Source organism: Pseudomonas sp. GW821-FHT10B02 (genome assembly GCF_059415665.1).
Map to the genome: position 1 here is coordinate 57,672 of NZ_JBWKNR010000010.1, position 57,671 is coordinate 115,342.

Consider the following 57,671-nt stretch of genomic DNA (forward strand, 5'->3'; position numbering starts at 1 on the left):
TCACGAGCTGTTTCGCACCACTGTGCGGCGCTTTCTCGAGCGTGACTACCTGCCGCGCCAACGCCACTGTCCAGGTACTGAAGCCCTGGACCGAGAACTGTGGTTGCAGGCCGGCCGCCAAGGCCTGCTGTGTGTGACCCTGCCGGCACAATATGGCGGTGGTGGCGATTTCGGCCATGCCGCAGTCATCACTGAAGAGTTCGCCAGCATCGGTGTTCAAGACCGGGCCTTGTCACTGCACTCGGATATCGTGGCACCTTGTCTTGCCAGCCTTGGCACTTTAGAGCAGAAGCAGCGTTGGCTGCCGGGTGTCTGCAGCGGCGCGGTGATCCTTGCCCTGGCGATGGCCGAAGCGCAGGGCGACGAAGGCGAATGCCGCACCTATGCCAGCCGTGACGGCGATGATTTTCTCATCAACGGCAGCACGTGCGCGGTGGGCAATGGCGGTGACTACGACCTGCTGCTGCTCGCCTGCCTGACTGAAGATGCCGATGGCGACCTGGGCCTGAGTCTGATCATGGTCGAAAGCGATCGTCCGGGTATTTGTCCGGCCCACCTGGCCAAGGCCATCCGGCCAGGCGCAGGCGTGTGCCGGGAGGGCCTGGAAATCAACCTCACTGATGTGCGTGTGCCGCAAACCCATCTGCTCGGTGATGCGGGCAGGGGCGAGGACTACCTGCACGAGGCTTTACAGCAACAGCAATTGTTGACCGCGATTTTTGCGGCACGCCAGCTTGAGCAACTGCTGGACCCGGTGCTGGCCCAGGACAGCGGCCCCGGCGGGCCGCCCTGGGACCCTCAAGACATCCGGCTGACGCTGGCAAGCATCAAAGCCAGGGCCCTGAGCCTGGGGCATGGCAACAACTGACCAGCAGCATCCATCACTTCCCGATAACCGATTGACCATCAACCAGGACACACCCATGAGTGAGCACGTCGTTGTAGCCGGGGTCGGTATGATTCCGTTCAGCAAACCGGGCGCAAGCCCCAGTTATATCGATATGGGCGCGCAAGCCGTGCGTCTGGCGCTGGCCGATGCTGGCCTTGACTACCAGCAGGTGCAAATGGCCTTTGCCGGTTATGTCTACGGCGACACCACCTGCGGCCAGGCTGTGTTGTACCGGGTCGGGCGTACCGCGATCCCGGTATTCAATGTCAACAATGCCTGTGCCACCGGCTCCAGTGCCTTGTACCTGGCCCGCGCGGCAGTGCAGAGCGGCCAGGTCGAGTGTGCCCTGGCGGTAGGTTTCGAGCAGATGCAGCCGGGGCCGACCCGCTCCAACTTCAATGACCGCCCGCTGCCTCGCGGTGACTTTCTGCCGATTCAGGATGAACTGTGCCCGGATGCGGGCGACATTCCCCGCAACCTGATCACCTTTGGTGGCGCAGGCCGCGAGCATATGCGCAAGTACGGCACGCAAATGCGTACCTTCGCGGCCATCCGCGCCAAGGCCAGCCGCCATGCTGCCAACAACCCGCTGGCGTTGTTCAAGAAAGTGGTCAGCACCGATGAGGTGATGAACGACCAGGTCATGTGGGAAGGGTTGATGACCCGGATGATGGCCTGTCCGCCTACCTGCGGTGCCGCGGCGGCAATCATCTGCTCGCCGGCATTCGCGCGCAAACACGGCCTGCGCAGTGATGTGCGGATTCTCGGGCAGTCGCTGGTGACCGATCCACTGGAATCGTTCGAGCCCAAGACCATGACCGGTTTTGTCGGTGCCTACATGACCGAGCGTGCCGCCGGCGCCGTGTATGAGCAAACAGGGGTGGGGCCACAGGACATCCGCGTGGTCGAGTTGCATGACTGCTTTGCCCATAACGAATTGCTCACCTACGAAGCCCTCGGCCTATGCCCGGTGGGGGCAGCCGAGCAGTTTATCCTCGACGGTGACAACACCTACGGCGGCCGTGTGGTGACCAACCCCTCCGGCGGCTTGTTGTGCAAGGGCCACCCATTGGGCGCCACCGGCCTTGCCCAGTGCTACGAGCTTACCCAGCAACTGCGAGGCAACGCCGGAGCACGCCAGGTCGAGGGCCTGCAGCACGCCTTGCAGCACAACCTTGGTCTGGGCGGCGCCTGCGTGGTCACCCTCTACGGCAAGCAGTAAATCTTCCGACATCAGAACAAAAACAAGAGACATACCCATGGAAAAGACACTTGAAGGTAAAGTTGCCATTGTCACCGGCTCCGGCCGTGGCATTGGTCGTTGCGTCGCGCTGAAGTTCGCCAGTAAAGGTGCCAAAGTCATCATCAATGACCTGGACCAGGCACCGGCGGACGAAGTCATCGCTGAGATTCGCGCCTTGGGCAGCGATGCTGTGGCGTGCATCGGCAACGTATCGGCCGCAGACTTTGGCGAGCGCATCGTGCAGACCGCCCTGCAGGCCTTTGGCCGCATCGACATTATCGTCAACAACGCCGGTTTCACCTGGGACAACGTTATCCAGAAAATGGCTGACGAGCAGTGGGACGCGATTCTTGATTGCCATCTGAAGGCACCCTTTCGCATTTTGCGCGCCGCTTACCCGTACTTTCGCGAAGCCAGCAAGGCCGAGGCCGAAGCCGGCCAGGAAGTGTTCCGCAAGGTGGTCAACATCTCATCGGTATCGGGTACCCAGGGCAATGCCGGCCAGGTCAACTATTCCTCGGCCAAGGCCGGTGTCATGGGCATGACCAAGACCCTGGCAAGGGAGTGGGGGCGCATGAAGGTCAATGTCAATTGCGTGGCTTTCGGTTTTATCGAAACGCGCCTGACCCAGTCGACCACCGAAGAAAAGACCGTGCAGGTTGAAGGCCGTGACATCAAAGTCGGCGTCCATCCCGATCGTATTGCCGCCGCCAGCCGCGAAATCGCTCTGGGCCGTCCGGGCACCGCCGAAGAGGCGGCTGGCTCGGTGTACATGTTCTGCATTCCGGAGTCGGACTACGTTACCGGCCAGACCATCATCTGTGGCGGTGGCCGCGGCGGCTTCTAGTACGCCGCTCGCCGTGTCGGGAGCTGACTGTGGTTTCCGGCACACTCAACCATGTGACCCGGCCTTATAAGAGAAGCAGTCCCATGACGACTACCACGCCAGCGCTCACCCGCACGCTGCTGCACACCCGTGAAATCCGCTGTCAGGGCTTCGCGCGCAGCGACGGCCTTTTCGAAATCGAAGGGCGCTTGCAGGACTTGACCAACGCTGCCACCGACCTGCCGTTCCATTCGGTCGCGGAGGGCGGCACCATCCACGACATGCGCCTGGTCATGACCCTCGATGCCGAGATGGTCATCCAGCACATTGCGGCCACCACGGCAGTGGGGGCCAGTCCATTCTGCGCGGAAATCAGCACGGCCTATTCGCAGCTCAAAGGGCTGAAGATCGCCGCAGGCTTCAAGCGCAATATGAAGGCCATCGTCGGCGGGGCGGGGGGCTGCACACACCTGAGCGAGCTGCTCGAACGGATGGCCAACACCGCCATGCAAACGCTGTTTTCCACTTACCGAGCGCAATCCAGCTTGCGCTCGGCCAGCAGTCAGAAGCGCGAAGTCGCCGTGCGCCCCTGGGTAGTCGGCACCTGCCATGCCTATCGCGAAGACGGTGATGCCGTGCGTTTGCTATGGCCCGAGGGGCTGCCGAAGGCCTGATTTCAAGACCTGCCTGCTATGCCGCAGCAAAGCAGGCAAGTCGCGGGTGTGGTGGTTGCGGCATTGCGCCGGTGCCGATAGCAATCCTGTATCGGCAAGTGCCGCGTTAGCCCTTACACTGAAGCGTCGTGCTGCCCGCCATTGTGGATGTTTCGCCCATGCCGCTACTGCCTGATTCAGAAGTTGACACGGATTCGTCCAACGTTGAGACCAAAGTCGTTCCGCCTCGCGGTGCGCGCCGTCTGGTGGCACGCGACGGCCTGCTGGCGCGTTTGATGGAAGCACGCCGGCAACGCTGCGTGGTGATCCAGGGGCCGGCCGGCAGCGGCAAGACCAGCACTTTACTGGCATGGCGGCGTGAGCTGCTGGCGCTTAACTTCGATGTTGCGTGGCTGTCGCTGGCAGCCGAAGACAATGACCTTGAGCGTTTTGCTCATTGTTTGCAGGCCAGTCTGGCCGAGGTAGACCCTGAGCTTGTGGGTGATGCCAGCTTCATGCTTGGCCGCGACACTGCCGAAATGGATCTCGAGCATTGGGTCATTACCCTGGTACAGAGCATTGCCCGTCATGAGCGCGAGTTAGTGCTGATGCTCGACGACCTGCACCATGTCGAGGATCCGCGTATCGTCCAGGCGCTGCACTGGTTGCTCGACTATGCGCCGGCCAGACTGCACCTGGTGTTCTGTTCGCGGATGGGCATGCCGGTCGCCCTTGCGCGTTTTCGCGGGCGGGGCCAGGTCACCGATTTCGACTTGCGTGACCTGCGCTTCAGCGCCGAAGAGTCCGAACGCTTTCTGCGTGAGCAACTGGGCAGCATCGACCCGCGCGATGCGGCGGTGCTACACGAGTTGACCGATGGCTGGGTGGCTGGCCTGCAGTTGTTCGCGATTGACCTCAAAGCCAAGCAGGGCGGGGGTTTTGACCGTGTTCAGGTGCGCGATCCGAGTGCCTTTGCCAGCTATTTCGAACGCGAGGTGCTGGTGCGTCTGCAACCCGAGGACTTGCGCCTGCTCACCCGCGTATCGATCTGCGAACGCTTTTGTGCATCGCTGTGCGCGACCCTGCTCGGTCAGCCCCATGCCATTGCCCGGATGTTGACGCAACTGACCCGGCTGGACAGCGACAACCTGTTCATCACCCAAGTCAAAAGCCATGATCAGGAAACTTGGTATCGCTTGCATCCGTTGTTGGGCAAGCTGTTGCTCAGCCGTCTGCAGGCGCAGGGGCAGGAAAGCCTGGCTGAGCTTCACGCCACGGCCCGCGGCTGGTTCAGCGCCAACGGCCATCTCGACGAGGCGGTCCGCCATGCGGTCAAGGCCGGCGACGCCGAAGCCGCCGCCGATATCGTCGAAGCCTGTGCTTACGATCTGCTCGGCAGAGGCAACCTAAGTCAGGTGTCGACATTGTTGCGCAGCCTGCCGCCGGAACAGACCGCCAGCCGCATCGGCCTGCAGCTGGTCATGGCGCACCTTGCCCTATACGCGCGCAATTTCTCCGCTGTGCAGCAAAGCCTGATACAGCTGCGCAGTCGTTATGCTGCGCTCGACCGCAAGCAACAGCATGTGCTCACGGTGCTGCAAGCCAGCCTGGCACTGTGCCAGGACGATACCGCAGCTTTGCTGAAGATCCTCCCCGAGTTGTTGGCCATCCCCGATGATGCCGACGATTTCGCCTATTCCGGACGCAGCAACACCCTGGCCTGGCTGTACATGTACCAGGGCGAATTCGAACAGGCCAGGGCCGTGCTTGACAGCGGCGAGCGCCTGCACGGTTCACCGCGGCGCAGCCTGATGGGACGCTGCCTGAATGGTATGAGCCTGGCTCTCGAAGGGCGTATCACCGAAGCCGAACACGTGTACCGCGAGGTGCTCGCGCAGGCGGAAGGCTACGGCGTGGCCTATCTGATTGTCAGCAGCATGGCCGCCGCCTTGCTAGGGACCGCGCTCTACGAGCAAGGCGATTACGAAGCCGCGTGTCAATTGCTCGAACCGCGGATAAAGCTGCTGGAGCGCGTGGCGATTCCTGACAGTGTATTGCAGGCGATGCAGACACTGGCCATGGCCCATTGGCTGGCCGGCCGGCCGTCCGAGGCCTGGGGCTGGGTTGAGCGGCTGGAACGCTATGCAAGCACTTATGCGCTGGATCGGCCGCTGGCGGCGGCATTGATACTGCGTATGCGCTGGGCGCAGCAGAGCGGCGATGAAGCACAGGCAGCGACAGCGCTGCAACGTATCGAACAGATCGCCCAGCGCCATGATCCACAGGGGCCGGGCACCGCCCAGGAAATCCTGGCCATCGCCCGGCGCGCTGCCAGTGAGCGGCATCTGCATAAAGCCGACTTCAAGGGCGCGGGGGAACGCTTGCAGGTACTGATCGACACTTCGCGCCGTGACCGGCGCTGGCGTCGGGCTGTGCCCATGCTGTTGCAACTGGCGGTCAGCGAGCAGGGCGCCAACCAGCCGCAAGCGGCTCGTCTGCAGATCATCGAAGCCTTGCGTCAGGGCCATCGCCTGGGCCTGGTGCGGAGTGTGCTGGATGCCTGGCCAGGGATCACTTCGTTGTTGCAAACAGTACTCGACGAAGATTTGCTCGACCCGGTGCTGGCGTTCTACACCCGGCGGCTACTAGAGGTTGCCCAGCGTGCCGCGGCGAGCCTTGAAGGGGCTGCGGACACCGACACGCCGAAAGTGCTCAGTGCCCGTGAGCTGGATGTGTTGAGCCTGGTCGCCCGGGCACTGCCGAACAAGAAGATCGCCCGGGTCCTGAACCTGTCACCGGAAACGGTGAAATGGCATATGAAGAACATCTTCTACAAACTGGAGGTCAACGGTCGCGATGAAGCCATTGCCAAGGCCCGCGACCTGGACCTGAAGCTCCCGGACCACAACGCGCCGTGATCAGCGCGGGAGCAGGGCGTTGCTGATAAAGGTCGCCGTGCCACGTGCCACCAGGCGTTCGCCGTCGAGCAGGTCGAGGCTGGCGTGGTGCAGCGTGCGCCCGAGGCGGTGAACCTGTACATGCGTCTCGATCCAGGCACCGAGTGGCGCAGGGCGCAAATAGTCCATGCTCAGGTTGATGGTGGCGGGCGGCAGCTCGCTACCCACCGCGTCTTTGAATGCCCAGCCGAATGCGCTGTCGGCCAGGGTGGCGAGAAAGCCGCCATGGGCAACACCGAGCGGATTAAGGTGCTCCGGGCGGATCCGGGCAGCCATTATCATGCGTTGCGGATGGAGGTATAGGCCGGTGCAGTGGGCGACAAAACCGGCCCGCTGCATCGGTATGAAACCGGCGGGTGGAGCGTCGTCAACAGCCTGGACAGCGTTGAGTGACGTGGCGTGGGTCACTGGTCTGCACTCCGTGCCTGCTGTGGCCAGCGGTACAGCAGGGGTTGTTTGCGCATGAAGCGTAGCGTGGCGTCCTTGAAGTAGTCGCAAGACATGGCGATGGCCTGAGCCTGAGCTTCTTCATTCAACTGGCGGGACCAGTCGTTGTTCAACGAATGGCTCAGCAAGCGCTTGGTCATGTTGAACGCCAGCGGCGACATGCAAGCCATGCTGCGGGCCAGTTCATTGGCGCGCAGGTGCAGATCGTTGTCGGCTACCACCTCAAGTACAACGCCCATTTCCAGGGCTTGCGCAGCATCGATTTCGCGCGCCGAATAGATCAGTTCGCGGGCTTTTTGCAGGCCGACGAGGCGCGGCAGATGGTAGGTAGCGCCCATGTCGGGAATCGCCCCAATACGTGCGAAGACCATACAGAAGCGCGCGCGCGGCGCAGCAAGAATGAAGTCCGCCGCCAGGGCCAGGCTGAAGCCGGCGCCAAAGGCGACACCGTCCACCGCGGCAATGACCGGGCAGGGCAGGTCCGCCAGGGCGCTGATGACACTGTTGACCAGTTCCATGCGCTGGCGCACGGCTGCCGCGTCGCCGTCCATGCGGGCCATGCTGCTGACGTCGCCGCCAGCGCAGAAGTCCGTGCCGGCACCGGTCAGGACCACTGCCCGCACCTCGGGGTCGTGGCGAATCTGGGCAAGGGCCTCGAGCAAGGCCATGGCCATTTCGCCGTTGAAGGCATTTTTGACTTGCGTACGTGACATCAGCAAGGTCGCCACACCGTTACGCCTGGAACACTCAAGCACCGCCATAGGAAGCCTCCATTGTGAAGTCAAAGCAGCCCTGACGCGACTGGCCAGGGCCGTCCCACGGATTTAGAAGGAGCGGGCGATCAGCTCTTTCATGACCTCGTTGGAGCCGCCGTAGATACGCATCACCCGGGTATTGATGTACAAGCGGGCAATCGGATACTCGAGCATGTAGCCGTATCCGCCATGCAGCTGCAGGCATTCGTCGATGATCTGGCAGGCCTGGCTCGAAGCCCACCATTTGGCTTTGGCCGCAGTGACCGCATCCAGTTCATGCCTGATCATCTTGTCCAGGCAATCGTCGATGAAGGTGCGGGCGATGGTGACGGTGGTCTGCATCTCCGCCAGTTTGAAGCGGGTGTTCTGCATGTCCAGCAACGGCTTGCCGAACACTTTGCGTTCCTGGGTGTACTTGATGGTTTCCTCTACCGCCCGCTGCATCGCACCCAAGGCGTTCATGGCAATGAACATGCGCTCTTCGGGCAACTGCTGCATCAACTGGACAAAGCCCTGGCCTTCTACCGGGCCGAGCAGGTTGGCCGCCGGCACACGAACGTCGTCGAAAAACAGCTCGGAGGTGTCCTGGCCTTTGTGGCCAAGCTTGTCGAGGATGCGCCCACGGCGAAAGCCCGGCAGGTCAGCAACTTCCAGGACGATGATGGACATGCCTTTGGCGCCCAGGCTCGGATCGGTCTTGCACACCAGCAGCACCAGATCGGCGTGATGACCATTGGTGATGAAGGTCTTCGAGCCGTTGATAACGTAGTGGTCACCGTCGCGTATCGCCTTGGTCTTGATGTTCTGTAGATCGGTGCCGGCCCCTGGCTCGGTCATGGCGATGGCGGCAACCAGCTCGCCGCTGGCCATGCGCGGTAGCCAGCGCTGCTTCTGCGCTTCGCTGGCGTAACGCAGCAGGTAATGGGCACTGATCGCACTGTGCACATTGGTTCCCAGGCTGGTGGCGATAGCGTAGGCCAGTTCGTAGCCGATGATGGCGTTGTGCGCATGGTTGCCGCCGCCACCGCCGTATTCCTCAGGGATCCCGGGGCAGAGCATGCCCATCTCACCGGCCCTGAGCCAGGTCTGGCGGTCGACATGTTGCTGTTTGGCCCAGCGTTCCTCATGGGGCACCAGCTCCTCGGCGGCAAATCGGCGTACCGACTGCTGAAAGATGGCCATGTCTTCGGTTAACCACGATGGTCTGTAAGCGCTCATGAGAGTCCTTGGTTCGATGCAGGTTGGGTCTGCTCATCGTAGGGCGGGGTGTAGCGTTGCGCAGAGCGCCGAAGGGATGATGCTGCGGAGTATGCGCAGCATCGTTCGAACGGGCGTCACTAGGGAGGAATGCGCGCGCCAAAGCCTTGGTGGCGTTGGTTGGTGGGCACCGGACTACTCCCTGGCAACGTTCCTTCGAACGCTTCCCCGGTTGATCCATATCTTCATCCCTTCGACGGTCGTGTGCGGCTATTGCGCGCTCCTAGGATAGGCAGCAACAGCCACCGGCCAGCCGGCGGGTACGCCAAGTGAATGTGCGCAGCGAAGGAAACCGATCGATGAGTGACAAAGTGGTGGTAGCCGGGGTCGGCATGATCCCTTTCTCCAAGCCTGGCGCGAGCCCGAGCTATATCGACATGGGCGCGCAGGCGGTGCGGCTGGCACTCAAGGATGCGGGCCTGGATTACGACAAAGTGCAGATGGCCTTCACCGGCTATGTCTACGGTGACTCCACGTGCGGCCAGACCGCCCTTTACGAAGTCGGACGCACCGGAATTCCGATTGTCAACGTCAACAACAATTGCTCTACCGGCTCTACCGCCCTGTACCTGGCGCGTGCCGCTGTTCAGAGTGGCCAGGCCGATTGCGTGCTGGCCTTGGGTTTCGAACAGATGCAGGCCGGTGCGCTGAAATCCCACTGGGACGACCGGCCGATTACCCGTGCCAACGTCGCCCATGTCCTCGAAGAACTGACCCGCGACGTTGATCTACCGCGCGCCTTGAAGACCTTTGGTGGCGCCGGCCGCGAGCACATGCGCAAGTATGGCACCCAGATGCAGACCTTCGCCGCCATTCGCGCCAAGGCCAGTCGCCATGCCGCTAATAACCCGTTGGCACTGTTCAAAAACATCGTCACCACCGAAGAGGTGATGAACGACAAGGTCATGTGGCCGGGTGTCATGACCCGGTTGATGGCTTGCCCGCCCACCTGTGGCGCGGCGGCGGCGATTGTCTGCTCGCCGGCGTTTGCCAAAAAACACGGCCTGCGCAGTGACGTGGTGATCCTCGCGCAGTCGCTGGTCACCGACCCGGTGGAGTCGTTCGATCCGCCTTCGATGATCGCCTATGCCGGCTTTCACATGGCCCAGCGCGCCGCCAACCTGGTCTACGAACAGTCAGGCTTCGGACCACAGGACGTGCGGGCAGTGGAGCTGCATGACTGCTTCGCGCAAAACGAGCTGCTGACCTACGAAGCCCTTGGGCTGTGCGCGGTGGGCGGTGCTGAGCAGTTCGTCCTCGATGGCGACAACACCTATGGCGGCCAGGTGGTGACCAACCCGTCCGGCGGCCTGCTTTCCAAAGGCCATCCGCTGGGCGCTACCGGCCTGGCCCAATGCTACGAGCTGACTCACCAGCTGCGCGGCACCGCTGACAAGCGCCAGGTCGACGAGCTGAACATCGCCCTGCAGCACAACCTCGGCCTGGGCGGCGCCTGTGTGGTGACCATGTTCGGCCGCAATTGAGCGGTTTCCCTGTCCCCCTAGAACAACAAGAGGAATGAGACACATGGCTGACAAGCATCTGATCGGGCACAAGCTCGGAACATTCACCATCGATGTCGAGAAGGGCCGCCTGCGCTTCTTTGCCAAGGCCATCGGCGAAACCGATGCCATCTACACCGACGAAGCCGCCGCCCAGGCTGCCGGTCACCGCACGCTGCCGGTGCCACCGACCTTTCTCAAATGCCTGGATGGGGAAGGTCGCGACCTGAATACCTTCCTCAATCTGGTGAATTTCGACCTCGGTCGCATCCTGCATGCCGAGCAGTCCTTCGTCTACCACCAGATGGCCTATGCCGGCGACGTGCTGACCTTCGACGCGGTGATCACCGACGTTTATGAGAAGAAGGGGGGAGCCCTGCAGTTTGTGGTTACCGAATCACGGGTAACCAACCAGCATGGCGAGCATATCGCCGATGTCCGCTCGTCTCTTGTTCAGCGCTGAGGAATTGCCGATGTCTCTTGCCAACCACGTTCAGTATTCCGACATCCAGGTCGGCGAACAATTGCCGCTGCTCAAGCTGGCGGCGGTCAACCGCACCACCCTGGCCCTGTACTGCGGCGCCTCGGGCGACCACAACCCGATCCATGTCGACATCGACTTCGCACGCAAATCGCGCATGCCCGATGTCTTCGCCCACGGCATGCTCTCGGCCGCCTACCTCGGCCGCCTGTTGACCCAATGGGTACCGCAACAGCAGGTGCGCAGCTTGTCCGTGCGTTTCACCGGCATCACCCAGCTGGGCCATATCCCTACCTGCAGCGGCACGGTCACCGAAAAATTCGAAGAGAACGGTGAGAAACGCGTCCGCCTGGCCATTCGCTGCGCCAACCAGTACGGCGAAGACAAACTGCTCGGCGAGGCCGTCGTTGTCCTGGCCTGACTGGCTAATCCACTGAACTGAAGGAACTGATTGATGAGAAAGCTTGAAGGCAAAGTCGCTCTGGTTACTGGCTCCGGTCGTGGCATCGGTCGTGAAGTGGCACTGCAACTGGCCGCCTATGGCGCCAGGCTGGTGATCAACGACCTCGATGCCGAGCCCGCCGAAGAAGTGGTTGCCACCATCCGCAATGCCGGTGGCGAGGCAGTGGCCTGTGTGGGCAGCGTCACCGCGCCGGATTTCGCCGAGCGCCTGGTCAAGGTGGCGGTCGACAACTTCGGTGCCATCGACATCATCGTCAACAACGCCGGTTATACCTGGGACAACGTCATTCAGAAAATGAGCGACGAGCAGTGGTACGCAATCATGGACTGCCACCTCACCGCGCCATTTCGCATCCTGCGCGCGGCGCAGCCGGTGATCAGCGCCGCGGCCAAGCAAGAGGCGGCCGAAGGGCGCGAGGTATTGCGCAAGGTGGTCAACATTTCCTCGGGTGCTGCCGGCGGCAACGTCGGCCAGAGCAACTATTCCTCGGCCAAGGCCGGCCTGCTTGGCCTGACCAAGACGCTGTCCAAGGAGTGGGGCCGCTTGAAGGTCAACGTCAACGCGGTGGCCTTCGGTCTGATCGAAACCCGCCTGACCCAGGCCCTGGCTGGCGAAGACAGCAAGACCGTCAATATCGAAGGGCGTGAAATCAAGGTTGGCGTGCAGCAGTCGCGCCTGGACAACGCCGCCCTGACCATCCCCCTGGGCCGCCCGGGCAAACCCGAAGAGGCTGCAGGTGCAGTGGTGATGCTGTGCCTGCCGGAAGCGGACTTCTGTTCCGGTCAGGTCATCTACTGCGGCGGCGGCCCAGGCTCGAATTTCTGATTGCTCCTTTGCCCAGCAGCCCTTGCCGCCGTAACAGCAAGGGCTCGTCGAACTAGAGGTCTGTGTGATGCTGGAAAACTACCGCTCCCCCTGGATGACCGAAGACCTGGAACAGTTTCGCGACATGGTCCATCGCTTTGCCAAGGAGTACATCGAGCCCAACGAACTGCATTGGCGCGAGCAACACTTCGCCGACCGTGCGGCCTGGCTCAAGGCCGGTGAACTCGGCCTGATTTTGCCTGATGTTGCCGAAGAATATGGCGGCGCCGGTGGCACCATCGGGCACTACGCCTGTGTGGTGCAGACCATCAACGCCTTTGGTGGCGGCCTGGGCATTGGCCTGAGCCATATCGTCGCCCATTACATCCTTGAATCCGGTACCGAGGCCCAGAAAAAGCACTGGCTGCCGAAAATCGGTGCCGGCGAAGTCATCTGCGCCATTGCCATGACTGAACCGGGTGCCGGTTCCGACCTGCAATCGGTACGTACCCGCGCGGTCAAGCAGGGCGACAGCTACGTAATCAACGGCGCCAAGACCTTCATCAGCAACGGCCAGACCTGCGACATGGTGCTGGTGATCGCCAAGACCGATGTCAGCGAGGGCGCCAAAGGCGTTTCATTGTTCATGGTCGACACCAACACCCCGGGATTCCGCCGCGGCAAGCTGCTGAGCAAAGTCGGCATGCACGCCCAGGACACCTCGGAGATGTTCTTCGATGACGTCACGGTGCCCGCCGATTGCCTGCTGGGCGAAGTGGAAGGCAAAGGCTTCTACACCCTGATGAGCCAGCTGCCTTACGAGCGCGCGCAGATCGGGGTCGGTGCGGTTGCGGTCATGGAGCGGGCCCTGCGCTTGACCGTGGAGTACACCAAAGACCGCAAAGCCTTCGGCAAACCAGTCATCGACTTCCAGAACAGCCGCTTTGTGCTCGCCGATGTCAAGGCCACGGTGTTGGCGGCCAAGACTTTTATCGACCTGATCGTCAGCCGCTGGATCGACGGCAGCCTGGACACCACGCTGGCCTCGATGGGCAAGTTCTGGCTGACCGAGCGCCAGGGCGAAGTGCTCGACCGCTGCCTGCAACTGTTCGGCGGCTACGGCTACATGAACGAGTACCCGATCGGGCGCATGTGGGCCGATGCCCGCGTCGCACGCATCTACGGCGGCTCCAACGAGATCCAGCGCGAGGTGGTGGCCCGTTCATTGTGATCCTGCAGGCCGGCAGGGCTGACGCTGCGTCGGCCCGCCGCACTGCGCTACCCGACCCAAATCAATCCAAAAATAAAAAATCATTTGGAGTTCAGTATGTACATCACTCAAGGACTGCATCGTCAACTGCAGAGCCGACCGCAAGCGGTGGCCATCCGCGCCCAAGGCCGCAGCACCACTTATGCCGAGTACGGCGACCGGGTGGCACGGCTTGCCGGTGCCCTGAAAGGACTGGGGGTTGCCAGCGGCGATCGCGTGGCGATGCTGGCGTTCAACTGTCAGCGCTTTCTGGAATATTACCTGGCCGTGCCTTGGGCCGACGCGGTGGTCAATCCGGTGAACTTTCGCTGGAGTGCAGCGGAAATCATCTACTCGCTGGACGACTCGGAAACCACGGTGCTGATTGTTGACGATCATCACAAGGACATCGGGCAAAAGATCCTTGAACAGGCGATGACCTTGCGTCACGTGATCTATGCCGGCGATGGCCCAACCCCGGTCGGCATGCTCAATTACGAAACGCTGATTGCCAACAGTGCGGCGATTGAGGATGCGCGGCGCGGCGGTGATGCCTTGCTGGGCATTTTCTATACCGGCGGCACCACTGGTTTTCCCAAGGGCGTAATGCTCAGTCACAACAACGTCAGCTTCTCGGCGATGAACTCGGTGAGTTCGGGCCGCTGCGGCGTCGATGCCCGCTTCCTGCATTCGATGCCGATGTTCCACCTGGCCGATTTTGCCGCAATGGTGGCGTTGTTCATTACCGGTGGCACGCATGTGGTGTTGCAATCCTTCAGCCCCCAGGGCGCCCTGGAGACGATTGACCAGGAAAAGGTCAACGAGGTGCTGTTGGCTCCGACCATGATCCAGATGATGCTGGACTGGCACCAGAACTATGGTCAGCACCTGGATGTCAGCTCGCTGCAACGCGTCGGCTACGGCGCCTCGACCATCACCCCGGTGTTGCTCGACCGGGCACGCGCGTTGTTCACCAGTGCCGAGTTCGCTCAGGGCTACGGCATGACCGAACTGGCACCGGTGGCCAGTACGCTGGGCGCCGAGTATCACAGCGCCGAGTACCAGGCCAACGGCAAGATGTATTCGGCCGGCTTGCCGGGGATCTGCGTGGAAATCCGGGTGGTCGACGCCCAGGACAACGAAGTGCCACGCGGTACCGTCGGCGAGATCATCGTACGCGGCCCGAATGTCATGCTCGGTTACTGGAAAAAGCCCGAGGCGACCGCCGAGGCCTTGCGCGGTGGCTGGATGCACACCGGTGACGGTGGCTACATGGATGAGGATGGCTTCATCTACATCTGCGACCGGCTCAAGGACATGGTGGTCAGCGGCGGCGAGAACATCTACAGCGCCGAAGTCGAGACCGCCATCGCCAGCCATCCGGCGGTGGCACAGAACGCGGTGATCGGCATCCCCTGCAAAAAGTGGGGCGAGACCGTGCACGCAGTGATCATTCTCAAACCGGGAGTGAGCGTCAGCAGTGACGACATCATCGGTCATTGCCGTGAACGGATTGCCGGCTACAAGGTGCCGCGCAGTATCGAATTTCGCGAATCGCTGCCGCTGACCAGCGTCGGCAAAGTGCAGAAAACCGAACTGCGCAAGCCGTTCTGGAAAGACCAGAAGCGCGGGATCGCCTGAGTCTTGAGTGCCGCGCGGCGGTTAGCGCCGCGCCTTTCTTTGATTACTGCACAGACCAGCGTCGCACCTGCGGGTGCGGCATGTCTCCCTTGCGCCCTTGTACACCGGAGTACCCATGAACCTGACGAGAATGCGTGGAGCCCGCGCTCCGCACCTGCTGGCCGTCGCCGTTGCCATTGCCGTTCAGTCCCAGGCCGATGCCAAGGATTTCACCTTTGGCGAGATTGAAGGCAGTTTCGATTCCTCGCTGTCGATCGGGGCCAGTTGGGCCGTGCGCGGCCCCGACCCGGATTTCATCTCCAACTTCAACTCACAGGGCGTCAGGGGCAATGCCGCTTCACGTACCAATGACGACAACCGCCTGAACTTCAAGAAAGGTGAAACCTTCTCGAAGATCTTCAAAGGCGTACACGACCTGGAACTCAAATACGGCCAGAGCGGCGTGTTCGTGCGCGGCAAGTATTGGTATGACTTCGAACTCAAAGATGAGAACCGCCTGTTCTATGACATCGATGACCATGGCCGCGACCGCGCCGCAAAGGCGTCCGGGGCGATGTTCCTCGACAGCTTCGTCTACCACAACTACAACCTCGGCTCATTGCCGGGCAACGTGCGGGTCGGCAAGCAAGTCGTGAGCTGGGGTGAGAGTACCTTTATCGGCAACTCGATCAACAGCATCAACCCGATCGACGTCGCCGCCTTGCGCCGCCCGGGTGCCGAGGTCAAGGAGGGCCTGATTCCGGTCAACATGTTCTATCTGTCCCAGGGGCTGAGCGACAGCCTGACCGCCGAGATGTTCTACCAGATCGAATGGGAAAGCTCGGTGATCGACAACTGTGGCACTTTCTTCGGCAACGATGTGACCCCCGAAGGCTGTACCGACCGGGTGGTGCTCGCCGGCCTCGACCTGCCACCTGGCGTCGCCAACAATACCGGCGTTCCCGGGGTGAGCGACGATGCCTTCATTCCCCGCACCAAGACCCGCGATGCCCGCGACAGCGGTCAGTACGGCCTGGCGTTGCGCTGGTATGTGCCGGAGCTGAACGACACCGAGTTCGGCTTCTATGCGATGAACTACCACAGTCGCAACCCGAGCCTGAATTTCACCCGCGCCACCAGCACCAGTAATCCGGTCGCCACCATCCGCAGCGCCAGTTACAACGTGGTCTATCCCGAAGATGTGCGCCTGTACGGTGTGAGTTTCGCCACCAGCGTCGAAGGTACCTCGGTTGGTGGCGAGATCAGTTACCGGCCGAACATGCCGCTGAACCTCAACGGCGCCGACATCAACCTGGCGGCCTTGGGTAACGCTACATCACCGCTGTTCCAGAGCGGCAACTCAGTCAACCTGGCCGGTGCCGAGCTCGATGGCTACAAACGCATGCCGGTGTTGCAGGCGCAGGCTACCGCGACGCGCTTTTTCGATCAGGTGCTGGGTAGCGATCGTCTGACCCTGGTCGGCGAGGTTGGTTACAACCACATCAACGGCCTGGGTTCCAGCGATGGCAGCGACCTGCGCTTTGGCCGCAACTCCGTGTTCGGCGCCGGGCAACTGGTCAACCAGTCGGTGTGCGTCGGCACCCGCCAGGCAGTGCCGGGCCAGCCTGGAGTGACTGCGGCGAGCAATCCGCAACAGGAGTGCAACAGCCACGGCTTCTACACCAGTAGCTCCTGGGGCTACCGCCTGCGCGGCAAGCTTGATTACCCCAACGTGATTGCCGGTATCAACCTGTCGCCCAACCTGGCCTGGTCCCACGATGTCGATGGCGTAGGACCGAACTTTGAGGAAGGCAACAAAGCCGTGAGCCTCGGACTGGATGCCGACTACCTGAACACCTACACCGCCAGTCTCAGTTACACCGACTACTTCGGCGGCAAGTGGAACACCAACACTGATCGCGACTATGTCGCCCTCAGCTTCGGCGTGAACTTCTGACCCCATCAGAGAGAGGAATAACAACAATGAAACCAATACGTCTTCTGCTCACCGCTTGCACAATGACCCTCATGGCATCCAGCGTCATCGCCGCGGTTTCCGAAGAGGAAGCCGCCAAGCTGGGCACCAGTCTGACGCCGGTGGGTGCAGAAAAAGCGGGCAACACCGAGGGCAGCATCCCGGCCTGGACCGGCGGCCTCAAGGCCGACGCGGCGCCGGTGCAGAACGGCTTCATGGGCGATCCTTATGCCGCTGAAAAGCCGCTGTTCGTCATCACTGCGGCCAATGTCGAGCAGTACAAGGACAAGCTGACTCCCGGCCAGCAGGCGATGTTCAAACGCTACCCCGACACCTACAAAATGCCGGTGTACAAGACCCAGCGCAGCGCTGTCATGCCGCAATCGGCTTACGACGCGGCGAAAAAAAGTGCACTGACCACCGAAGCCGTCAACGAGGGTTACTCGCTGAAAAACTTCGATCAAATCCATTATTTCGCCTTCCCGATCCCAAAAACCGGTCTGCAAGTGGTGTGGAACCACCTGACCCGCTACCGCGGCCACAACTACATTAACACCCAGGTCCAGGCTACTCCGCAGGTCAATGGTGACTTCACCCCGGTGCATATCGAAATGGCCAGCGGCTTCCCGTGGATCATGAAGGACGCCAAACCGCAGGACACCAGCAACATCCTGTTCTTCGTCAAGCAGACGGTTACCGCCCCGGCGCGCATGGCCGGCAACGTCACGCTGATTCACGAGACTCTCGACCAGGTCGCCGAGCCGCGCATGGCCTGGGCCTACAACGCCGGCCAGCGTCGGGTGCGGCGGGCCCCGCAAGTGGCGTATGACGGTCCGGGCACAGCCTCAGATGGCCTGCGCGTGGCAGACAATGCCGACATGTACAACGGTGCGCCCGACCGCTACGACTGGAAGCTGGTGGGCAAAAAGGAGATCTACATTCCTTACAACAGCTACAAGCTGCAATCGCCTTCGCTCAAGTACAAAGACATCATCCAGCCCGGTCACATCAACCAGGACCTGACCCGTTACGAGCTGCATCGGGTGTGGGAAGTGCAGGGCACGCTGAAGTCCGGTGCCCGGCACATCTATGCCAAACGCCACATGTTCTTTGACGAAGACACCTGGACTGCCGTTGAAATCGACCACTACGACGGCCGCGGCCAGCTGTGGCGGGTCAGTGAAGGGCACACCTACACCGATTACGTGCAACAGCTCACAGCGTTCGCCGGCATTGCTACCTATGACTTGATGGCGGGTCGCTACGTGGTGTCGAACCTGGGCAACGAGAACAAGAAAGGTATCGACTACGCCTATCAGCCGAGCGTCAACGACTTCACCCCGGCGGCCCTGCGCAACGCCGGTATCCGCTGACCCCATCTGTACCCGCTGCTCGCTCTTGATGGGGCGAGCAGCACCTTCCTGTGTGTTCCCTCTGTGTGAATCTTCCTGATCCTGGAGAACTATGATGTCGCAAAAACCTTACGTCGTTGGCGTCGGTATGATCCCGTTCGTCAAGCCCGGCACCAGCGGTAGTTATATCGAGATGGGCGCGCAGGCGGTGCGTCTGGCCCTGGCAGACGCCGGCCTGGATTATCGTCTGGTGCAGCAGGCCTATGCCGGTTACGTCTATGGTGACTCCACCTGTGGCCAGGCAGCTTTGTATGAAGTCGGTATGAGTGGTATTCCGGTGCTCAACGTCAATAACAACTGTGCTACCGGTTCCAGCGCGCTGTTCCTGGCACGCCAGGCGGTGGAGAGCGGGGCGGTTGACTGTGCCCTGGCGTTCGGCTTTGAACAGATGCAGCCCGGTGCGCTGAAATCGGTGTGGGACGACCGTCCTCGGGCCACCACCCATATGACCCAGTCAGTGATCGACGAACTGACCGCCGATGTGCCGGAGATGCCCAGTGCCTTGCGCATGTTCGGTGGTGCTGGGCGTGAACACATGCACAAATACGGCACGCAGATGAGTACCTTCGCCGCTATTCGTGCCAAGGCCAGCCGTCATGCCGCCAACAACCCGCTGGCGCTGTTCCGCAAGATCGTCAGCAGCGAAGATGTGATGAACGAACAGCTGATCTGGCCGGGTGTCATGACCCGTTTGATGGCCTGCCCGCCAACCTGTGGTGCTGCGGCAGCCATCATTTGCTCCGAGGCGTTCGCCAGAAAGCATGGCCTGAACACCGACGTGGTGATTCTGGCCCAGTCATTGACCACTGATTCGCCGGTTTGCCATGAGGCGAGGTCGATGATCGAAGTGGTCGGCTTCGATATGGCGCAACGGGCGGCCAAAGCGGTTTACGAGAAGGCCGGTGTTGACCCTCAGGACATTCGTGTGGTCGAGCTGCATGACTGTTTCGCCCACAACGAATTGCTCACTTATGAGTCCCTGGGGCTGTGCCCGGTCGGCGGGGCTGAGCGCTTCGTCCTTGATGGTGACAACAGCTATGGCGGTCAGGTGGTGACCAACCCGTCCGGTGGCCTGTTGTCCAAAGGCCATCCGCTGGGGGCTACCGGGCTTGCCCAGTGCTATGAGCTGACCCATCAGTTGCGTGGCACTGCCGATAAGCGTCAGGTCGAAGGCGCCAGCTTGGCACTGCAGCACAACCTGGGCCTGGGCGGCGCCTGTGTGGTGACCCTGTACGGGCGCAGCTGATTTTTTGCGCATATTTGCCGGGCCTGGTGCCCGGCTTTTTTTGGGCTCTTCACGGAATCCCGGAGACCAAGATCCTTGGGTTGGCTTGGGATGTTGAGGCAAAAACAAAACGCCCGATGCACTGCAGCGGGCGTTTTGTTTTCAGTCCGAACGAGGTTATTCGCTCTTGGCAACCTGCTCGACTTTCTGCATACGGCTGGTGTCCATCAACACCAGACCGAAGGCCATGCCGTACATCAGACGGCCCTGGGCATCGACCTTGATCGGCGCATACATGCCGTTGAACACCGGGTCGCTACCGGTGGCGATTTCCAGCACGGTCTTGCCGGTGTCCAGGTCCATACCAATGTGGTAACCCTCACCCTGGCGCGCGGTGTAAACACCGTTGATCACGGCCATGCGGCTGCCACCGCTGATCATCGGCACCACCGACACCGAGCCGACATCGGTGCGGGTCCACAAGCTGTTCCACTGGTCCTTGGCACTGTCCCACTTGAGCATTGCCACGCCACTGGCGGCAGGCCGGGTCATGCCATTGAGCATGGTGACGTAGTAACCAGACTTGGCCAGCGCCGGCTTTTCCTCGGCGGGGATATTGTTGACCACGAAGGCATGGCCGTCATACACCGCCACCGACTGTTCGGACTGCACTGTAGGCACGGTGCTACCCATGTCCACCGGGCGCTGGTCAGCCACCCGTGGCGACAGGGTGCCAGGTTTCTGCTGCCAGCCTGAGGGAATCTTGTCGCGCCACATGGCCACCAGGTTCATCTTTTTCGCACCGTCAGTGAACACCACCAGCTTGTCTTCGTCAGGGCCATAGCCCATCAGGGTCGGGGTGGAACCGGTGCCGTCCGCGATCTTCACCGCAGCAAAGCGTACGCCGCGATCGTATGGAGCCTTCCAGGCACCACTGGCTTCATCAGCATGCAGCTTGCCGTCCTTGTCGACCACCAGCCGGTACATGTTCTGGTTGGATGCGACATACACCGCGCCGCCATCTACTTCAGGACCCGTGGCGAACGAGTTGAGGAATACCTCGTCACTGCCTTCGATACGGTAGCTGTCGATCAGCTTCAGGGTGTTGCGGTCGAGGGTCGCGACTGTGCCCCCCATGGTGTTGACCACCAGGTAGCCGTTGAGGGTCATGCCCATGCCGAAGGTGGTGTCCACAGGGATGCCGACGCCGCGCTTGGTCTTCTCGTTGTCGAACAACGCATCGGGCAGTTGCACTTCCTGGGTCAGCTTCATCCCGGAGTTGGGGGCTTTGGGGTCGTTTTGGTCGATGCGGAACACTCGGCGCGCACTGGCGCCGATAAACGCGTTGTCGCGGGTCAAAAGCGAGTAGATGGCGCCGCCCAGCAACTGGTCGGTGGTGGCGGTAAGCATACGGTTGGGTTGCGCCTGCATGTAATCGAGCAGCCCTTTTTCATCCTTGGCATCAAGGAACTTGCGGGTCTGGGCAGCCTGCTGCAGACGTTGTTCGGGGGAGATGGCCTGGTAGTTGGGCAGTTTCACCGGCAGGTCGACGCGGGCGATTTCGCTGAAGGTGAAGTCGTCATTGATCTTCAGCTTGCGCAGGGAAAAACCGGCCCAGTACCAGTAGACATCGGTCCCGCCGACCTTGTCGGTGTATTGCATCAGGCTGCCCGACTCGTTGGGGATCAGTCGATAAGCTTGCGGGGTCATTTTGTACGAGCCACGTGCGACGCTGAGGGTGGTGCTGTCCGAGGCGCCGTCATTCCAGTGCGTCTGGTTATTGTAGGACTGCGCCAGGTAGGGATTGGGCGGGGCGACCTGGGTTTGCGCAGTGGCCAGGGCAGGCGCGGCCAGGCAGCAGGTTGCCCACAGGGCCCAATGAGGAGGTAACTCGAACATACGCTCTTTTCCTTTTGTTGTTATTGACGGCGATTGCCAGGCCCAGAGTAGCCAGCGGCATCGCTGCCTATAGCCCCCCTCGGCGGGGGGCAGGATTATCCCGGCTTGCTCTGCTAGCGTGCCCGTACAACAACAAGGTCAGCGAACAGGAGTACACATGCTTTCAGGTATCAGGATCGTTGAAATCTGCGGTATCGGCCCCGGACCGTTTTGCGCGATGCATCTGGCGGATCTCGGCGCTGATGTGATCGCTGTGGAGCGCGAGTCTTCCACCTCGGTCACCGGTGCGAAAAATGCCCCGCGCAACCCGCTTAACCGCGGCAAGCGTTCGGTGGTGGCGGACCTGAAAACCGCTGAGGGCCGTGAGGTGGTTCTCAAGCTGGTCGAAAGTGCCGATGTGTTGATCGAAGGCATGCGCCCTGGGGTCATGGAGCGCCTGGGGCTGGGCCCCAAACAGTGCCAGGCGCGCAATCCTGCGCTGGTTTATGGTCGCATGACTGGCTGGGGGCAGTATGGCCCGCTGGCCAGCGCCGCCGGTCATGACAATAACTACATCGCCTTGTCGGGCGCGTTACACCACAGCGGTACCGCAGGCGAAGCGCCGTCTTCGCCCATCACCCTGATCGGTGATATCGGTGGCGGCGCGTTGTATCTGGCTATCGGTGTGCTTGCCGGTGTCCTCAAGGCACGGCAAAGCGGTCAGGGCAGTGTCGTCGATGCGGCCATCGTCGATGGCTCGGCGCACATGATGCAACTGATGGCGTCGCTGACCAGCAGGGGCCTGCTCAACGAACAACGGGGCAAGAGCGTCCACGACAGTTCGCACTTTTATGCCACTTATCGTTGTGCCGATGACCAGTACGTTGCGGTGGGGTCGATCGAACCGCAGTTCTACGCACTTCTGCTGGAAAAGCTGGGCCTGGCAGACGACCCACGTTTTGCGCGGCAATGGGATGCAAGTCGTTGGGAAGAACTGCGTGGTGTGTTGAGCGAAATCTTTGTCAGCCAGCCGCGCCAGCACTGGTGCGAGCTGCTCGAAGGTAGCGATGCCTGTTTTGCTCCGGTGCTTAGCCCGCGTGAGGCGGCACGTCACAGTCATATGCTCGAGCGTGGGGTGTACTTCGAGCGTGACGGACTGTTGCAGGCTCACCCGGCACCGCGCTTTGATGATCGGGTGGTCACCCCAGGGCCGATTCCGACGCATGGCGCGGATACCGAGCGGGTGCTGGCGGCGCTTGAGGGCAATGACCTGGCTGCGCTCTGGCGTTCTGGCATGCAACCGTAGTTGATGGTGAAGCGGTGGCGCTGCTTGGGCAGCGTCACTGCTGTTGATTGCCCCTTGAACGTTACAACCGCTGCAAGATGGAGCGGGCCCGACCGATCACCGGCGCATCGATCATCTGCCCATCCAGCACGAACACGCCGCAACCCTGATCGGCACCTTGCAGCACCCGTCGCGCCCACTCCAGTTCTTCCCGGCTAGGTCGCAAGGCTGCATGAATGGTCTCGACCTGCCCCGGATGAATGCACAATGCCCCGCCAAAACCCTGGTCGCGGGCAGACTCGATGGCCCGGCGCAATCCTTCGGCGTCCTGAATCGCCGGATACACCCCGTCCAATGGTGCGGCCAACGCAGCAACCCGGCTGTGCAGGAGAACGGCATAGCGCGCATGGCTGAGCACCTGTTCGGCAGCCTCACTGCCACTGCGCAGGTTCAGGTCCAGGCCAAGGTCCAGACTGCCAAAGCACAAGCGCTCGACACCTTCACTGGCGGCAAGCCGGGGCAGTGCGAGCAGCCCCTGGGCGCTTTCGATGATCGGCCACACCGGTTTGCCCGAGTCGTGCGCCAGGCGTATCTGCTCGACTGTTTCGGCCTTGGGCAGCAAGATGCCGCTGACGCCGGGATGACGTCGACACAGTGCAAGGTCGGCCTCATGCGCCCAGTGCCCCGGAGCATTGGCCCTGACCAGCAGTTGGATATCCGGGTGCTGCTGCAGAAAGATCGCAAGGTTATCCCGCGCCTGCTCCTTGGCCGCTTCTTCCACGGCATCTTCCAGGTCGACAATGACCCGGTCGGCGCCGCTGGCCAGGGCCTTGGGGATGCGCTCCGGACGGCTGGCCGGAACGAACAGGGCAGAACGCACACTATCGTGGTTCATTGTCCGACCTCCACGCTGAACTCGACTTCGCCGGACTGGGCCATTCCGGCTTGCGCGGTGGCCCAGAGCTGCGCTTTGCCGTTCTCAAGAAGACGGCCGCCAACCTCGAACGCGTTTGGTGAAATCAGTGGACGCAAACCACGAAAGTTGAAGCGACGCACGCGTGCCGCAGGGTTGGCGCGCTGGAAGGCCCGCAGGCTAAGCGTAGCAATCAGCGGACCGTGCACCACCAGGCCCGGATAGCCTTCGGTCTCGCAGGTGTATGGCCAGTCATAGTGAATGCGGTGGCCGTTGAAGGTCACCGCGGAGTAGCGAAACAGCAGCGTCGCCGACGGTTCCACCGTCTCCTGCCAAGCGCCTGCGGGTGCAGCCTTGGTACCACCGAGTTTGGGCCGGGTCGCTTCGCGGTAGACGATGTCTTGCTCTTCGACCAAGGCATTCTGTCCATCCTGCAGGTACGCGTGCCTGACCGTGACGAACATCAACGAGCCCGTGCGCCCGTGCTTTTCTTCGATGTTGAGGAGGGTCGATTGCCGCGTTACTTCGGCTTCCACGCGCAGCGGCTGGATAAACTCCAGGCGGCTGCCGGCCCACATGCGGTTGCGGTTGTCAGCCGGCGGCAGGAACCCGCCCCGCGCCGGATGGCCATCGTTGCCCAGCCCTGCGTCGTCGACAGGCTCCTGGAAGAATGCCCAATGCCAGAGCAAGGGCAGGGCGTCACCTGGCGCCGGCGCCGGCTCGTTCAGTGTCGCGGCAATACGCTTGACCAGGTTATGGGTGATGCAGTCGTGGCTGGTTTCGCTACGGCCGATCCAGGCACTGAAGTCATGTGTTGTCATTGTCTATGTGTCCTCGGCAAAGCTGCCCCGCAGTCGCCCGACTGCGGGGCAGGAAAAGGGGTCAAATGACTCCGCAAGCACGCAGTTCCTGTATTTTTTCGCTGGACAGCCCGAGTCCGGCAAGAATGCGTCTGCTGTGCTCGCCCAAATCCGGGACCGGATCCATGCGTGGGCTGAACGCACTGCTGTTGGCCGGTGGCAGCAAGCTGGGAACGTTGCCGACGGCGGTTTCGATCTGCCGCCAGCGATCACGGGCCTGCAGCTGTGGGTGCTGCCATACCCCCTGCATATCGTTGACGCGGGCGTTGGCGATGGTGGCGGCGTCGAGGCGAGCTATGGCCGTGGCAAAATCGAGCGTGGTGAACGCATCGACGATCAGCGTACGCAAAGCCTCGCGGTTTTCCACGCGCCTGGCGTTGCTGTCAAAACGTTTGTCGTCGGCCAGTTCGGGCTGCAACAGCACCCGCTCACAGAACAACCGCCACTCGCGCTCATTCTGCAAGCCCAGCATCAGCGTACTGCCATCGCCGACGGGGAAGGGGCCATAGGGATAAATCGTGGCATGCGCCGCGCCCGTGCGTGGCGGCGGGGGGGCGCCTTCATAGGCGTAGTAGAGGGGATAGTTCATCCACTCCACCAGGCTCTCCAGCATGGATACCTCCACATGGCTGCCAGCGCCGGTCTTCTCCCGCAGCAGCAATGCTGACAGCACGCCCGTGTAGGCATACATGCCCGCGGCAATATCGGCAATCGAGTTGCCGGCTTTGGCCATCTGCTCGTCACCCGTCACCGAGAGAAAGCCCCCTTCGCTCTGGATCAGCAGGTCGTAGGCTTTTTTCTGCTCATAAGGGCCACCAGCACCATAGCCTGAGATATCGCAGACGATCAGCCGCGGAAAGCGTTCGCGCAGTGCTTCGAACGACAGGCCGAGACGTGCCGCGGCACCGGGGGCAAGGTTCTGGACCAGAACGTCGGCTTGTTCCAGCAACTGGCCGAGGATGTCACCGGCGATATCCTGCTTGAGATCCAGCGTCAGGCTTTCCTTGGAGCGGTTGGTCCAGACAAAGTGCGAAGCCAGGCCGTTGACGCGTTGGTCATAGCCACGGGCAAAATCGCCGACGCCGGGGCGTTCCACTTTGATCACCCGCGCTCCCAGATCCGCCAACTGGCGGGTACAGAACGGTGCGGCGATGGCGTGTTCGAGACTGACAACGGTAATACCGTCCAGCGGGCGCATGTTCATGATGTGCTCTCTTGTTATTGAGGGTGCTGCAACCTGTGGGTTTTCTGCCTAGAACGAACGCGGCAGCTCCAGCAAGTGTTCGGCCACATAGGACAGGATCAGGTTGGTGGAGATCGGCGCCACCTGGTAGAGACGGGTTTCGCGGAATTTGCGCTCGACGTCATATTCGTTGGCGAAACCGAAACCACCGTGGGTTTGCAGGCAGGCGTTGGCCGCCTCCCAGGACGCTTTGGCCGCCAGGTACTTGGCCATGTTCGCGGCTGCACCGGCGTTCTGCTGGTTGTCGTACTGCTCACACGCTTGCCAGCGCATCAGGTCTGCCGCTTCGATCTCGATATGCGCCTCGGCGATCGGGAACTGTACGCCCTGGTTCTGGCCGATGGGTCGGCCGAACACCACACGGTCGCGGGCATACTGCGCGGACTTTTCGATGAACCAGCGGCCGTCACCGATGCACTCGGCGGCGATCAGCGTGCGCTCGGCATTCAGGCCATCGAGAATGTAGCGAAAGCCTTTGCCTTCCTCGCCGATCAGACTGCTGGCTGGAATCTCCAGGTTGTCGAAGAACAGCTCATTGGTCTCGTGATTGACCATATTGGCGATCGGCTGCACGCTCAGGCCATTACCAATGGCTTCACGCAGATCGACCAGGAAGATCGACATGCCTTCAGACTTCTTCTTGACCTCGGCCAAAGGCGTGGTACGGGCCAGTAGAATCATCAGGTCGGAATGCTGAATACGCGAGATCCACACTTTCTGGCCATTGATTACATACTTGTCGTCTTTGCGCACGGCGGTGGTTTTGATCTTGGTCGTGTCGGTACCGGTGGTGGGTTCGGTCACACCCATCGACTGCAGCCGCAGTTCACCACTGGCCAGTCTGGGCAGGTAATAGCGCTTCTGTTCGTCGCTACCATTACGCAACAAGGTGAACATGTTGTACATCTGGCCGTGGATGGTCCCGGAATTGCCACCGCAGCGATTGACCTCCTCAAGGATCACCGAGGCTTCGGCCAGGCCCAGCCCGGAGCCGCCATATTCTTCGGGAATCATCGCCGACAGCCATCCGGCCTCGGTCATGGCCTGGACGAAGGTCTCTGGAAAGCCTTTGTGTTCATCGATTTTGCGCCAGTACTCGGCAGGAAAATCGCTGCACAAGGCGCGCACGCCTTCGCGGATGGCATTGATGGCGTCGCTATTGTGGTTGTTCATTATTTCTCCAGGTGGGCAGGGCAGCTGCCTGTGTCTTAGCGCCAAACTACGCTGGAGTGCCTGTTTCAATAAGGGGACTGGTTGACTAGCTGATATGCTCAAATGCTATAGCTGGCCGGGGGGCTGTTCAGGCTGTCGCTTGCCAGCGAATCATTACGCCAATTCCATTTCTCTACCTTGGTCAGTCAATGGACGTCGTTCAACTTAAAACCCTCATCCACGTCGCCGAGCTGGGTAGCCTGAGCAAAGCAGCCGACCGCCTGAACATTGCCCAGCCCGCGTTGAGCCGACAGATCCGGCAACTGGAAAAGGAACTTGGCGTCTACCTGTTCGAGCGACATGGCCGCGGCATGCAGATCACCGATGCGGGCAAAGAAGTGTTGCAACACGCCACGCGTATCATGGATGAGCTTGAGGCAATCCGCAGTTCAGTGAGCGGGGGACATGTCAGCTTTCAGGGGGCCGTTGCGATTGGCACCACACCGACGATCGCTGAAATTGTCACGGTGCCACTGGTCAAGCGCATTCGTGAAGCACACCCTGAGCTGTCAATCCGCTTTTCCTCGGCTTTCAGCGGTTACTTGCTGGACTGGCTGCAGCGCGGCGAGCTGGAACTGGCTATTTCCTATGATCTACAGCCCCTGCATACCTTGCGCATCGTGCCGGTGATGATGGAGAACCTGGTGCTGGTAGGCGCGCCGGCCGCTGGATTGCAACTGGACAAGCCGGTGAGCTTCGCAAGCCTGGCGCAGCAACCACTGGTGCTACCAAGCCAGCGGCATGGTCTGCGTAAAATCATGGACCAGTGCGCCGTCGATACAGGCTTCACCATTGCCACCCGTGTGGAGGCCGACTCCTTCGGTGCATTGATTGATCTGGTACGCCACGATTTTGGCTATACCGCATTGCCATTGGCGTCGATCTACACTCACCTGCAGAATGGGACGCTCTGCGCAGCGCCGCTTGTCGAACCGACGCCGATGCGCAAGGTAGTTATGGTGTCGCCTGCAGACCGGCGAGTGAGTCCGGCGACTCGCTACGTTGCCGACACGTTTGTTGAGCTGGCTTCGCAGTTGGTCAAACAAGGAATATGGGCGGGGCATATGCTTTAGTGGCGGTTCAAGCCGTCCAGCACTCAATGCATATGAGCGTGAGAGTGAATGGTCAGGGCTCCCGGCACCTTGGTGCGCTCAAGCCCCCCATGGTCCAGCCACCGGAGGGTCTGCTCATAGGCACGCTGCAGCAAAGACTCGGTCTGGTCAAAGTTGAACACCGAGACATCCACTGGGCACAAGGGTGGGACGATGTGCAGGCTGGTGAGCGTGCGGAAGTGTTCGATGTCGCTCACCAGTTGGCGCATGCTCATCAGATTGACGGTGTGCAGGGCCAGGGCGACCAGGCCGCGGGGTGGTTGGGTCAGGGCGCAACTCATGCCGGTGGGAATTACCACGACGTTGCTGGCCCCCAGGGCTACGGCGGTCGAAATAGGCGTATTGCTTGCCACGCCGCCGTCAACCAGGAACCGATCGGCGATCTGTACGCAGGGGAACACCAACGGGATGGCAGCACTGGCCAGTAACGCCTGCTCGAGTTCGCCACTGGACAACACAGTCTCGGCACCACTGAGCAGGTCGGTGGTGACGATGTGCAGGGGCAGCGTGGCCTCCTCGATGCGATGGATGGGCAGTGCCTGACCCAGTAATCGGTTCAAGGCCGACGGTTGCAGCAGATAGCCACGCCGTTTCATCAGTCCTCTACAGGTGTCCAGCCAGGAGAGGGGGAAGATGTCGTTTTTACTCAACCCGCGCCAGAACCCTTCGAGCGCTGCGACACCATCGGAGTCGGGCCTCGCGGCAAAGTAGGCACCGTTGATCGCGCCTACCGAAGCGCCAACCACCATGTCGAATCGCACATCAGCCTCGACCAGGGCCCGCAACATGCCGACCTGCACCGCCCCCAGGCTGCCGCCGCCAGCGAATACGATTGCGGTGTTGGTCGCCATGCTCGAAGTCTCTGTGCAGCAACGTATCGACTTAGTGTAGCTGCCGGGTTGGTATTACTTGCGGGTATCACTTGAGCCCCCGGCGAAGCGTCTGGCCCTTTGCTTTTTGTTCAACGACGAAACCGACTCGCACTCCCCAAGCTTGCGGCCGCGTTGCTCACGGCAGCTGCAAGCTCGGCAGCGCTGCCCGACCTTGTGCCGAGAGCAGCGGCTCCAGCTGACTCCAACTGAAGGTCACGTCTACGTCACAGCCATCGCCAATGGGCTGGTTGGCCAGCTGCATGCCCTGGGTGTCGAAACTCAGGTCGTAGGAGTCGTAGCTCGCCACTCCGGGGCAGTCGCTGTCCGCCGCGGCCTGAGTCTCGAGCCAGGTGGCGAAATTTTTCGGCAGCTTGACCTGCCCGGAGAAGGGGCTGTACCACTCAAAACCTGTACCGATCCAGGTCCAGGGATCGACGCTTTCACCGGTCTGCAGGTTCCAGGTGTGCAACCCCCAACTGATGCCACCACGACCAAAGCCTGCGCTCCAGCGGTAAAACCTGACGGTGAGCCACTGAGACGACCAATACGTCGGGTCAACGCTGATCTCGCTGGTGTAGGCGGAGCCGATGCGACCGAGGAATTCACGTCGCTCGTTGAAGAACGCATTCTGGCCGTCGGGGCTGACGGCCAGGCGTGCCAGTTGCTGATTGATCTTGTGGATGGCCGGGCTGTCACCCTCCAGCTTGAGGGTGACCTGGGCGCCTTGGGTCCTGACCTGATAGGCGTGCTCGCCGAAGGCTTTTTTCTCTACCTTGACGGGCAACGGCGCTGCCTCCATTGGCGCGTTGTAAGCGTCGCCGCCACAACCTTCGGCACTTGAGCGCGTAAGCATCAAGGGCAACGGGGTAGCGCCTGCCGCCTTGCTCCAGGTTCCGGTCAGCGTATCGCCCTGCAGGGCGTCCAGTTGCCAGAACCCCGTCTTGCCGTCTTCGGCCCAGGGTTCGCCGGCCTTTTCCTGGGTTAGCTGGATCGGCGTGAGGAAGCGCTGGTAGTAGTAGCTGCCGTTGCTGTCGGGGGCGGCGTTGAAACAGGCAGTGATCGCGGTCTTGCCGAGGGTGCCTTTCCAGACGCCGGCAAGGTCGGTAGGCGCGGCGTTGGCGTAGCCGGTAGCACAAGCAAGGGTCAGTATGGCCAAGGGCTTGAGCATACAGATCGGACTTCCAGATGTCTGACGGGCGGCCATCATAGCCGAAGGACAACTCCATCGCTCAATCAGCTGGTGGTGATCCTTAAGGTCTGACAGAAACTTCGTGCTCGTCTTCAAAGTCCATGAACCGCTGCAGATCAAGCACATCCAGTTTGACCCGGGCGATAAAGGCAGAAAAGGCGAGGTTGGCGGCGAGCCGTCGCAGGTCGCTGGCCCAGGCCGGAACATAGGTTGGCCCCACCAACCAGCCCGATTCAAACAGCGGCGCCAGGTGCAGAGTGTCGCCCAGGCTCAGGCGTCCGGCAAACAAATACCCCACCAGCTCCGGGCGGTTGTCGCGGATCGCCACGCGCAGCAGGGTGTGCACACCGAGCAACCCGGTCAGGTACGCGGCATCCTTGGTAAACGCCGAACCCCCTCGGACATTGGCGCCGCGGAAAATCCGCTGTGTTGAGCGAAAGGACTCTTCCGGCGACTGGCCGGCCTTGAGAAAACCTTCAAACACCTGGATGAAGTCGGCGCCATCGAGCGCTTGCTGCACCGCGAGCACGCGCAAGGCGAGGCGGCGCAAGCGGTTGATGTCCATGCTGCCGGTGAACAGCTCGGCCAGCGTGGCAATGCCTTCTTGTGTCTGGGTGGTGCGTGGCGCCCCCAGGGCCAGGCATTTTAGGTTGGGCTGGCGCGCACCGTTCTGCGCGGTGGCCACATGCACAAAGGCTTCGTGCTGCAGCAACTGCTGCTTGTCCAGTTCGCTGAACAGGGCGCTGGCCCGCAGGCGAATACGGCTGGTACCGGCAATGGCCTTGGCAGCCAGTTCAGGTTCAAGCTTGATACTGATCTGGCCGGCACCAAAAAAGCGGTCCAGCTCCGGCTGCAACCAGGCGGCGAATACATCGGCCGGAATTTCGGCAGGGCTGGGAGGAATACAGTTGCCACCCAACAGGGCGTCGGTGGTTTTCAGGAAGAAATGCGCGGCGTCGAGCATGCTCAGCTTTTGCCTGGGGTAGTAAAAATCCGGACGACGGTACAGCGCCGACGAATACCGGGTAAACGCCGGGGTTCCCATGGCGCCCAGCATGCGCCCGGCCGTGGCATAGCTGTGTGCGGTTCTGGCGAGAAATTGCCCGGCTGGATGCCCCTGATCGCAATGCTCGACAAAGCTGTCCAGCGCTGCGATCTCGGCGCTGTGCTCGCGCGGGCTGAATTCGACATTGGGTAGTTGCGCCTTGCCGCTGCGCCACTGGGCAAGGAAAACCTCCTCGACACCCTCGGGCCACGCCAGCGCGTCAAGTACGCGGATCTTGCGGGTTAAAGCGGGCAGCGCAGCATCGAGTTCAGACAGCGACAGGGCACTCATGGCATTCACCTTGAGAGTCGAAGATCCATCGCACCAGCTTAGTCGTTGCCGGTGTAGTGCGGTGCATCAGCCCTGTCGCGTGCCTTTATATGGCCGCTGGCGCCTTTCGCCAGCGTATCAGGTTCAATGTTTGTGCTTGTTTTTGTGCTTATGCTTGTGGCTGGATTTGTGGTTATCGTGATGGTCATCGTCATCCGCCATGCTATTGCCGATGGCGCTACCGGCCGCACCGCCCAGGCCGGCACCTATGGCGCCTCCGGTCGTGCCGCCGACGCTACGCCCCACCACCTGACCGCTGGCTGCGCCAAGGCCACCGCCAATGGCGGCTTCGGTTTTTTTGCCATCCTTCGCGCTCACTGCGCCACCTGCTGCACCACCGACGCCGGCACCGATGGCAGCACCGGTGCTACCGCCAACCGCTTGGCCGACCACACTGCCCAAAGCGCCACCCAGGCCTCCGCCCACGGCGGTATTGGTGGTTTCCCCGGCAAAGACCGCTGGTGCTACGGCAAGAGTAAGTGCAAATACAGCAACTATTTTTCGCATTTCGTTAATCTCAAAGGGTGTACAGCGTTAGAGTCTGTCAGATGCGAAAAGTGCGGACAACGCGCCTTCCAGGTTCATAGACGTAAATCAACACACCGGGCCGAAAGCTCGACCGCTTGTCGCGTTCGCTGTTCTGCTATTTGCAGTTGCCAGCTTTGCGATAGCCTGCCGCCTGAGCTTCAGATTCCGATGCGAACGAAACCTGATTTTTTGCAGACACCTGCAGATAGCCAGGGCAGCCGTTCGGCAGATGATAAACATGACTTTTCTGGTTGCCGATGATCGCACCGATGGCGCTAGACGCACTGGCCAGGGTGGGTTTTGGCGTGGGTTGAGCGGTGCGCACCGGGACCGCGCTGACGACGCCGTCACCAACAGGCTTGTATCCCGTGGTCCAGCTGCGTTGGCCGGTAACGAACGGGTTGGAGTGCCCCATGATTGTGGCAATACGGCGATCGCGCTCTTTCTCCCAGGCCGTTACCGGATGCTGCTTGTCCCATGCCATGAGCAACTGTTGTTGCTGACGGGACATGCTCAGCTTGTAGCGATCGAACATATAGAAGGTGGTGCGAGCAACCAGGCCCTTTACTTCGTCACGCGGCTCTGCAGTTTTTTGCTTGAAGTCGACCGTGGTCGCGCACTGACCGTATTGGTGAGCAATCCCCTGGTTCATGCCGTAGTTGAAATTGCTGCGATCGCCGTTCACTTCGCCTACCGACGGGTACAAGTTGAACAGATCAGCTTCCATGGCACGGAACACCGGATCTTCGTCAACGCAATGTTCCCTTCCACCGTTCTTCCAGCATTGGCGTTGGTGACCAAACGTCCACGCCGGAACGATGTGTTCCCACTCGGTCCGCTCTGCGCGGGTTTGTTCCTTGCGGGTTTCATAGCCGCAGGATCCGGGATCAACGCGGCCACCGGATTTGCCTACCCATGTCCACTTGCAGCCACAGTAGAGCTCACCCATGGGGCTGTTGGCCTGGTCGAGATAGACCTTCTGCTTGGCGATGACCTTGGCTTCAGAAAATGTCGCAGGCGGTGAGGAGAGGGCGGGAGTGGCTACGCAAAACATCAGTGCTACAGCAGACAACAGCTTTTTCATGAATCAAATCATCGGCTTAAGGATCGCGCAGTATAACTGTCCTTACTCTTTCGCCTATGGGGTGGATATTCACTACGGCACACTCATAAGCAAAACGCCGACATTGTTGTCGGCGCTTTGCAAGTGGAGAGTAATTACGACCTACGCTTGAACAACCGCAATTTTGGCGCTCGCAGCGGCCTCACGGAACTCGGCAATCTGGTCGAAGCTCAGATAGCGGTAAACGTCGGCAGCCATGCTGTCGATGTTCTTCGCGTACTCCATGTACTCTTCGACGCTTGGCAGCTTGCCCAGGATCGAGGCAACCGCAGCCAGTTCGGCCGAGGCCAGGTACACGTTGGCACCATCACCCAGACGGTTGGGGAAGTTACGGGTCGAGGTCGAGACCACCGTCGAGTTCGCCGCCACACGTGCCTGGTTACCCATGCACAGCGAGCAGCCCGGCATTTCCATGCGCGCCCCGGCTTTGCCGTAGATGCCGTAATAGCCTTCTTCGGTCAGCTGGTGAGCGTCCATTTTGGTTGGTGGTGCGAGCCACAGGCGGGTCGGCAGCGAACCTTTGACCTTTTCCAGCAGCTTGCCGGCAGCGCGGAAGTGACCGATGTTGGTCATGCACGAACCGATGAACACTTCGTCGATCTTCTGTCCCTGTACGGTCGTCAGCAATTGGGCGTCGTCCGGGTCGTTCGGCGCACAGAGTACTGGCACTTTCACCTGATCCAGATCGATCTCGATGATCTCGGCGTATTCGGCGTCGGCGTCGGCTTCCAGCAATACCGGGTTGGCCAGCCAGGCTTCCATTGCCTGGGCACGACGCTCCAGGGTACGGGCATCGCCATAGCCTTCGCTGATCATCCAGCGCAGCAGGGTGATGTTCGAGCGCAGGTACTCGGCAACGGCCTTCTCAGGCAGCTTGATGGTGCAGCCGGCAGCGGAGCGTTCAGCCGACGCGTCGGACAGTTCAAAAGCCTGCTCTACGGTCAGTTCGTCCAGACCTTCGATTTCCAGGATGCGACCGGAGAAAGCGTTGATCTTGCCTTTCTTCTCAACGGTCAGCAGACCTTGCTGGATGGCGTAATAAGGAATCGCATGAACCAGGTCGCGCAGGGTGATGCCTGGTTGTAGCTTGCCCTTGAAACGCACCAGTACCGACTCCGGCATGTCCAGCGGCATGACACCGGTGGCCGCAGCGAAGGCGATCAGGCCGGAACCGGCCGGGAACGAGATGCCGATCGGGAAACGGGTGTGCGAGTCACCACCGGTACCGACGGTGTCCGGCAGCAGCATGCGGTTCAGCCAGCTGTGGATGATGCCGTCGCCAACCTTCAATGAAACGCCACCGCGGGTGCGGATGAAGTCCGGCAGGGTGTGGTGGGTGTTTACATCCACAGGTTTGGGATAGGCCGCGGTGTGGCAGAACGACTGCATGACCAGGTCAGCGGAGAAGCCCAGGCACGCTAGGTCTTTCAGTTCGTCACGGGTCATTGGACCGGTGGTGTCCTGGGAACCGACGGTGGTCATCTTCGGCTCGCAGTAGGTGCCTGGTCGAACGCCAGTCACGCCGCAGGCTTTACCGACCATTTTTTGCGCCAGGCTGTAGCCTTTGCCGGTGTCGGCAGGCTGCTCTGGCTTTTTGAACAGCTCGGACACCGGCAGGCCCAGCTCGGTGCGGGCCTTGTCGGTCAGGCCACGGCCGACGATCAGCGGGATACGGCCGCCAGCGCGGACCTCGTCGAGCAGCACCGAAGTCTTCAGTTCGAAGGTGGTGATGACCTCGTCGCTGCCATGCTTGCAGACTTTGCCGGCGTGCGGGTACACGTCGATGACGTCGCCCATGTTCAGGTTCGACACGTCGAATTCGATCGGCAGGGCGCCGGCGTCTTCCATGGTGTTGTAGAAAATCGGAGCAATCTTGTTACCGAAGCAGAAACCACCGGCGCGTTTGTTCGGCACAAACGGGATGTCGTCACCGAAGAACCACAGCACCGAGTTGGTGGCGGATTTACGCGAGGAACCGGTACCGACCACGTCGCCGACGTAGGCCACCGGGAAGCCTTTGGCTTTGACTGCTTCGATCTGCTTGAGCGGGCCGATGGCGCCTGGCTGCTCGGGATTGATGCCGTCACGGGCCATTTTCAGCATGGCCAGAGCGTGCAGCGGGATGTCAGGGCGCGACCAGGCGTCCGGGGCAGGGGACAGGTCGTCGGTGTTGGTTTCGCCCGGGACCTTGAACACGGTCAGACTGTATTTTTCCGCGATGGCCGGCTTGCTGGTGAACCACTCGCCAGCGGCCCAGGACTCCAGCACGGCCTTGGCATGAGCATTGCCGGCTTTGGCTTTTTCGGCGACGTCGTGGAAGGCGTCGAACATCAGCAGGGTGTGCTTGAGCTGTTCGGCGGCAACGGCGGCCAGTTCGGCGTCGTCCAGCAGCTCGACCAGGGTGGCGATGTTGTAGCCGCCCTGCATGGTGCCCAGCAGCTCTACCGCGCGTTTTTTGTCGATCAGCGGGGAAGTGGCTTCGCCCTTGGCTAGTGCAGAGAGGAAACCGGCCTTGACGTAGGCGGCTTCGTCCACGCCTGGTGGAACGCGGTGGGTGATCAGCTCGACGAGGACTGCTTCTTCGCCAGCAGGAGGATTCTTCAGCAGCTCGACCAGGCCTGCGGTTTGTTCGGCATTCAGTGCGAGGGGCGGCAGGCCTTCCTCAGCACGCGCTTGTAAGTGGCGGGCATAAGCTTCGAGCACGGATGATCTCCTGTGGGTGGCGTACCGGAAAGTAAAAAAGCAGGGGCAGATTCTTGGTAATTGAGAGTGACCACTGACAAGACCACCAAAAACAGCCTGCTCCTGCTGAAGTCGATTTTGTTGACACATTGGCGGTCAATGCGCGAAATCTAAAGGATAAAAGCCGGTATTACAATAGGATTGTCGACACATTGACGTACTCTAGCCATGTCGGTGGGGTCCGAAGGCTCTGCGTCGGGCCATATCAGGCGCACCGCCTCTGCGCTGGCACGGTAGGCATGGCATACGTCATTTCCAGGGGCCATGGTCGCGCCCCGGAAGGCTGCGACAAATCAGGGAACCACGGAACCTCTGTAGTGGATGCACTACAGAGGCGTGGGTTGTTGTCCGGGAGAAGGGCACAGCCGCTGGCGGCTAGAGCATCTGCTTGTCGTTGACCTTCTGCACGGCGGCTTTTCGGGCAACGCGTTTTGCTTTCACAGGCTTGGGCGTCCCGGCCTTGGCTGCCTGGGTCGCCACGGCCTGCAATTGCTCGTAGGAATCCTTCAGGCATTGCGCGAGAAAATCCGGGTCGGGGACGACGTTCGGTGAGCTGGTCAACGAGATGAACATCTTTCCGCAGTAGCTGGTGGGGTTCCAGATCAACGACAGGCCATCGACCAGCGGACCCACACCGCACCAGTACACGAGCTTGGCGCCGAGCATGTACAGCGGCACATTGGGGCCGGGGACGTTGGTCACCATGCAATTGTGCAGCACCACCGGGCCCTTGCCGCCCATGCCCATCAGCGTCGCCAGGCGGCCGGCGAGCCCCAGAGTGGCCGGGGGCGCGAATTTCTGCAGATTGGTCAGGTCGTTGGCGCCAACCGCATTCTGGATCGCTTTGGATTGCGAAGTGGCGGCCTGCAGCGCTTGCAGCCGCTCAAGCGGATCCTCGATGTCGGTGCGCAGCGGGAAGGTGAGCATCGACACGGTGTTGCCGGCGGCGACGGATTCATTGCCCTGGCGGGTGTTGACCGGTGCCAGGGTCACCAGCGACTTCTCCGGCAGTTCATCTTTTGCCATCAGGTAACGACGCATCGCCCCACCGACAATGGCCAGGACCGCATCGTTGACTGTCGCCCCGGGCACCAGGTTCTTGATCTGTTTCACCACGCCCAGATCGAGGGTGACCGAATCCCAGACCCGGCTGGACGTCACGTTGCTGTTGAAACGTGTGCGCGGCGCGCCGCCTTCAGCGCTCAGTACCGAACTGGCCACTTTACGCAGACTGGCAATGGCCAGCTTTGGCAGCACGCGGGCCAGCGGTAGCGCCATGCGAGCGGAGGCCGTGATGTTGTCGGTGAGCATGCGGTTTACCGTGTCGAGCATGCCCCAGCGCTGCGCTACGCGGGATGCCGCCGGCGTGTTGTCCACCACCGCGACGGGTTTGCCCTGCGCGCCGGCCAGATCGTGCAAGGCCCAGGTCAGCTCCGCGGCCGCGGCGCCGTCCATCGCCGCATGGTGCGATTTGGTCAGAATGGCGAAGCTGCCCTTGGGGATGCCTTCGATGTTGTCGAGCCCCTCGATCACGTACATCTCCCAGGGTGCGCGGGAAAGATCGACCGAGCGGGCATGGATGCGTGACACCAGGATGCAGAACTGACGCCAGTCGCCTGGCTTGGGCAGGGCGAAGTGGCGAACGTGGAAGTCGATGTCGAACAGGTCGTCCTCCACCCAGTAGGGGTAGCCGAGGCCAAAGGGCACCTGGATGATCTTGCGTTTGAACACTGGCGAGACGTCGAGACGATCCGAGATATGGTGGACGATCTCCCGAAAGCCGAGTCGTTGCCCCTCTACCGTGGACTGATCGTAGATGTAGATCATGGTGCAGTGCGACGCGGCATGGGGACGATCGACTTTGAGGAACAGGGCATCTTGCCCGCTGAGTTTGCTCATCGTTAACGCTCTCGCAAGGTTGTGGCGCAGTTGGGGGGCTCAATCACTTGAGCTGGCATGCAGGTGCTTTGCGTTTCATCAATACGACCAAGGTCGACGATGGGCAGATTCTTCGATCTGCCGTTGCATCGTCCCCCTGCAAAAGGGGGGGAGTGAGCGGTCGGCGCGGTCTTTATGCTGGGGGCTATCGGAGGGTCGTGCGCGCGCCGTCGGGGCGTACCTGCTGACCCCCACCCGGGGAGGGGATCCTGCGTGTGGCGTAAAGAACAGAGCATGAGTGAGGGCGGGGCAGGGGATTCACGCAGGCCCTGGTGGGAGCGTTTGTCCGCAGACTTCTGGCGGCAAGCCGACGGCACCGAACTGGATGCCAGGCACCGCCTGAAGATCCATGGCAGTGCCGCGATCGAGCGGGTGATGCGCACCTCCTTGTCGGCTACGGTGGCGGCTACCGCGCTTACCACGCTACGCAAACCTGGCCGTCTGCAGCGCGAGTTCGAGGCGCTGCGCTTCTACGAACCGCTAGCGCGTGCGGGAGATACCTCCCAGGTGTTCCTGCCACCGCCGAAGGACGTCGTCATTTCAGAGCGCGCGTTGCCCGGCAATGACATCCGTCGTTCCCAACTGCGCTTTGCCAGTCCGTTCAAACCGCTCAACCCCTTCGCACGCCCACAGTTCGAGGCCATGCAGCGCAATGCCTTCGCCCATGCCCAGCACTGGTGCCATGGCGACCGGCCGCGGCCGACGCTGATCGTCATCCACGGATTCGCCGCCGACCCGCACTGGCTCAACGCTCACGCGCTTTCGCTGGCCGATTTCTACCGGCGGGGCTATGACATCCTGCTGTTCACGTTTCCGCACCATGGTCGTCGCGCAGAACGCAGCGACTGGTTCAGCGGCCAGGGATTATTCGGCAGTGGGCTGGTGGCCTTTAACGAAGCACCGCTGCATGCGATCCATGACCTGCGGGTGTTCATCAACTATCTAAAGGAACGCGGTGTCGAGCATATCGGTGTCACCGGCATTTCCCTCGGCGGCTACACTGCAGCGCTGCTGGCGGCCGTTGACGAGCGCCTGGCCTATTGCGTGCCGATCGTCCCGGCGGTCAGCCCGATAGATGCGTTCCTTGAGTGGCAGCCCACAGGGGTTTTGCTCTCCCGCCTGATGCGCAACCAAGGCATTGGCGTGGCTGAAATGCGCGGCTTGCTTGCCGTGCACAACCCGCTGAGCTATGCACCGCGCCTGGACGGCGAGCGCCTGCTGATCATCGGCGGTGCCGGAGACCGCGTCACCATGCCACGCCACCTGCGGCTGCTGCACCAGCACTGGCCGGGCAGTGCGTTGCACTGGTTTCCTGGTAATCACATTCTGCATCTGGGACGTGGTGAGTATCTGGCGTGTATGAGGGCGTTGATGGATAGGTACTCAGGGTTGTAGTACACCCGCGACGTTGGCAAGCATTCTGCTTGGATGTTCAGCTGTTTGATGCTATTTCAGTTTGTATCGACAGCCGTTCCAGGATGTGACAGGCACATCCTTTTCCTGCAAGGAGGCAGGCCGATGACGTTGGTAATGGAAAATCTGACCCGCTTTGAGCGCATTGAATGCTCGAAGGTCAATGCCAGTGGTGCCCGCTACCCCAAGCATACCCATGAAGAGTATGTGCTCAGCGCCAACCTTAGCGGGGTGGAGCGGATCTGGTTCAACGGCAGGCAGCAAGCCGTGTCAGCGGGCGAGGTGACGCTGTATAACCCGATGACCGTGCAGGCGTCGGAGTTTTGCGGGGAGGGCGCACAGTTCATCAGCGTGCATCTGGATGGACAGCAAGTGCACAGCATTCTCGACCAGACCGCGAGCGCCAATGGTTTGCCGACGTTCCAGGAGGGCGTGATCCGCGATGGTGCGCTGTACCGCTCTATCCTCGACCTGCATGAGCAGCTGGACGCCAACGGTCGTGACGAGGCGTTGCTGGTGCTGTTCAGTGAGCTGGCGCGTTTGCGCACCACGCCAGCCACCGCCGACGAGCCACTGCGGGTGGTACAGTTGATCAGTTTCATGAAGGCCAATTTGTACGAAGCGATCGAGCTTGAAGACCTGTGTGCCGAAGCCAATCTGTCCAGATTCCATCTGGTGCGAAGCTTCAAGACCCTGAAAAACCTTCCCCCCATGCAATATTTCAAGCAGTTGCGCTTGATCGAAGCGCGCCGGCGCCTGCGCCTTGGCGACGCGCCGGCACGCATCGCCGTTGACCTGGGTTTCTTCGACCAGGCCCATCTGAGCAATGCGTTCCGCAAAGTGATGGGCGTCTCGCCGTCGAGCTACAGCTCAATGATTGGTGTAGTCGGGTTACGTTGAGACCTGTCAGCCAGAAACTGGGGTAGAGTGCTCAGCAATCTCTGCTCATACGTTGTTTGAAGAATGAATCGTCCACTGTTTGTTTCGCTAGACGGGCCCAAGGGCACCGGCAAAACCACGCTGTTGGAGGCCGTTACCAAAGTACTGAGGGCAGACAACAAAAAGGTGATCCGGCTTTGCGAGAAAAAAAGCGATCCCTACCGGGGTGAAACAATGGCCCTGGTGAACACATTCGTCAGAAACCCCACCCGGGATCTGGAGCTTGGGGTTTGTGAGCGCTTTGCGGATAGCCGGAACTGGATTTCCCGGCACGTGCTGGCTAAACAGCCAACTGACAGCATCATCCTGATCGATCGCTGGTACCCGTCGGATGCCGCGTTTCGCCGGATGGTCCCGTTTGCCGAGATTCTGCAACTGAACATCGATCGCAACGTGCAAATACCCGACCTGCATGTCGGGGTTGTCACCGACCCTGAAGTTTCATGGGCGAGGGCAGCGGCACGAACGCGCGGGCTGAGCAGTACGGTGATGCACAAGCTGGAAGAGCATGTCGCATCTACCAAAGCGTTCGAGCGAGCCAGTGCAGATCACGGCTGGGTTTTATGCCGCAATGAAGGAACGATCGAAGAGGCAACGATGCAGGTGGTTTCTGAGATCTATAGCGTCCTGCCAGCAGAGCAGCGGCTGTCGTATTTGCTTTAAATGTAAAGTATTCGCATTTATACTGCGCGGCAACGCCATCCCCGATGGCATCCGTTTGTCCCTCCGCGCAGGTCATCGTGCAGGTCGAGCCTCCCAAACCCACATTGCTGGCAGCACTGGTTCGGCATTATGACGAGCTGGTGGATCATGTTCGCCGACGCTTCGGCGAACGGGTCTTCGCCCGTGAGGTCGTACACGATTTGTGCCTGCAGTTGCTTGAGCAGGATGAAAAGCAAGGTGTGCGTACGCCAGTGGCCTTGTTGCGCAAGATCGCCCACGATATCGCGATCACCCGCTATCGTAGCGAGCGTCGACGCCAGGCCTGGGTTGTCGGCGTGCCGACATTACCTGAAGTCGTCAGTGGCGCTCCGAGCCAGGCGCGTCATCTCGACGGTGAACGCACCTTGGCGTTGCTGACTGATGCGATCGCCAATCTGCCGCCACGCTGTCAGACGGTGTTCGTGATGCACAAACTGCATGAACTGCCACAAGCCGAAGTGGCTGAACGCCTGGGCATTTCCCTCAAAACCGTAGAAAAGCACCTGCGCCTGGGCATGAGCGCTTGCCGGGAGTATCTGGGTACGGAGCTACTGCCATGAGTCGCAACTCGCACAAACCCAAGGATTACAGCCAGGAAGACGAGGCCATTGCCCGGTTTCGTGAGGACCTCAAGCAGCGTTTTCCGCTGCCCCCTTCAACGCCAGCCAAGAACAAGCGCGGAGCAGGAAAAACACTTGGACTGCTACTGCTGGCAATTGCTGCTGGCGCGGTCTGGCTCGACCCTGCCTACCGCAGTCAACACATTGCCAGCCAGGTCGGTCAGCGCCAGGCGCTGCAGCTGGCCGATGGCAGTGAGGTGCTGCTCGACAGCGACAGCGAAATGACGATCAGTTGGCACCTGCGCTCTCGCCAGGTTGAGTTGAACCGAGGGCAGGCGCTGTTCCAGGTCTCGCCGATGGTGTATCGCCCGTTCCTGGTCGATGCCGGTGGAGCAGGGGTGCGCGTGGTCGGCACCCGCTTCAACGTCAATCGGTATGAGCAGGATGTGCAGGTCACCGTGGCCGAAGGCAAGGTAGCCGTCCGGGGGCGTGCCACCGACACGATTGCGCTGCTCGAAGCTGACCAGCAATTACGCGTGCGACAGGGCATCCCGGGTCAGGTGACGCGGGTCAACGCCGAGGATGTCAGCGCCTGGAAAGACAGCCGCCTGGTGTTTGAAAGTACCCCGCTGGCTGAGGTTATCGGCACACTCCAGCGCTACCACCGCCAGCCAATCACGCTCATCGACCCGAGTATCGCCCGGTTGCCGGTATCCGGTGTATTTGACAGCGACCATGTCGAGCGCCTGCTGGCGCTGTTGCCTGGCATCCTGCCGGTGAGCGTTGCCACCGCGGCCGATGGTGCGGTGCTGATCAAATCGCGCGACACGAAAAAATAATCGTCGACCGAGGTAGGGTTACGCGGCTGTGCTGACGGCTATCTCCATGCAACCTTACTTTGTGGAGAATAAAAACGTGAGTCAGCCCTTCCTGCGTGCACCTGTGCGCCTGTCCTTGCTGACAAGCAGCCTGCTGCTCAGCCAATGGTCGTTGGCGCAATCTGCACCGGTCGATTTCGATGTTCCAGCCACCTCGCTGGAGAAGTCACTCAATGCCGTTGCGCGCCAATCGTCGGCACAGATCCTGTTTGCCAGTGACATAACTGCCGGTAAAACTGCACCTGCTCTGCGGGGCCGCTATACCTTGCAGGAAGCGCTTGAGCGGCTGCTGGGCAAAAGCGGGCTGACCGCCCAGGAGCGTGACGAACACACCTACCTGGTAGTACCGGGCACCTCTGCACAAGTCACCGAAGCTGCCGCCAGCGAATCTGCAGCAGTGGAGCTGGCCAGCCTGGAAATCAGCTCGTCGCGTCTGAACAGCGACCTGGTGCCGCAAGCCCGGCAGGTGAATGTCATCGAGCGCGAGCAACTGGAGCAGTTGCGCCAGGGTTCCGATGGGCTGGCCACCTTGCTGGCCAAAAGCATTCCCGGCATGGCTGACTCCAGCCGCACCATCACCGACTACGGCCAGACACTGCGCGGACGTACGATGCTGGTGCTGGTCGATGGCGTTCCGCTCAACACCAACCGCGACTCCTCGCGCAACCTGGCGAACATCGACCCGGCGCTGATCGAGCGCATCGAAGTGATCCGTGGCAGCAGCGCTATTTATGGTGCCGGTGCAACCGGTGGCATCATCTCCATCACCACTCGCCCGGCCGGTGGCGAACCGCGTGCGCAAACCAGCTTGACCGCCGTATCGCCCCTGAGCCAACTGGACAGTGACGGTCTTGGCGGTCAGTTGCAGCATCACCTGTCCGGTTCTCAGGGCCAGGTCGATTACGCCCTGGACTTCGGCGCGCGACACATTGGCGCCTCCTATGACGCCAACGGGCACCGCATCGCGCCAGAGCCCAGTCAGGGCGATCTGTTCGACGCCAACACGTACAACATTGGCGGAAAATTGGGGTTGCGCATCGATGATGTCCAGCGCATCCAGCTGTCTGCCAGCCACTACAACGCCGAGCAGAACTCCGACTATACCTCCGACCCCTCTGTCGCCAGGCTCCCGCCAGGTTCGGTGCCGGCAAGGCCGCTGTCCGGGTTGTCGCTGGACGAGCAGAACCAGATCAAGAACACGCTGCTCAACCTTGAATACGCGCACACCGACATCCTCGGCGGCACACTGAATGCGCAGCTCTACTACCGGGACTACTTCACCCGTTTCACGCCGTTTGATGCACGGGCGGTGGCCACCCGTGGCCGCAATGTCGATCAGGTGATGCAGAACAGCGAGGTGTACGGCAGCCGGATCACCCTGCGCACCCCGCTCGGCAATGAGGGCAATACAGAGCTGCTGTGGGGCGCTGACTTCAACCAGGAGCGCAGCGACATGCCGATCGACATCTTCGACCCGCAGGTCTACGACGCGAGCGGGGGCAGGGTGTTCGACAAGATCGGCAAGCTGACCTATATGCCCGACCTGACCACGCGCAGCGTCGGTGGCTTTGCCCAGCTTCAGCACAAGTTCAACGATCAATGGTCGATGGAAGGCGGCGTACGTTACGAGTACGCCACCGCCGAATACGATGACTTCATCCCGCTGTCGGAGTCGGCAGCCGCCCAGCCGGCCACTGTCCAGGGCGGCGAGGTGCACTACGATTCGGTGCTGTCCAACCTCAGCGTGACCTACTCGCCGGTGGCGGGTCAGGAAATCTATGCGGCGTTCAGCCAGGGTTTCCAGTTGCCTGATATTGGCGTGCAGCTACGCAATGCCCGCCGCGGGTTCGATATCGACTCTTCGAATCTGGAACCGGTGAAAACCAACAATTACGAGTTGGGCTGGCGCGGTGCGTTGGGCGAGCAGACCCTGGCGTCGCTGGCGCTGTTCTACACCACCTCGAAACTGGGCGATGTGCAGAGCTTCAACAACGGTTTGATCCTGACACGCACCAAAGAACGGATCTATGGTGTCGAAGGCAGCGCCGACTGGCTGACCAACGATGAGCGCTGGGGTGCCGGTGGCACCTTTACCTGGATGAAAGGCCGGGAACAGCCGGACGGTGGTGACTGGCAGGACATGACCGGGTATCGCATCCCGCCACTCAAACTGACCGCCTACGTACAGTTCAAACCCAGCGACGTTTGGAGCAACCGTGTGCAAGCCACCTATTTTGACGGTGACGACTATCGTCTGAATGGCGTTGCCAGCTTCGGTCGACGCAAGGTCGATGGCTATACCACCGTAGACCTGATCAGTCAGTACCAACTGAGCGAAGACGACCAGGTCAGCGTAGGTATCCAGAACCTGTTCAACCGGAGTTACTACCCGCTTTACAGCCAACTGATGCGCAGCAGTAACAACACCAGCCATTTGCCAGCGCCTGGTACTGTGCTGACGGCGACTTACACGCACCAGTGGTAATAGCCTGATTGCGGGGGGGACGGAGGTATCTGCTGCATCCGTCTGCCCCCCGGGTGGGACAGAGTATTGGCAGATCCATCATCGATACACGTCAGTAGCTCGGCATGCCTCCAGTGCACTGGCGAGGTAATCGACAAACACCCGGACTTTCTGCGACACATGCCTATGACTGGCGTACAGCGCATAGATCGAGCGCCGAGGCATCGACTGCCCGGGGAGTAGTTGCAGCAACTGCCCGCTGTCGAGCAAGGGCCGGGCGATGAACGAGGGCAGGGCGCCGATGCCCAGGCCAGCCAGCAACATGTCGCTAAGCATCAGACTGTTGTCTACCGCAAGGCGCACTGGCAGTTCCAGGCGGCTGTTGCCTTGCGGGCCTTGCAGGTGCCAACTGCCGGGATGCTCGGCCAGGCGATAGGCCAGGCAGCTGTGCCCGCGCAGATCGTCGACGCTTTGCGGCGTGCCGTTGGCCTGCAGGTAAGCCGGTGCGGCGCAGATCACTTGCTCAACTTCGCCCAGGCGTCGGGCCACCAGCGAGGAGTCCGGCAGGTGGCTGCGAATTCGAAGCGACACATCAAAGCCCTCGCTGACGACGTCCAGCAGACGGTCGTCGAGGGTGAGCTCGACCTTGAGCTCTGGGTAGCGCTGCATGAACGTCACCAGGATCGGCGACAGCACCTTGAGGCCAAACGACAGCGGTGAGTTGACCCGTAGACGGCCGCTGGGTTCGCTGGCGCCGGCTTGGGTCGCCCGCTCCAGGGCATCCAGTTCATCAAGCAGGTGGCAACATTCGCTGAAGTACGCCTGGCCAGCCTCGGACAGGCTCATGCGACGGGTGGTGCGCAGCAGCAAGAGGCTGCCCAGGCGCTCCTCCAGATGCCGCACCTGCTTGCTCACCGCCGCTGTGGATTGCCCCAGGTCGACGGCAGCCAGGCTGAAGCTGCCGCGCTCAACCACGCGGCGAAAGGTTCGCATGGCCAGCAATACATCCATATTTTTTCTCCTGGGTTGAATATCATTCAATGAAATGCCTGATTATCTATTATTAAACAGCCAATAACATGACCGCTCCCCCTTATAGGAGTCATGTCATGTTGCTGTCTTCGTGGATTAAAAATCTTACCGGGCTCGCTGTTTTGTCGGTGCTCAGCTCACTCTGCAGCGCAGGTGCGCAGGCCTTGCCTGAGGTGGGTATCAGCCCCTGGGGGGAGAAGGACGAGATCGGGCGTCTGAACCTGATGACCCCGCAGTCGCAGGCGGCGATCATGGCCCGGGTCAATGGCGCCCAGGCCTACGACCTGGCAGTGGAGTACTTTGTCGGTATGCCCAGCTGGCAAGCTGCGGGTGACCCGCCCTACCAGATGTGGATGACCCACACCCCCCACGGCAATGTGATCGCCGACCCGATGCAGGTCGGCGAACCGATGAACCAGCACGTCAGCTACAGCGGCTCGGCGGTATCTATGTATGCCCACATGGGCACCCATATCGACGCGCTCAATCACTTTGGCCTCGACGGCAAGATCTGGAACGGCTTTCGTGCCGACCAGCACCTGGGCGACCGTGGCTGGAATGTCACTGGAGCAGAAAAGCTGCCACCGATCATCGCTCGAGGCGTGATGATCGATGTCGCCGCGGCCAAGGGCCTGGAGCAACTGGAAGATAGCTACCGCATCACCCGCAGCGATTTGCAGCAGGCGCTGGCCAAACAGCGAGTGGCATTGGCGAAAGGTGACGTGGTGCTGATCCGTACCGGGCGCATGCGTGACTATGAACACGCCCAGGCCTACATGGCCAACCCGCCAGGTCTGAGCCTGGATGCGGCGAAGTTCCTGGTGGAGGACAGTGGCGCCATGGTCGTTGGTGCCGACAATCTGAGTTTTGAGACCTTCCCTTCGGAAGTCGAGGGCAACTACCTGCCGCTGCACACCTATCTGTTGGCAATGCAGGGCGCGCCGATCATTGAGCTGGTGAATCTCGAAGGCTTGTCCCGAGACCGCGTTTACCAATTCGCTTTTGTCGGGGCATCTTTGAAGCTGCGCGGAGCCGATGCGGCGCCGATGCGCCCGATGGCCTTGCCGATCCGCTAACGGTATCGATAAACAATTTTCCCGCTCACGAATCCGGCTTTTCAGGGTTGCCCTGGGTGGGTGTTTCGGTTGAGTGCCCAGGTGCTGGGCCAAGTGGGCTGGTAGCTGTGAGCAGACTCGACGCGCGACTGCCAAGTAGTGAGCCGGCCTGGAAATAGCCCATCACCGTGCTGACACTGCGGTGTTCGGTCATCGCCATGACTTCACCCAGTGGCACGCCCTGACGCCCGGCCTCCGTGACGAAACCAGAACGCAGGCTGTGCGCCGCCCAGTCGCCGGCGAGGCCGGCCAGCGCCGCACGGCGTTTGACGATGCGTGCGACCTGATCTGCGCAGAGGCCTGTCGTGCCGACCTTGCCGCCCTTGTACAAACGACGGAATAGCGGGCCGCTGAGGGCAGGGGCGGCGTCGAGCCAGGCATTCAAGGCCTGCGCGGCCGGCCCCTGCAGCGGCTTCTCGCGCCGCACACCCCCAGTGTCGGTCTTGGTGGCGCCGAGCGCATACAACCAGGTGTCGGCGTCCAGTTGGCGCAGGTCCTCGATCTGCAGGCCAATCACTTCCGAACGGCGCCGACCGCCGCCACTCCAGGCCAGCAGCAGCAAAGCACGATCACGCACGCCGCGGACCCCGTCGGTACAGGTGGCCAGCATCGCCTGAAGGGGTTCGAGCACCACGGCGGTTTTCTTGCGCAACACGACGCCCTGGCGGGCTTGCGCTTTGCGCGCCTCGCGCAAGAGGGTCTTCACCGCTGAGGCCGCGCACGGGTTCTCCCACTCGTTGAGACGGTGCCACTTGGCCAATACCGCCAAACGATGGTTCACCGTGTTGAACGCCAGGACGCCGCGCTTGCCCTTGACCCCAGCAGCGACCAGGGCCGCATCCAGCTGCGCCGGCAGCAGCTGGCTCCAGCTGCCATCAGCGCCCGGGCGCGCCAGGTGGTCGACGATGAACTGCACCGCGACTTCCGCGGGCAGGGCGCCGTCACCGAGCGTTCGGCCATAGCGCAGTTGCAGCCAGGCGGCCCAGTAGGCGAGGGCGCTGCGGTAGCTGCGCACGGTATTCGCTGCGGTACCGGCGGCAATGAACGCTTCGGCGGCGTTGCGGGTGCTTTCGCTGAGCCCATTCAGCGCCAACGGGGCATCTGAGGGCTGCGGATTAATATCTGTATTATTCAATACGTTCAACGTAATATATTTTAAGTTTATGATTTATAAGGTCGGATAACATTTATTTATCAGACCTAATATAGCGGAGGGCAGGGCATGGCGGTAGGTGTACCGGAAAACGACGTGTTCGCCGCGGCGGACGCGGTGCTAGCCCGTGGCGAGCGGCCGACGGTGGAAAGGGTGCGCCTGGAGCTAGGCCGTGGCAGTCCGGCACGAGTCGGTGCTTTGCTCGATCAGTGGTGGGAACAACTGGCCGGACGCCTGCGCGGCGAGACCCGCCTGCCCGGGCTGCCGGCGGAGGTGGCGCAGGCCTTTGTCGCGGTGTGGCAGCAAGCGACGCTGCTGGCCCAAGCGGTAGCAGAACAGGCGCTTGCCGCACAACGCCAGGTGCTGGTGGACGAGCGCGCGCAGCTGGCGGTGGAACAGGAACAACTGCGCCTGGAGGCGGCTCGCGCTCGCCAGCAGACCACGGAAGCTGTTGCCGCGCGCCAGGCCAGCGAAACCCGTCTGGGCGATCTGGAGCAACTGCTGGAGCAGCGTCTGGTGCAGATCGATGACCTGCGCCAGCAGCGCGAGCAGCAGGGTAGCCAACTCGACGAGGCACGCCAGGACGCCGCGACCCTTCGTCAGCAGCTACAGGACACCCAGGTCCTGGCGGAACAGCTGCGCCTCGAGCAGGAACGCTACACCCAGGAGGTGGAGAACCGGGCATTCCGCGAAATCGATCGTGCTCGCGAAGAAACTAAAGGCCTGGCGGCCCAGCTCAAGGAAACCAACGCACGGCTCCAACTCGCCCACCAGGCCTTGCAGACCAGCCAGACTGCCTTGACAGATGCCCGAGAGCAGGGCGCCGAAACCCGGGCGCAGGCAGCAGCGCTACGCCCACAGGTGGAGCAGTGGCGCCAGGCGGCCGCGCAGGCGGAGGAGCAACTGCAGGCGGTGCAACAGCGCCTGCTAGTCACCCAGGCCGAACTGGGCACCGCGCGGGAGCACGCTGCGGCGGCGCAGGCGCGGGCCGAGACCCTCGAACAGCATGTGAAACCGCAGGGCGTCACCGCGGTGAATGAGCGACCGCCACGCGCACGTAAAACGCACAGTAAAGACCGGTGATCTGGTGCGCCGGATTCAAGCCGGCTTTAGGGTACTTGGCCGCTGGTCAGCTTGGCTGCTGTGTGGTGTCGCCGTGCCTGGGCAAGGCGATTGAGATGAGGGCGGCAGCCAGTACAAAACCGCTCGATACCCACAAGCAAGCCGCCAGGCCATAGGCCTGGAACACCCAGCCGGAAAGCAGGGTGCCGAGCAGCCGCCCCAGAGCGTTGGACATATAGTAGAAGCCCACGTCCAGTGAGACCCCGTCTTCCTTGGCATAGCTGACGATCAGGTAGCTATGCAGCGATGAATTCACGGCAAACAGCACACCGAACAGCATCAGCCCACCAAGCAATACCACCTGAGCCGACCAGCCTGCGCTCAGCCCCAGAGCAATGAGTGCGGGCAGTCCGGCCAGCGCGATAGCCCAGGTGAAGGCTGCTCGGCCGTCCGGTACATGGCCACGCTGCTTGCCGGTGATGCTGGGGGCAAACGACTGCACGATGCCATAGCCGATGATCCAGGCGGCAAGAAAGCCACCGACCAACCAGAAGTCCCAGCCAAATACGCTGCTCAGGTACACGGGCAGCGCTACGACGAACCAGACGTCGCGAGCACCGAAGAGAAACAGTCGTGCGGCCGAGAGGATGTTGATCGCCCGGCTCTTGGACAGCATGTCGCGGAACTTCGGTTTGGCTTTGGCCTTGCCCAGGTCCTTTTTCAGCAGCAGCAAGCTGCCTGTCCAGATAAATGCCAGCGCCGCCGCCATGGCCAGCACCGCCATGGTGAAGCCGAGCAGCGCAAGCAGAGCACCGCCCAGGAAAAAGCCCACCCCTTTGAGCGCGTTTTTCGAGCCTGTGAGGATGGCCACCCACTTGTAGAGGGTGCCTTGCTGGCTATCCGGTACCAAGAGCTTGATGGAACTCTTGGCGCTCATCTTGTTCAGGTCCTTGGCGATACCGGACAACGCCTGGGCTCCCATCACCCAAGGCACCGTCAGCCAGGCCGCCGGAACCGTGAGCATCAGCAAGGCCAGCACCTGCATGCCCAGGCCGATGTTCATGGTGCGATTGAGCCCCAGACGGGCGCCGAGGTAGCCGCCCACCAGGTTGGTGATCACGCCGAAAATTTCGTAGAACAGGAACAGCGCGGCGATATGCAGCGGCGTGTAGCCCAGCGTATGGAAGTGCAAAACCACCAACATGCGCAACGCGCCGTCGGTGAGAGTGAAGGCCCAGTAGTTGCCGGTAACCAGCAGGTACTGACGCACTTGTGTAGACAGGGCTGACAACGCCTTCATGATCGCCGTTTACTCCGCCGCGCCGACCAGTCGGGCCAACTCCGCTGCACGATTGGCGTAGCCCCACTCGTTGTCGTACCAGGCGTAGATTTTCACCTGGGTACCGTTGACCACCAGGGTCGACAGCGCATCGATGATCGAAGACCGCGGATCGGTGCGGTAGTCGATGGACACCAGTGGGCGCGTTTCGTAGCCCAGGATGTCCTTCAGCGGGCCCTCGGCCGCCGCCTGCAGCAGCGAGTTTACCTCTTCAGCGGTGGTCTCACGCTCCACCTCGAACACGCAGTCGGTCAGCGAGGCGTTGGCCAGCGGTACGCGCACGGCGTGACCATTGAGTTTGCCGCGCAGCTCGGGGAAGATCTCGGCGATCGCTGTAGCCGAACCGGTGGTGGTTGGAATCAGGCTCATACCCGAGGCACGGGCGCGGCGCAGGTCCTTGTGCGGCGTATCGAGGATGCTCTGGGTATTGGTCAGGTCATGGATGGTGGTGATCGAGCCGTGGCGAATGCCGAGGTTTTCGTGGATTACCTTGACCACCGGAGCCAGGCAGTTGGTGGTGCAAGAGGCAGCGGTGACAATACGGTGCCGGGCCGGGTCGAACAGGTGCTGGTTGACGCCCATCACCACGTTCAGCGCGCCGTTTTCCTTCACCGGGGCACAGACCACTACGCGTTTGACGCCCTGATCCAGGTAGGTCTGGAGCACGGCTACCGACTTCATCTTGCCGCTGGCCTCGATGACCAGGTCGCAGCCCGACCAATCGGTGTCGGCGATGGTCTTGTTCGCCGTGACCTTGATGCGCTTGCCATCGATCACCACCGAGTCGCCTTCTGTGCCTGCCTGGCGGTGCCAGCGTCCGTGCACCGAGTCGAAGTTGATCAGGTGGGCATGGGTTTCAGCGTCCCCGGCCGGGTCATTGATCTGTACGAATTCGAATTCCGGCCAGTCCCAGGACGCGCGCAGCGCCAAGCGACCGATACGTCCAAACCCATTGATGCCGACTTTGATTGCCATGTGCTTGTTCTCGAGTCCCGGTTAGCGAGTGGTCAGAGAGTGTTGGTGAACTGATTGATGTAGCTGAACGCAATAGGGGGGCAGTAGCATGCTCAGCCGGCCTCAGATAGATCGTTGATTGACGCGCTTGGACAGTTCTTCAGCCGATTCTTTACGTTCGGAGTAGCGATCAACCATGTAGTCGGCGCGATCACGCAGAAGCAGGGTGAACTTCACCAGCTCCTCCATCACGTCGACGACACGGTCGTAGTACGCAGAGGGCTTCATGCGGCCTGCCTCGTCGAACTCCAGATAGGCCTTCGGCACTGACGACTGGTTAGGGATGGTGAACATACGCATCCAGCGGCCGAGCACGCGCAACTGGTTGACCACGTTGAACGACTGCGAGCCACCGCAGACCTGCATCACCGCGAGGGTTTTGCCCTGCGTCGGACGCACAGCACCCATGCTCAGCGGAATCCAGTCGATCTGCGACTTGAACACGCCGGTCATTGCACCGTGGCGTTCTGGCGAACACCAGACCATGCCTTCCGACCACAGCACCAGGTCGCGCAGCTCTTTGACCATGGGGTGGTCGTCGGGCACGGCATCCGGCAGCGGCAGGCCTGATGGGTTGAAGATCCGCGTCTCGGCACCGAAGTGCTCCAGCAGGCGGGCTGCTTCCTCTGTCAGCAGACGGCTGAAGGAGCGTTCGCGGGTCGATCCATACAAGAGCAGGATGCGCGGTTTGTGAGTGGATTGCTGTTCGATCGCCAGTTTGTCTGAAGTCGGCAGATCGATCAGTTCACTGTCGATGTTGGGAATAGGGTGTTCAGTCATGATTTCACTCCTGGGACAAGGCGCCCGAGGAATGAAAGGCGGCTTGTGCTCATGGTGGTTTTCTCGGCCGTGATCAGCAGCAGGTGGCGACGCGCAGTGGGCGCTCACCCATGGTGTCCAGTCGTTTGGCACTGGTGCTCAGCCATTCGCGATTGGCCTCCAGCGTCGTTACCAGGACTTCGCCTACCCAGGTGGGCAGCTCGGGATGCAGCCGGTAGTAGACCCATTGGCCTTGTCGGCGGTCTTCCAGCAAGCCGCAGGTGCGAAGTTGCGCCAGGTGGCGGGAAACCTTGGGCTGGCTTTCGTCCAGGGCACAGATCAGTTCACAGACACACAGTTCTTCCTCGCGAGCGATCAGCAGCATCATCCGAATGCGGTTCTCGTCGGCGAGGCATTTGAACACCTTGGTTGGGGTCAGCGAGTCAGCCATCACTAGATACTCTGCGCGTATATGGTTTTTCGAATATACGCTTTTTCGAATGTATCGCAAGTTTGTGATGGTGAGTGACCGCACATGCGCGCCATGATTTCGTTGGTGTTGGCGCCTTTTGACCCATCGATGCCTGTTTATAAGGACGCTCCATTCGATTTGCATAGTCGCGCCAAGCGCTTCCAGCTAAGCTGGCGACATGGTTCTCTGAGAATGGATTCGATGATGCATCTACCGCTCGCACTGGGTCTGTTACTTGCCGCCGCCTTGGTCGAAGCGGCTCCGCTGCAAGTGCCCACTCCGGCCGAACTCAAGACCCAGCTCGACAGTCTCAAGCCTGGTCAGTTTCTCTGGTACCCGCAGGTCTCGCCGGTCGGACCGGTGACCGTGGTGGTCAGCCTCACCGAGCAACGCGCTTACGTTTATCGCAATGGCATCGCCATTGGCGTCAGCACCGTGAGCAGCGGCAAGCCAGGCCGGGAAACCCCCACTGGGGTATTCAGCATTCTGCAGAAAAAGATCGAGCATAAATCCAGCCTCTACAACAGCGCGCCGATGCCCTACATGGAGCGGCTGACGTGGGACGGCATCGCCCTGCACGCTGGCCATCTACCGGGATACCCCGCCTCACATGGTTGCGTGCGCCTGCCGCTGGAATTCGCCAAGAAGCTGTATGAAGTCACCGGATTCAGTTCGACCACCGTGATCGTTTCCGATACCCATAGTGCGCCGGTGGAGGTCAACCACCCCGGTGTGCTGGCGCCTACAGTCAACGCGGGCAAAGCCCAAGGCCCGCTGGTATTGAACAACCAACAGTTCTGGAACGACCCAGACCCGACGGCGGGGCCACTGTCGATCCTGATCAGTCGCGCCGACCTGCGCGCCTACGTGTTTCGCGCTGGCCAGTTGATCGGCTCGGCGCCAGCACTGTCGCTTGAAAGCAGCCGGCATCGCAGTGGAATGGCGGTATATTCCCTGCTGCAAAGACCATCTCCCTTGGCAGCCGACTCCGCGCTGCCATTACACTGGTCGATGGTTGCTCTGAGCAATCCGGAGTATGGGGATACCCCTTATGAACAATTGGGCCAATTGAACATGCCCGCGGAATTCCGCGGCCATTTACGCGCGGCGATGGATGTCGGCACGATGCTGGTGATCACCGATTGGGCGTCCACTCGGGATACCCGCAGCAATGGAGAATTCACGGTGATCAGCACCGAAGACAGTGAAAAACTTAAACCATTGGTCAAGAAATAATCGGCAAGCCTGTAAAAATCAAGCAAAGTAGTGGCCTTTGGCTTCAGACAAGCCGATTTTTCGCTGAGAAAACGTGCCATACCAATGCAAAGCAAAACCGACCATTAGGACTTAGCACCTGTTGACGACTTCGCGAGCCAGCGCCGCACAAGGCAAAAAGCAGTCCTGCTTTCGATCGCAGACAGGTTTTTAACAGGGTAATCCATGTCGATGTTCGAACCATTGCGGGGAGCTATCCGGCTCTCAGTGGCCTGTATTGGTCTATTTTTCCTGAGCGCCTTGCACACCGCCCACGCTCAAACCCTGCCTAGCGCTGCCGAGCTGCAGCAATTGGCGCCGAGCGCCAGCCTTTCGACCCTGACTCTGGCACTCACCGCCTACACGTGCGCCAGTCACAGCGACGCGGACAAGTTGCTCACGGTAATCGACTACTCCAAGGCATCGCGTGACAAACGGCTGTGGGTGTTCGACTTGCGCTCCAGGAAACTGTTGTTCGAGGAGTGGGTTGCCCATGGCAAGAACAGCGGCGCCGATATGCCAACTATGTTCTCCAACACCCCGAACAGCTACCAATCCTCCATCGGCCTGTATGAGACCGGTCAGACCTACAGCGGCAAGCACGGCCGCTCGCTGCGCCTGCAGGGGCTGGAGCCGGGGTTCAACGACAACAGCATGTCGCGGGCGATTGTCATGCATGCCGCCGCGTATGCCGACCCCAAGGTCGTTACCGGTCTCGGTCGCCTGGGCCGCAGTCAGGGTTGTCCTGCCGTTCGGCCGGCCATTGCCGGCAAGCTGATCGATACGCTGCGACGCGGTAGCTATGTGTTCGCCTATTACCCGCAGCAAGACTGGCTGAAAAAATCGCGTTTCCTTAATGCGCAGAGCTGTCCGCTGGCTAGTCAAGCGATTGCGAGTAAGTAGTAGGGGGTAGGCAGCAATGGCTGCGTGACGCTTCGAGTGGATCCGCGTGAATGGCCGAATCTGCGGCCTGAACCAGCTAGACAACTCACTCCACAGGCACTTGCCCCGCTTGCACAGTACGCCTCAGCACCGCCGCCGTCTCGGCACGCGCCTCAACTTCGTCCAGCAACGCCTCCACCAGCGCGAGGCTCATCTCCAGCGATTGTTCAGTCGCCCAGAGCAATTCGCGCACTTCGGCATCGACCATGTCACAGGCGTGAGCGTTGGTCCGGTAAGCGCTTTTAAGCAGGACCGAGGCATGGACCAGAGCGTCTTCGGCGGACACGCCCGGGCGTACGGCGAACAGCGGATCGTGGCTGCCATCGCAGGAGCCGAAGGTGGTGCTGGTTTTGGTGACGAGGGGAGGGTCAGGAACGGGTTTTGTCATGGTGCAGCTCCTTTTGCAGTGGAGCCGCTGGTGCCGATAGGCTTATAGAAGTTGTCCGGTACGTTAGTACGGTCAGGTTTCTTCGAGGTAAAACGGCGGTCGTTCCAGTATTCGGCGAAGGTCAGTACCTCAGAGACAATGCCGGCCCAGACGACACTGTGACTTGAGATAGGGTTCACTGCAGATCCAGCAAATGCGAGCACGAGGTCCCCGACCTTTGCCTTCTTGCGGATGCGCGGCTTACAGACAGCCAGCGTAACGGCCGGCGGATCGTAGTTTGGCGCGGAGCCAGCGTCTGCGGCGATCACATACGTGTGGACTCGCATAGTCATGCCTCGCACGATTTCAATATTCTCAGAGTCTCCGATTTATAGGAGGCCGCGTTAGGATAGCGAGAGATCTTGTAGATGTGAGCCAACTGATTGATTCGGAGGGCGCGGGGTATTGTGAACATCTCACTGGAGGTATGGGGAAACGGGCAGCTCATGAACATGGCACCTTATTTAACAAGTGGGCGATGTCAGATGTTCATAAGCTGTTCGTAAGCCTCCCGCTCATAGCTCAACACGCTAAAGATGAATGCATTTGTTCATCGACTAATGTTCATGATCGAGCCCTCCCGCTTGTCTAGACGGTCCGACCTTTGGCGGCTACTCAAGTGCTGAGGACGCTGCGGTAAACGGGTAGGGAGTCCCAGCCTCATACCCTCATCAGAATGCGCAGATGGGATTTCAACCTGACTCTGAATCGGGAATTTTAGGACCCTGTGACGGTACTGTTAGCGGATTTATCACCCTTCAGGAATCAATGAAACTGTGGGTAATGCTTCTGGCGGCTGGTTGGTAGCGACCAGGGGAAACTAGAGGTGGAGCGGGGTGCTCGCAACGGGAAAATGGCGGTAGGAGTATGTTTGGGGAATGGATTACAAGGAAGGGGGGAAGTCTGACTTTTGGCGAAGGAGTGATCATACACTAGACCAGCAATATCACATTGACATGAGCTTTTCTGTCTGGCCTACTCGGGCCAGAAGGTGGACTATTAGTATAAAAGCGAGGTTATGTCGCAATTTCAATTAACTAACCTGCCGATCTTGAGTAAGGCGATGAGGTTAACATGGACGTAGATCTAGTTAAAATTATAGCGAAGGAATTAGTGCGCCTCGCCAAAAAGAGGCGTTTAAAAATACTGCCTCCCGGTGTGGCTCCCAGCCCCGGATGGTTAAATGAAAGATCCTTTTTTCGTATGTCAGCGATACGTACAGAAGGAATGGTGCTGTGGCTGAACACCCTGCAAGAAGATTCAAGCCTAAGCGTGCAGGAACGAATTGAATATTTATTAAAAGGAAAGGATGACTTTAAGAAGCTATTAAGGGATCCGGACGTTTCGGACCTTCTAAAAAAAACATTTCATGTGGATGGAGCGATTAAGCTCAGCGAAGACGAAGTGGCAAGTTTAGCTTCGTTGCCCTATGGGGTAGATTTATCCAAGCAAGGGGTTCGAGAGAAAATTGAGCGTATTTTGTCACTATGTGCTTACCCCCTAGGTCGTCATTATGTATTCAGGGGGCCGAGCTACTACTTCATGTTTGAAGGTGCACATGTAGACATGAAGGGGCCGCTCACATCGATAAATGATTACGAAGTCTGCGAGTTAAACTACGATCAATTCGCCCGGAATCTCTTGGCGCACTATAATGAAGTCGGTGATGCGTTGCACTTCGCGACCCGGCATTTACAGCACGAAGTATTTACAAAATTTTCGTCAGTTAGAGATGCGCTATGCAGGGAGTTGTTGAGCAAGCTGTCGCAGAAAAAACTCAGAGCTATACGAAAAAAAGCCACCCACAGCAATCGCCTTCTCGGTCATCAAGATACTGATCAATTCTTCGGGCACCAATTGGATCAAATACTTGACGATCTTGAAGAGTTTCGCGAGATGGTGGCCAGTTATCGCAAGACAGGTGGCGGCCTAGACCAGATAATAATATTTGTTGCGCATGGGAGTTCTACGCTGCGTCAGGCCAAATTAGTGCTGGGGGTGGACGTAGACTCCGTATTAAATAGGCATCTAAAATTAGTGCCGGGCAAGCCTTTTCGAAAACTTCTTCTCGGGCTGCTGGACTCAAAGATCAATGTCCTTGCCTTCCATCAAAATGCC

General features: G+C 60.7%; 50 protein-coding genes (2 of these 50 cut by a window edge). 27 read left to right on the plus strand and 23 right to left on the minus strand.

The genetic code is table 11. The annotated features are described in order from the left end of the window. The 5 genes from AC07OF_RS15950 to AC07OF_RS15970 all read left to right on the plus strand — a co-directional run. Positions 1-868 carry the 3' portion of an acyl-CoA dehydrogenase family protein gene (locus AC07OF_RS15950; protein ID WP_495073144.1) on the plus strand. 32 nt of this gene lie to the left of the window's left edge, so only the last 868 of its 900 coding nucleotides appear in the window; its start codon lies off the left edge, out of view; the stop codon is at positions 866-868. Positions 869-923: 55 nt separating this feature from the next. Then, positions 924-2,111 (plus strand): lipid-transfer protein, encoded by a 1,188-nt coding sequence (locus AC07OF_RS15955; RefSeq protein ID WP_476447157.1) that lies wholly within the window; start codon positions 924-926, stop codon positions 2,109-2,111. Between the two features lie 37 nt (positions 2,112-2,148). Beyond that, positions 2,149-2,979, plus strand: a complete 831-nt coding sequence (locus AC07OF_RS15960; RefSeq protein ID WP_157192521.1) for an SDR family NAD(P)-dependent oxidoreductase — start codon at positions 2,149-2,151, stop codon at positions 2,977-2,979. An 83-nt stretch (positions 2,980-3,062) separates the two neighbouring features. Then, the gene (locus tag AC07OF_RS15965; protein WP_157192522.1) at positions 3,063-3,632 is read left to right on the plus strand and encodes a DUF2889 domain-containing protein; all 570 of its coding nucleotides are present in this window, start codon (positions 3,063-3,065) and stop codon (positions 3,630-3,632) included. A 158-nt stretch (positions 3,633-3,790) separates the two neighbouring features. Continuing rightward, positions 3,791-6,529 (plus strand): winged helix-turn-helix domain-containing protein, encoded by a 2,739-nt coding sequence (locus AC07OF_RS15970; protein ID WP_495073145.1) that lies wholly within the window; start codon positions 3,791-3,793, stop codon positions 6,527-6,529. On the opposite strand, the gene AC07OF_RS15975 is transcribed toward AC07OF_RS15970, so the two are convergent. From AC07OF_RS15975 to AC07OF_RS15985, 3 genes are all read right to left on the minus strand, one after another. Beyond that, positions 6,530-6,976: a PaaI family thioesterase gene (locus tag AC07OF_RS15975; protein WP_157192524.1), complete on the minus strand. Its 447-nt coding sequence runs from the start codon at positions 6,974-6,976 to the stop codon at positions 6,530-6,532. Then, positions 6,973-7,776, minus strand: a complete 804-nt coding sequence (locus AC07OF_RS15980; RefSeq protein ID WP_157192525.1) for an enoyl-CoA hydratase/isomerase family protein — start codon at positions 7,774-7,776, stop codon at positions 6,973-6,975. The genes AC07OF_RS15975 and AC07OF_RS15980 overlap by 4 nt, the downstream gene beginning before the upstream one ends. Positions 7,777-7,839: 63 nt before the next feature. Beyond that, entirely contained in the window at positions 7,840-9,006 is a 1,167-nt protein-coding gene (locus AC07OF_RS15985) for an acyl-CoA dehydrogenase family protein (RefSeq protein WP_476447454.1), read from the minus strand. A 320-nt stretch (positions 9,007-9,326) separates the two neighbouring features. Between AC07OF_RS15985 and AC07OF_RS15990 the strand changes: the two genes are divergently transcribed. The 9 genes from AC07OF_RS15990 (at position 9,327) to AC07OF_RS16030 (ending at position 19,779) form a co-directional block, all read left to right on the plus strand. Then, the gene (locus AC07OF_RS15990) at positions 9,327-10,511 is read left to right on the plus strand and encodes a lipid-transfer protein (protein ID WP_157192527.1); all 1,185 of its coding nucleotides are present in this window, start codon (positions 9,327-9,329) and stop codon (positions 10,509-10,511) included. Positions 10,512-10,554: 43 nt separating this feature from the next. Then, positions 10,555-10,992 (plus strand): MaoC family dehydratase N-terminal domain-containing protein, encoded by a 438-nt coding sequence (locus AC07OF_RS15995; RefSeq protein WP_157192528.1) that lies wholly within the window; start codon positions 10,555-10,557, stop codon positions 10,990-10,992. Positions 10,993-11,002: 10 nt separating this feature from the next. Then, on the plus strand, positions 11,003-11,431 hold the full coding sequence (locus AC07OF_RS16000) for a MaoC family dehydratase (RefSeq protein ID WP_157192529.1): 429 nt from the start codon (positions 11,003-11,005) through the stop codon (positions 11,429-11,431). A gap of 33 nt (positions 11,432-11,464) precedes the next feature. Further along, on the plus strand, positions 11,465-12,298 hold the full coding sequence (locus AC07OF_RS16005) for an SDR family NAD(P)-dependent oxidoreductase (RefSeq protein WP_157192530.1): 834 nt from the start codon (positions 11,465-11,467) through the stop codon (positions 12,296-12,298). Positions 12,299-12,365: 67 nt separating this feature from the next. Continuing rightward, on the plus strand, positions 12,366-13,508 hold the full coding sequence (locus tag AC07OF_RS16010; RefSeq protein WP_495073146.1) for an acyl-CoA dehydrogenase family protein: 1,143 nt from the start codon (positions 12,366-12,368) through the stop codon (positions 13,506-13,508). A gap of 96 nt (positions 13,509-13,604) precedes the next feature. Then, on the plus strand, positions 13,605-15,167 hold the full coding sequence (locus AC07OF_RS16015) for a long-chain-fatty-acid--CoA ligase (RefSeq protein WP_495073147.1): 1,563 nt from the start codon (positions 13,605-13,607) through the stop codon (positions 15,165-15,167). A 115-nt stretch (positions 15,168-15,282) separates the two neighbouring features. Beyond that, positions 15,283-17,103: a DUF1302 domain-containing protein gene (locus AC07OF_RS16020; RefSeq protein ID WP_495073148.1), complete on the plus strand. Its 1,821-nt coding sequence runs from the start codon at positions 15,283-15,285 to the stop codon at positions 17,101-17,103. Between the two features lie 26 nt (positions 17,104-17,129). After that, positions 17,130-18,494, plus strand: a complete 1,365-nt coding sequence (locus tag AC07OF_RS16025; RefSeq protein WP_157192534.1) for a DUF1329 domain-containing protein — start codon at positions 17,130-17,132, stop codon at positions 18,492-18,494. Positions 18,495-18,588: 94 nt separating this feature from the next. Then, on the plus strand, positions 18,589-19,779 hold the full coding sequence (locus AC07OF_RS16030; protein ID WP_476447452.1) for a lipid-transfer protein: 1,191 nt from the start codon (positions 18,589-18,591) through the stop codon (positions 19,777-19,779). A 156-nt stretch (positions 19,780-19,935) separates the two neighbouring features. Here AC07OF_RS16030 and AC07OF_RS16035 read toward each other — a convergent pair whose 3' ends face one another. After that, the gene (locus AC07OF_RS16035; protein ID WP_495073149.1) at positions 19,936-21,657 is read right to left on the minus strand and encodes a hypothetical protein; all 1,722 of its coding nucleotides are present in this window, start codon (positions 21,655-21,657) and stop codon (positions 19,936-19,938) included. 157 nt (positions 21,658-21,814) lie between these two features. Between AC07OF_RS16035 and AC07OF_RS16040 the strand changes: the two genes are divergently transcribed. After that, entirely contained in the window at positions 21,815-22,942 is a 1,128-nt protein-coding gene (locus tag AC07OF_RS16040) for a CaiB/BaiF CoA transferase family protein (protein WP_157192537.1), read from the plus strand. A gap of 61 nt (positions 22,943-23,003) precedes the next feature. Here AC07OF_RS16040 and AC07OF_RS16045 read toward each other — a convergent pair whose 3' ends face one another. From AC07OF_RS16045 to AC07OF_RS16060, 4 genes are all read right to left on the minus strand, one after another. Beyond that, positions 23,004-23,816: an HpcH/HpaI aldolase/citrate lyase family protein gene (locus AC07OF_RS16045; RefSeq protein WP_157192538.1), complete on the minus strand. Its 813-nt coding sequence runs from the start codon at positions 23,814-23,816 to the stop codon at positions 23,004-23,006. Continuing rightward, positions 23,813-24,655, minus strand: a complete 843-nt coding sequence (locus AC07OF_RS16050) for an HTD2 family dehydratase (protein ID WP_476447150.1) — start codon at positions 24,653-24,655, stop codon at positions 23,813-23,815. Before AC07OF_RS16050 ends, AC07OF_RS16045 begins: the two co-directional genes overlap by 4 nt. Positions 24,656-24,716: 61 nt before the next feature. After that, positions 24,717-25,898: a CaiB/BaiF CoA transferase family protein gene (locus AC07OF_RS16055; protein WP_157192540.1), complete on the minus strand. Its 1,182-nt coding sequence runs from the start codon at positions 25,896-25,898 to the stop codon at positions 24,717-24,719. Between the two features lie 48 nt (positions 25,899-25,946). Next, positions 25,947-27,110, minus strand: a complete 1,164-nt coding sequence (locus AC07OF_RS16060) for an acyl-CoA dehydrogenase family protein (protein WP_157192541.1) — start codon at positions 27,108-27,110, stop codon at positions 25,947-25,949. 188 nt (positions 27,111-27,298) lie between these two features. Between AC07OF_RS16060 and AC07OF_RS16065 the strand changes: the two genes are divergently transcribed. Further along, positions 27,299-28,222: a LysR family transcriptional regulator gene (locus AC07OF_RS16065; RefSeq protein ID WP_157192542.1), complete on the plus strand. Its 924-nt coding sequence runs from the start codon at positions 27,299-27,301 to the stop codon at positions 28,220-28,222. Positions 28,223-28,245: 23 nt separating this feature from the next. Here the strand turns inward: AC07OF_RS16065 and AC07OF_RS16070 are convergent, their stop codons facing one another. The 7 genes from AC07OF_RS16070 to AC07OF_RS16100 all read right to left on the minus strand — a co-directional run bounded on the left by AC07OF_RS16070 (position 28,246) and on the right by AC07OF_RS16100 (position 37,989). Beyond that, complete coding sequence (locus AC07OF_RS16070; RefSeq protein WP_157192543.1) at positions 28,246-29,112, minus strand: patatin-like phospholipase family protein; 867 nt, start codon at positions 29,110-29,112, stop codon at positions 28,246-28,248. Positions 29,113-29,269: 157 nt separating this feature from the next. Beyond that, complete coding sequence (locus AC07OF_RS16075) at positions 29,270-30,301, minus strand: hypothetical protein (protein WP_495073150.1); 1,032 nt, start codon at positions 30,299-30,301, stop codon at positions 29,270-29,272. An 82-nt stretch (positions 30,302-30,383) separates the two neighbouring features. After that, a complete protein-coding gene (locus AC07OF_RS16080) occupies positions 30,384-31,658 on the minus strand; it encodes a peptidase MATCAP family protein (protein WP_476447148.1) in 1,275 nt (424 codons plus the stop codon). Between the two features lie 123 nt (positions 31,659-31,781). Then, positions 31,782-32,204 carry a glycine zipper domain-containing protein gene (locus AC07OF_RS16085; protein ID WP_038610976.1) on the minus strand — a complete coding sequence of 141 codons (423 nt, stop codon included), beginning with the start codon at positions 32,202-32,204 and terminating at the stop codon, positions 31,782-31,784. 136 nt (positions 32,205-32,340) lie between these two features. Beyond that, positions 32,341-33,309, minus strand: coding sequence for an endonuclease (locus AC07OF_RS16090; RefSeq protein ID WP_495073151.1), 969 nt, complete (start codon positions 33,307-33,309; stop codon positions 32,341-32,343). A 141-nt stretch (positions 33,310-33,450) separates the two neighbouring features. Beyond that, positions 33,451-36,051 carry a bifunctional aconitate hydratase 2/2-methylisocitrate dehydratase gene (gene acnB, locus AC07OF_RS16095; RefSeq protein ID WP_495073152.1) on the minus strand — a complete coding sequence of 867 codons (2,601 nt, stop codon included), beginning with the start codon at positions 36,049-36,051 and terminating at the stop codon, positions 33,451-33,453. Positions 36,052-36,465: 414 nt separating this feature from the next. After that, positions 36,466-37,989, minus strand: coding sequence for a wax ester/triacylglycerol synthase family O-acyltransferase (locus AC07OF_RS16100; protein WP_495073153.1), 1,524 nt, complete (start codon positions 37,987-37,989; stop codon positions 36,466-36,468). A 252-nt stretch (positions 37,990-38,241) separates the two neighbouring features. On the opposite strand from AC07OF_RS16100, the gene AC07OF_RS16105 reads away from it, so the two are divergent. The 6 genes from AC07OF_RS16105 (at position 38,242) to AC07OF_RS16130 (ending at position 45,005) form a co-directional block, all read left to right on the plus strand. Next, positions 38,242-39,423, plus strand: a complete 1,182-nt coding sequence (locus AC07OF_RS16105; RefSeq protein WP_495073154.1) for an alpha/beta hydrolase family protein — start codon at positions 38,242-38,244, stop codon at positions 39,421-39,423. A gap of 123 nt (positions 39,424-39,546) precedes the next feature. Beyond that, positions 39,547-40,341 carry an AraC family transcriptional regulator gene (locus tag AC07OF_RS16110; protein ID WP_495073155.1) on the plus strand — a complete coding sequence of 265 codons (795 nt, stop codon included), beginning with the start codon at positions 39,547-39,549 and terminating at the stop codon, positions 40,339-40,341. Between the two features lie 63 nt (positions 40,342-40,404). Continuing rightward, on the plus strand, positions 40,405-41,043 hold the full coding sequence (locus AC07OF_RS16115) for a dTMP kinase (RefSeq protein WP_157192552.1): 639 nt from the start codon (positions 40,405-40,407) through the stop codon (positions 41,041-41,043). Positions 41,044-41,087: 44 nt separating this feature from the next. Next, a complete protein-coding gene (locus tag AC07OF_RS16120; protein WP_495073156.1) occupies positions 41,088-41,642 on the plus strand; it encodes an RNA polymerase sigma factor in 555 nt (184 codons plus the stop codon). Next, positions 41,639-42,481: a FecR family protein gene (locus tag AC07OF_RS16125; protein WP_495073157.1), complete on the plus strand. Its 843-nt coding sequence runs from the start codon at positions 41,639-41,641 to the stop codon at positions 42,479-42,481. The genes AC07OF_RS16120 and AC07OF_RS16125 overlap by 4 nt, the downstream gene beginning before the upstream one ends. A gap of 46 nt (positions 42,482-42,527) precedes the next feature. Next, positions 42,528-45,005: a TonB-dependent receptor gene (locus AC07OF_RS16130; RefSeq protein ID WP_157192554.1), complete on the plus strand. Its 2,478-nt coding sequence runs from the start codon at positions 42,528-42,530 to the stop codon at positions 45,003-45,005. A 78-nt stretch (positions 45,006-45,083) separates the two neighbouring features. On the opposite strand, the gene AC07OF_RS16135 is transcribed toward AC07OF_RS16130, so the two are convergent. Further along, on the minus strand, positions 45,084-45,995 hold the full coding sequence (locus AC07OF_RS16135) for a LysR family transcriptional regulator (protein WP_157192555.1): 912 nt from the start codon (positions 45,993-45,995) through the stop codon (positions 45,084-45,086). Positions 45,996-46,093: 98 nt separating this feature from the next. Here AC07OF_RS16135 and AC07OF_RS16140 point away from each other — a divergent pair, with 98 nt between their 5' ends. Continuing rightward, complete coding sequence (locus AC07OF_RS16140; RefSeq protein WP_495073158.1) at positions 46,094-47,092, plus strand: cyclase family protein; 999 nt, start codon at positions 46,094-46,096, stop codon at positions 47,090-47,092. 25 nt (positions 47,093-47,117) lie between these two features. On the opposite strand, the gene AC07OF_RS16145 is transcribed toward AC07OF_RS16140, so the two are convergent. After that, entirely contained in the window at positions 47,118-48,275 is a 1,158-nt protein-coding gene (locus tag AC07OF_RS16145) for a site-specific integrase (RefSeq protein WP_495073159.1), read from the minus strand. Between the two features lie 78 nt (positions 48,276-48,353). On the opposite strand from AC07OF_RS16145, the gene AC07OF_RS16150 reads away from it, so the two are divergent. Further along, positions 48,354-49,367: a DNA-binding protein gene (locus tag AC07OF_RS16150; protein WP_157192558.1), complete on the plus strand. Its 1,014-nt coding sequence runs from the start codon at positions 48,354-48,356 to the stop codon at positions 49,365-49,367. Between the two features lie 46 nt (positions 49,368-49,413). On the opposite strand, the gene arsJ is transcribed toward AC07OF_RS16150, so the two are convergent. From arsJ to AC07OF_RS16170, 4 genes are all read right to left on the minus strand, one after another. Beyond that, positions 49,414-50,646 carry an organoarsenical effux MFS transporter ArsJ gene (gene arsJ, locus AC07OF_RS16155; RefSeq protein WP_495073160.1) on the minus strand — a complete coding sequence of 411 codons (1,233 nt, stop codon included), beginning with the start codon at positions 50,644-50,646 and terminating at the stop codon, positions 49,414-49,416. 9 nt (positions 50,647-50,655) lie between these two features. Next, a complete protein-coding gene (locus AC07OF_RS16160; protein ID WP_495073161.1) occupies positions 50,656-51,660 on the minus strand; it encodes an ArsJ-associated glyceraldehyde-3-phosphate dehydrogenase in 1,005 nt (334 codons plus the stop codon). A gap of 102 nt (positions 51,661-51,762) precedes the next feature. Then, on the minus strand, positions 51,763-52,479 hold the full coding sequence (arsH, locus tag AC07OF_RS16165) for an arsenical resistance protein ArsH (RefSeq protein WP_157192561.1): 717 nt from the start codon (positions 52,477-52,479) through the stop codon (positions 51,763-51,765). Positions 52,480-52,552: 73 nt separating this feature from the next. Continuing rightward, on the minus strand, positions 52,553-52,909 hold the full coding sequence (locus AC07OF_RS16170) for a metalloregulator ArsR/SmtB family transcription factor (protein ID WP_157192562.1): 357 nt from the start codon (positions 52,907-52,909) through the stop codon (positions 52,553-52,555). Positions 52,910-53,131: 222 nt separating this feature from the next. On the opposite strand from AC07OF_RS16170, the gene AC07OF_RS16175 reads away from it, so the two are divergent. Beyond that, on the plus strand, positions 53,132-54,166 hold the full coding sequence (locus AC07OF_RS16175) for a L,D-transpeptidase (protein ID WP_495073256.1): 1,035 nt from the start codon (positions 53,132-53,134) through the stop codon (positions 54,164-54,166). Positions 54,167-54,370: 204 nt separating this feature from the next. Beyond that, positions 54,371-55,087 carry a murein L,D-transpeptidase catalytic domain family protein gene (locus tag AC07OF_RS16180; RefSeq protein WP_495073162.1) on the plus strand — a complete coding sequence of 239 codons (717 nt, stop codon included), beginning with the start codon at positions 54,371-54,373 and terminating at the stop codon, positions 55,085-55,087. An 85-nt stretch (positions 55,088-55,172) separates the two neighbouring features. Here AC07OF_RS16180 and AC07OF_RS16185 read toward each other — a convergent pair whose 3' ends face one another. Both AC07OF_RS16185 and AC07OF_RS16190 read right to left on the minus strand, forming a co-directional pair. Continuing rightward, entirely contained in the window at positions 55,173-55,514 is a 342-nt protein-coding gene (locus tag AC07OF_RS16185) for a DUF6124 family protein (protein ID WP_495073163.1), read from the minus strand. Beyond that, the gene (locus tag AC07OF_RS16190; protein ID WP_495073164.1) at positions 55,511-55,846 is read right to left on the minus strand and encodes an Nmad2 family putative nucleotide modification protein; all 336 of its coding nucleotides are present in this window, start codon (positions 55,844-55,846) and stop codon (positions 55,511-55,513) included. The genes AC07OF_RS16185 and AC07OF_RS16190 overlap by 4 nt, the downstream gene beginning before the upstream one ends. 781 nt (positions 55,847-56,627) lie before the next feature. Between AC07OF_RS16190 and AC07OF_RS16195 the strand changes: the two genes are divergently transcribed. Continuing rightward, positions 56,628-57,671: the beginning of a hypothetical protein gene (locus tag AC07OF_RS16195; RefSeq protein WP_495073165.1), read on the plus strand. Its footprint extends 1,125 nt past the window's final position; the window shows 1,044 of its 2,169 coding nt (coding positions 1-1,044); the start codon lies at positions 56,628-56,630; its stop codon lies off the right edge, out of view.

What these genes read in the sequence shown, in the direction of transcription:
- AC07OF_RS15955 (WP_476447157.1), top strand. Translation starts at nt 924, where the DNA reads ATGAGTGAGCACGTCGTTGTAGCCGGGGTCGGTATGATTCCGTTCAGC.
- AC07OF_RS15960 (WP_157192521.1), top strand. Translation starts at nt 2,149, where the DNA reads ATGGAAAAGACACTTGAAGGTAAAGTTGCCATTGTCACCGGCTCCGGC.
- AC07OF_RS15965 (WP_157192522.1), top strand. Translation starts at nt 3,063, where the DNA reads ATGACGACTACCACGCCAGCGCTCACCCGCACGCTGCTGCACACCCGT.
- AC07OF_RS15970 (WP_495073145.1), top strand. Translation starts at nt 3,791, where the DNA reads ATGCCGCTACTGCCTGATTCAGAAGTTGACACGGATTCGTCCAACGTT.
- AC07OF_RS15980 (WP_157192525.1), bottom strand. Translation starts at nt 7,776, where the DNA reads ATGGCGGTGCTTGAGTGTTCCAGGCGTAACGGTGTGGCGACCTTGCTG.
- AC07OF_RS15990 (WP_157192527.1), top strand. Translation starts at nt 9,327, where the DNA reads ATGAGTGACAAAGTGGTGGTAGCCGGGGTCGGCATGATCCCTTTCTCC.
- AC07OF_RS15995 (WP_157192528.1), top strand. Translation starts at nt 10,555, where the DNA reads ATGGCTGACAAGCATCTGATCGGGCACAAGCTCGGAACATTCACCATC.
- AC07OF_RS16000 (WP_157192529.1), top strand. Translation starts at nt 11,003, where the DNA reads ATGTCTCTTGCCAACCACGTTCAGTATTCCGACATCCAGGTCGGCGAA.
- AC07OF_RS16005 (WP_157192530.1), top strand. Translation starts at nt 11,465, where the DNA reads ATGAGAAAGCTTGAAGGCAAAGTCGCTCTGGTTACTGGCTCCGGTCGT.
- AC07OF_RS16010 (WP_495073146.1), top strand. Translation starts at nt 12,366, where the DNA reads ATGCTGGAAAACTACCGCTCCCCCTGGATGACCGAAGACCTGGAACAG.
- AC07OF_RS16015 (WP_495073147.1), top strand. Translation starts at nt 13,605, where the DNA reads ATGTACATCACTCAAGGACTGCATCGTCAACTGCAGAGCCGACCGCAA.
- AC07OF_RS16020 (WP_495073148.1), top strand. Translation starts at nt 15,283, where the DNA reads ATGAACCTGACGAGAATGCGTGGAGCCCGCGCTCCGCACCTGCTGGCC.
- AC07OF_RS16025 (WP_157192534.1), top strand. Translation starts at nt 17,130, where the DNA reads ATGAAACCAATACGTCTTCTGCTCACCGCTTGCACAATGACCCTCATG.
- AC07OF_RS16030 (WP_476447452.1), top strand. Translation starts at nt 18,589, where the DNA reads ATGTCGCAAAAACCTTACGTCGTTGGCGTCGGTATGATCCCGTTCGTC.
- AC07OF_RS16035 (WP_495073149.1), bottom strand. Translation starts at nt 21,657, where the DNA reads ATGTTCGAGTTACCTCCTCATTGGGCCCTGTGGGCAACCTGCTGCCTG.
- AC07OF_RS16040 (WP_157192537.1), top strand. Translation starts at nt 21,815, where the DNA reads ATGCTTTCAGGTATCAGGATCGTTGAAATCTGCGGTATCGGCCCCGGA.
- AC07OF_RS16045 (WP_157192538.1), bottom strand. Translation starts at nt 23,816, where the DNA reads ATGAACCACGATAGTGTGCGTTCTGCCCTGTTCGTTCCGGCCAGCCGT.
- AC07OF_RS16050 (WP_476447150.1), bottom strand. Translation starts at nt 24,655, where the DNA reads ATGACAACACATGACTTCAGTGCCTGGATCGGCCGTAGCGAAACCAGC.
- AC07OF_RS16055 (WP_157192540.1), bottom strand. Translation starts at nt 25,898, where the DNA reads ATGAACATGCGCCCGCTGGACGGTATTACCGTTGTCAGTCTCGAACAC.
- AC07OF_RS16060 (WP_157192541.1), bottom strand. Translation starts at nt 27,110, where the DNA reads ATGAACAACCACAATAGCGACGCCATCAATGCCATCCGCGAAGGCGTG.
- AC07OF_RS16065 (WP_157192542.1), top strand. Translation starts at nt 27,299, where the DNA reads ATGGACGTCGTTCAACTTAAAACCCTCATCCACGTCGCCGAGCTGGGT.
- AC07OF_RS16070 (WP_157192543.1), bottom strand. Translation starts at nt 29,112, where the DNA reads ATGGCGACCAACACCGCAATCGTATTCGCTGGCGGCGGCAGCCTGGGG.
- AC07OF_RS16075 (WP_495073150.1), bottom strand. Translation starts at nt 30,301, where the DNA reads ATGCTCAAGCCCTTGGCCATACTGACCCTTGCTTGTGCTACCGGCTAC.
- AC07OF_RS16080 (WP_476447148.1), bottom strand. Translation starts at nt 31,658, where the DNA reads ATGAGTGCCCTGTCGCTGTCTGAACTCGATGCTGCGCTGCCCGCTTTA.
- AC07OF_RS16085 (WP_038610976.1), bottom strand. Translation starts at nt 32,204, where the DNA reads ATGCGAAAAATAGTTGCTGTATTTGCACTTACTCTTGCCGTAGCACCA.
- AC07OF_RS16090 (WP_495073151.1), bottom strand. Translation starts at nt 33,309, where the DNA reads ATGAAAAAGCTGTTGTCTGCTGTAGCACTGATGTTTTGCGTAGCCACT.
- AC07OF_RS16100 (WP_495073153.1), bottom strand. Translation starts at nt 37,989, where the DNA reads ATGAGCAAACTCAGCGGGCAAGATGCCCTGTTCCTCAAAGTCGATCGT.
- AC07OF_RS16110 (WP_495073155.1), top strand. Translation starts at nt 39,547, where the DNA reads ATGACGTTGGTAATGGAAAATCTGACCCGCTTTGAGCGCATTGAATGC.
- AC07OF_RS16115 (WP_157192552.1), top strand. Translation starts at nt 40,405, where the DNA reads ATGAATCGTCCACTGTTTGTTTCGCTAGACGGGCCCAAGGGCACCGGC.
- AC07OF_RS16120 (WP_495073156.1), top strand. Translation starts at nt 41,088, where the DNA reads ATGGCATCCGTTTGTCCCTCCGCGCAGGTCATCGTGCAGGTCGAGCCT.
- AC07OF_RS16125 (WP_495073157.1), top strand. Translation starts at nt 41,639, where the DNA reads ATGAGTCGCAACTCGCACAAACCCAAGGATTACAGCCAGGAAGACGAG.
- AC07OF_RS16130 (WP_157192554.1), top strand. Translation starts at nt 42,528, where the DNA reads ATGCAACCTTACTTTGTGGAGAATAAAAACGTGAGTCAGCCCTTCCTG.
- AC07OF_RS16135 (WP_157192555.1), bottom strand. Translation starts at nt 45,995, where the DNA reads ATGGATGTATTGCTGGCCATGCGAACCTTTCGCCGCGTGGTTGAGCGC.
- AC07OF_RS16140 (WP_495073158.1), top strand. Translation starts at nt 46,094, where the DNA reads ATGTTGCTGTCTTCGTGGATTAAAAATCTTACCGGGCTCGCTGTTTTG.
- AC07OF_RS16150 (WP_157192558.1), top strand. Translation starts at nt 48,354, where the DNA reads ATGGCGGTAGGTGTACCGGAAAACGACGTGTTCGCCGCGGCGGACGCG.
- arsJ (WP_495073160.1), bottom strand. Translation starts at nt 50,646, where the DNA reads ATGAAGGCGTTGTCAGCCCTGTCTACACAAGTGCGTCAGTACCTGCTG.
- AC07OF_RS16160 (WP_495073161.1), bottom strand. Translation starts at nt 51,660, where the DNA reads ATGGCAATCAAAGTCGGCATCAATGGGTTTGGACGTATCGGTCGCTTG.
- arsH (WP_157192561.1), bottom strand. Translation starts at nt 52,479, where the DNA reads ATGACTGAACACCCTATTCCCAACATCGACAGTGAACTGATCGATCTG.
- AC07OF_RS16170 (WP_157192562.1), bottom strand. Translation starts at nt 52,909, where the DNA reads ATGGCTGACTCGCTGACCCCAACCAAGGTGTTCAAATGCCTCGCCGAC.
- AC07OF_RS16175 (WP_495073256.1), top strand. Translation starts at nt 53,132, where the DNA reads ATGATGCATCTACCGCTCGCACTGGGTCTGTTACTTGCCGCCGCCTTG.
- AC07OF_RS16180 (WP_495073162.1), top strand. Translation starts at nt 54,371, where the DNA reads ATGTCGATGTTCGAACCATTGCGGGGAGCTATCCGGCTCTCAGTGGCC.
- AC07OF_RS16185 (WP_495073163.1), bottom strand. Translation starts at nt 55,514, where the DNA reads ATGACAAAACCCGTTCCTGACCCTCCCCTCGTCACCAAAACCAGCACC.
- AC07OF_RS16190 (WP_495073164.1), bottom strand. Translation starts at nt 55,846, where the DNA reads ATGACTATGCGAGTCCACACGTATGTGATCGCCGCAGACGCTGGCTCC.